49 protein-coding genes (1 of these 49 only partly in view) are annotated in these 57,671 nt (G+C 47.4%); 26 read left to right on the forward strand and 23 right to left on the reverse strand.

Translation table 11 applies throughout. The annotated features are described in order from the left end of the window. Positions 1–658, reverse strand: the 5' portion of a protein-coding gene (locus Q365_RS0123300; RefSeq protein ID WP_028025622.1) for a putative PEP-binding protein. It extends 146 nt beyond the left edge of the window; only the first 658 of its 804 coding nucleotides appear in the window; its start codon is at positions 656–658; the stop codon falls past the left edge of the window. Positions 659–999: 341 nt separating this feature from the next. Here Q365_RS0123300 and Q365_RS0123305 point away from each other — a divergent pair, with 341 nt between their 5' ends. Both Q365_RS0123305 and Q365_RS0123310 read left to right on the forward strand, forming a co-directional pair. After that, positions 1,000–2,058 carry a 3-deoxy-7-phosphoheptulonate synthase gene (locus tag Q365_RS0123305; protein WP_028025623.1) on the forward strand — a complete coding sequence of 353 codons (1,059 nt, stop codon included), beginning with the start codon at positions 1,000–1,002 and terminating at the stop codon, positions 2,056–2,058. A 62-nt stretch (positions 2,059–2,120) separates the two neighbouring features. Continuing rightward, positions 2,121–2,600: a YajQ family cyclic di-GMP-binding protein gene (locus tag Q365_RS0123310; protein ID WP_028025624.1), complete on the forward strand. Its 480-nt coding sequence runs from the start codon at positions 2,121–2,123 to the stop codon at positions 2,598–2,600. Positions 2,601–2,750: 150 nt separating this feature from the next. Here the strand turns inward: Q365_RS0123310 and Q365_RS0123315 are convergent, their stop codons facing one another. Further along, positions 2,751–5,159, reverse strand: a complete 2,409-nt coding sequence (locus Q365_RS0123315) for a helicase-related protein (protein WP_035025635.1) — start codon at positions 5,157–5,159, stop codon at positions 2,751–2,753. Between the two features lie 356 nt (positions 5,160–5,515). Between Q365_RS0123315 and Q365_RS0123325 the strand changes: the two genes are divergently transcribed. From Q365_RS0123325 to Q365_RS0123340, 4 genes are all read left to right on the forward strand, one after another. Further along, positions 5,516–7,207 (forward strand): NAD-dependent malic enzyme, encoded by a 1,692-nt coding sequence (locus tag Q365_RS0123325; protein ID WP_028025627.1) that lies wholly within the window; start codon positions 5,516–5,518, stop codon positions 7,205–7,207. 129 nt (positions 7,208–7,336) lie between these two features. Next, the gene (locus Q365_RS0123330; protein ID WP_028025628.1) at positions 7,337–8,053 is read left to right on the forward strand and encodes a SanA/YdcF family protein; all 717 of its coding nucleotides are present in this window, start codon (positions 7,337–7,339) and stop codon (positions 8,051–8,053) included. Positions 8,054–8,293: 240 nt separating this feature from the next. After that, complete coding sequence (locus tag Q365_RS0123335) at positions 8,294–9,664, forward strand: SLC13 family permease (RefSeq protein ID WP_028025629.1); 1,371 nt, start codon at positions 8,294–8,296, stop codon at positions 9,662–9,664. A gap of 166 nt (positions 9,665–9,830) precedes the next feature. After that, a complete protein-coding gene (locus Q365_RS0123340) occupies positions 9,831–10,919 on the forward strand; it encodes a ketoacyl-ACP synthase III (protein ID WP_028025630.1) in 1,089 nt (362 codons plus the stop codon). 144 nt (positions 10,920–11,063) lie between these two features. Here Q365_RS0123340 and Q365_RS0123345 read toward each other — a convergent pair whose 3' ends face one another. From Q365_RS0123345 to Q365_RS0123360, 4 genes are all read right to left on the reverse strand, one after another. Then, on the reverse strand, positions 11,064–12,392 hold the full coding sequence (locus tag Q365_RS0123345; RefSeq protein ID WP_245621602.1) for a GGDEF domain-containing protein: 1,329 nt from the start codon (positions 12,390–12,392) through the stop codon (positions 11,064–11,066). Between the two features lie 146 nt (positions 12,393–12,538). Beyond that, positions 12,539–13,444 (reverse strand): N-acetylglucosamine kinase, encoded by a 906-nt coding sequence (gene nagK, locus Q365_RS0123350; protein ID WP_028025632.1) that lies wholly within the window; start codon positions 13,442–13,444, stop codon positions 12,539–12,541. A gap of 195 nt (positions 13,445–13,639) precedes the next feature. Beyond that, positions 13,640–14,371, reverse strand: a complete 732-nt coding sequence (locus tag Q365_RS0123355) for a tRNA-uridine aminocarboxypropyltransferase (protein ID WP_028025633.1) — start codon at positions 14,369–14,371, stop codon at positions 13,640–13,642. A gap of 119 nt (positions 14,372–14,490) precedes the next feature. After that, the gene (locus Q365_RS0123360; RefSeq protein ID WP_028025634.1) at positions 14,491–14,835 is read right to left on the reverse strand and encodes a DUF3802 family protein; all 345 of its coding nucleotides are present in this window, start codon (positions 14,833–14,835) and stop codon (positions 14,491–14,493) included. A gap of 267 nt (positions 14,836–15,102) precedes the next feature. On the opposite strand from Q365_RS0123360, the gene Q365_RS0123365 reads away from it, so the two are divergent. From Q365_RS0123365 to Q365_RS0123375, 3 genes are all read left to right on the forward strand, one after another. After that, positions 15,103–18,387: an ATP-binding protein gene (locus Q365_RS0123365; protein WP_028025635.1), complete on the forward strand. Its 3,285-nt coding sequence runs from the start codon at positions 15,103–15,105 to the stop codon at positions 18,385–18,387. A gap of 74 nt (positions 18,388–18,461) precedes the next feature. Next, a complete protein-coding gene (locus Q365_RS0123370) occupies positions 18,462–19,151 on the forward strand; it encodes a DUF3334 family protein (RefSeq protein ID WP_028025636.1) in 690 nt (229 codons plus the stop codon). Positions 19,152–19,263: 112 nt separating this feature from the next. Beyond that, complete coding sequence (locus Q365_RS0123375; protein WP_028025637.1) at positions 19,264–19,731, forward strand: hypothetical protein; 468 nt, start codon at positions 19,264–19,266, stop codon at positions 19,729–19,731. Positions 19,732–19,900: 169 nt separating this feature from the next. Here the strand turns inward: Q365_RS0123375 and fruA are convergent, their stop codons facing one another. From fruA to fruB, 3 genes are read right to left on the reverse strand one after another with little or no spacing between them, the layout of a single operon-like run. Next, positions 19,901–21,634 (reverse strand): PTS fructose transporter subunit IIBC, encoded by a 1,734-nt coding sequence (gene fruA / locus Q365_RS0123380; protein ID WP_028025638.1) that lies wholly within the window; start codon positions 21,632–21,634, stop codon positions 19,901–19,903. Beyond that, a complete protein-coding gene (gene pfkB, locus Q365_RS0123385; RefSeq protein ID WP_028025639.1) occupies positions 21,631–22,599 on the reverse strand; it encodes a 1-phosphofructokinase in 969 nt (322 codons plus the stop codon). The genes fruA and pfkB overlap by 4 nt, the downstream gene beginning before the upstream one ends. A 6-nt stretch (positions 22,600–22,605) precedes the next feature. Then, the gene (gene fruB, locus Q365_RS0123390) at positions 22,606–23,721 is read right to left on the reverse strand and encodes a fused PTS fructose transporter subunit IIA/HPr protein (protein ID WP_028025640.1); all 1,116 of its coding nucleotides are present in this window, start codon (positions 23,719–23,721) and stop codon (positions 22,606–22,608) included. A gap of 262 nt (positions 23,722–23,983) precedes the next feature. Here fruB and cra point away from each other — a divergent pair, with 262 nt between their 5' ends. The 5 genes from cra to Q365_RS0123425 all read left to right on the forward strand — a co-directional run bounded on the left by cra (position 23,984) and on the right by Q365_RS0123425 (position 27,704). Then, positions 23,984–24,964: a catabolite repressor/activator gene (gene cra, locus Q365_RS0123395; protein ID WP_028025641.1), complete on the forward strand. Its 981-nt coding sequence runs from the start codon at positions 23,984–23,986 to the stop codon at positions 24,962–24,964. A 279-nt stretch (positions 24,965–25,243) separates the two neighbouring features. After that, positions 25,244–25,600, forward strand: coding sequence for a YibL family ribosome-associated protein (locus tag Q365_RS0123405; RefSeq protein WP_028025642.1), 357 nt, complete (start codon positions 25,244–25,246; stop codon positions 25,598–25,600). A gap of 285 nt (positions 25,601–25,885) precedes the next feature. After that, the gene (locus Q365_RS0123410; RefSeq protein ID WP_028025643.1) at positions 25,886–26,446 is read left to right on the forward strand and encodes a type II secretion system protein; all 561 of its coding nucleotides are present in this window, start codon (positions 25,886–25,888) and stop codon (positions 26,444–26,446) included. A 424-nt stretch (positions 26,447–26,870) separates the two neighbouring features. Next, positions 26,871–27,092 carry an EexN family lipoprotein gene (locus tag Q365_RS0123420; protein ID WP_028025645.1) on the forward strand — a complete coding sequence of 74 codons (222 nt, stop codon included), beginning with the start codon at positions 26,871–26,873 and terminating at the stop codon, positions 27,090–27,092. A gap of 153 nt (positions 27,093–27,245) precedes the next feature. Beyond that, positions 27,246–27,704 (forward strand): hypothetical protein, encoded by a 459-nt coding sequence (locus Q365_RS0123425; RefSeq protein ID WP_028025646.1) that lies wholly within the window; start codon positions 27,246–27,248, stop codon positions 27,702–27,704. A gap of 9 nt (positions 27,705–27,713) precedes the next feature. Here Q365_RS0123425 and Q365_RS0123430 read toward each other — a convergent pair whose 3' ends face one another. Both Q365_RS0123430 and umuD read right to left on the reverse strand, forming a co-directional pair. Then, entirely contained in the window at positions 27,714–28,967 is a 1,254-nt protein-coding gene (locus Q365_RS0123430; protein WP_028025647.1) for a Y-family DNA polymerase, read from the reverse strand. After that, entirely contained in the window at positions 28,955–29,362 is a 408-nt protein-coding gene (gene umuD / locus Q365_RS0123435) for a translesion error-prone DNA polymerase V autoproteolytic subunit (protein WP_028025648.1), read from the reverse strand. The genes Q365_RS0123430 and umuD overlap by 13 nt, the downstream gene beginning before the upstream one ends. A gap of 769 nt (positions 29,363–30,131) precedes the next feature. Between umuD and Q365_RS0123450 the strand changes: the two genes are divergently transcribed. After that, positions 30,132–30,569: a hypothetical protein gene (locus Q365_RS0123450; RefSeq protein WP_028025649.1), complete on the forward strand. Its 438-nt coding sequence runs from the start codon at positions 30,132–30,134 to the stop codon at positions 30,567–30,569. Positions 30,570–30,626: 57 nt separating this feature from the next. Here the strand turns inward: Q365_RS0123450 and Q365_RS0123455 are convergent, their stop codons facing one another. The 6 genes from Q365_RS0123455 to Q365_RS0123480 all read right to left on the reverse strand — a co-directional run bounded on the left by Q365_RS0123455 (position 30,627) and on the right by Q365_RS0123480 (position 36,606). After that, complete coding sequence (locus Q365_RS0123455) at positions 30,627–30,863, reverse strand: putative periplasmic lipoprotein (RefSeq protein ID WP_028025650.1); 237 nt, start codon at positions 30,861–30,863, stop codon at positions 30,627–30,629. A 13-nt stretch (positions 30,864–30,876) separates the two neighbouring features. Next, a complete protein-coding gene (locus Q365_RS0123460) occupies positions 30,877–31,200 on the reverse strand; it encodes a hypothetical protein (RefSeq protein WP_028025651.1) in 324 nt (107 codons plus the stop codon). Between the two features lie 105 nt (positions 31,201–31,305). Further along, positions 31,306–32,175, reverse strand: coding sequence for an aldo/keto reductase (locus tag Q365_RS0123465; RefSeq protein ID WP_028025652.1), 870 nt, complete (start codon positions 32,173–32,175; stop codon positions 31,306–31,308). A 201-nt stretch (positions 32,176–32,376) separates the two neighbouring features. Further along, positions 32,377–33,495, reverse strand: coding sequence for a lipocalin-like domain-containing protein (locus tag Q365_RS0123470; RefSeq protein WP_028025653.1), 1,119 nt, complete (start codon positions 33,493–33,495; stop codon positions 32,377–32,379). Further along, positions 33,495–35,954 carry an ABC transporter permease gene (locus Q365_RS0123475; RefSeq protein WP_028025654.1) on the reverse strand — a complete coding sequence of 820 codons (2,460 nt, stop codon included), beginning with the start codon at positions 35,952–35,954 and terminating at the stop codon, positions 33,495–33,497. Before Q365_RS0123475 ends, Q365_RS0123470 begins: the two co-directional genes overlap by 1 nt. Beyond that, complete coding sequence (locus Q365_RS0123480; protein ID WP_028025655.1) at positions 35,935–36,606, reverse strand: ABC transporter ATP-binding protein; 672 nt, start codon at positions 36,604–36,606, stop codon at positions 35,935–35,937. The genes Q365_RS0123475 and Q365_RS0123480 overlap by 20 nt, the downstream gene beginning before the upstream one ends. Positions 36,607–36,961: 355 nt before the next feature. Here Q365_RS0123480 and Q365_RS0123485 point away from each other — a divergent pair, with 355 nt between their 5' ends. Beyond that, a complete protein-coding gene (locus Q365_RS0123485) occupies positions 36,962–38,425 on the forward strand; it encodes a DUF2867 domain-containing protein (protein WP_028025656.1) in 1,464 nt (487 codons plus the stop codon). A 40-nt stretch (positions 38,426–38,465) separates the two neighbouring features. On the opposite strand, the gene Q365_RS0123490 is transcribed toward Q365_RS0123485, so the two are convergent. The 3 genes from Q365_RS0123490 to rsuA all read right to left on the reverse strand — a co-directional run bounded on the left by Q365_RS0123490 (position 38,466) and on the right by rsuA (position 41,346). Next, positions 38,466–39,119, reverse strand: coding sequence for a DUF2913 family protein (locus tag Q365_RS0123490; RefSeq protein ID WP_028025657.1), 654 nt, complete (start codon positions 39,117–39,119; stop codon positions 38,466–38,468). A 4-nt stretch (positions 39,120–39,123) separates the two neighbouring features. After that, entirely contained in the window at positions 39,124–40,323 is a 1,200-nt protein-coding gene (locus Q365_RS0123495) for a Bcr/CflA family multidrug efflux MFS transporter (RefSeq protein ID WP_028025658.1), read from the reverse strand. A 327-nt stretch (positions 40,324–40,650) separates the two neighbouring features. Continuing rightward, positions 40,651–41,346, reverse strand: coding sequence for a 16S rRNA pseudouridine(516) synthase RsuA (gene rsuA, locus Q365_RS0123500; protein WP_028025659.1), 696 nt, complete (start codon positions 41,344–41,346; stop codon positions 40,651–40,653). Positions 41,347–41,638: 292 nt separating this feature from the next. Here rsuA and Q365_RS0123505 point away from each other — a divergent pair, with 292 nt between their 5' ends. From Q365_RS0123505 to rplY, 3 genes are all read left to right on the forward strand, one after another. Further along, positions 41,639–42,106 carry a GNAT family N-acetyltransferase gene (locus Q365_RS0123505; RefSeq protein WP_028025660.1) on the forward strand — a complete coding sequence of 156 codons (468 nt, stop codon included), beginning with the start codon at positions 41,639–41,641 and terminating at the stop codon, positions 42,104–42,106. A 172-nt stretch (positions 42,107–42,278) separates the two neighbouring features. Beyond that, positions 42,279–44,054, forward strand: a complete 1,776-nt coding sequence (locus tag Q365_RS0123510; protein ID WP_028025661.1) for a DEAD/DEAH box helicase — start codon at positions 42,279–42,281, stop codon at positions 44,052–44,054. A gap of 271 nt (positions 44,055–44,325) precedes the next feature. Next, complete coding sequence (gene rplY / locus Q365_RS0123515) at positions 44,326–44,604, forward strand: 50S ribosomal protein L25 (RefSeq protein ID WP_028025662.1); 279 nt, start codon at positions 44,326–44,328, stop codon at positions 44,602–44,604. 149 nt (positions 44,605–44,753) lie between these two features. Here the strand turns inward: rplY and Q365_RS0123520 are convergent, their stop codons facing one another. Beyond that, a complete protein-coding gene (locus Q365_RS0123520) occupies positions 44,754–45,035 on the reverse strand; it encodes a DUF1289 domain-containing protein (protein ID WP_028025663.1) in 282 nt (93 codons plus the stop codon). A 125-nt stretch (positions 45,036–45,160) separates the two neighbouring features. After that, on the reverse strand, positions 45,161–47,524 hold the full coding sequence (locus Q365_RS0123525; RefSeq protein ID WP_028025664.1) for a DNA polymerase II: 2,364 nt from the start codon (positions 47,522–47,524) through the stop codon (positions 45,161–45,163). A gap of 280 nt (positions 47,525–47,804) precedes the next feature. Between Q365_RS0123525 and Q365_RS0123530 the strand changes: the two genes are divergently transcribed. The 6 genes from Q365_RS0123530 (at position 47,805) to Q365_RS0123555 (ending at position 55,398) form a co-directional block, all read left to right on the forward strand. Then, a complete protein-coding gene (locus tag Q365_RS0123530) occupies positions 47,805–48,548 on the forward strand; it encodes a winged helix-turn-helix domain-containing protein (protein WP_028025665.1) in 744 nt (247 codons plus the stop codon). Beyond that, positions 48,548–51,106, forward strand: a complete 2,559-nt coding sequence (locus tag Q365_RS0123535) for a hybrid sensor histidine kinase/response regulator (RefSeq protein WP_028025666.1) — start codon at positions 48,548–48,550, stop codon at positions 51,104–51,106. The genes Q365_RS0123530 and Q365_RS0123535 overlap by 1 nt, the downstream gene beginning before the upstream one ends. Positions 51,107–51,282: 176 nt before the next feature. Then, positions 51,283–52,305, forward strand: coding sequence for a sugar ABC transporter substrate-binding protein (locus Q365_RS0123540; protein WP_028025667.1), 1,023 nt, complete (start codon positions 51,283–51,285; stop codon positions 52,303–52,305). 188 nt (positions 52,306–52,493) lie between these two features. Beyond that, a complete protein-coding gene (locus Q365_RS0123545; RefSeq protein WP_028025668.1) occupies positions 52,494–53,549 on the forward strand; it encodes an ABC transporter permease in 1,056 nt (351 codons plus the stop codon). Then, positions 53,546–54,334, forward strand: a complete 789-nt coding sequence (locus tag Q365_RS0123550; RefSeq protein ID WP_028025669.1) for an ATP-binding cassette domain-containing protein — start codon at positions 53,546–53,548, stop codon at positions 54,332–54,334. The genes Q365_RS0123545 and Q365_RS0123550 overlap by 4 nt, the downstream gene beginning before the upstream one ends. 71 nt (positions 54,335–54,405) lie before the next feature. Continuing rightward, positions 54,406–55,398 (forward strand): substrate-binding domain-containing protein, encoded by a 993-nt coding sequence (locus Q365_RS0123555; RefSeq protein ID WP_245621603.1) that lies wholly within the window; start codon positions 54,406–54,408, stop codon positions 55,396–55,398. A 131-nt stretch (positions 55,399–55,529) separates the two neighbouring features. Here the strand turns inward: Q365_RS0123555 and Q365_RS0123560 are convergent, their stop codons facing one another. Next, positions 55,530–56,438, reverse strand: coding sequence for a DMT family transporter (locus Q365_RS0123560; RefSeq protein WP_028025671.1), 909 nt, complete (start codon positions 56,436–56,438; stop codon positions 55,530–55,532). A 211-nt stretch (positions 56,439–56,649) separates the two neighbouring features. Here Q365_RS0123560 and Q365_RS0123565 point away from each other — a divergent pair, with 211 nt between their 5' ends. Then, the gene (locus tag Q365_RS0123565) at positions 56,650–57,339 is read left to right on the forward strand and encodes a DUF2786 domain-containing protein (RefSeq protein ID WP_028025672.1); all 690 of its coding nucleotides are present in this window, start codon (positions 56,650–56,652) and stop codon (positions 57,337–57,339) included. Positions 57,340–57,671 lie beyond the last annotated feature (332 nt).

Raw genomic sequence — 57,671 nt, forward strand, 5'->3', positions numbered from 1 at the left:
TCTTATTGAAACCATAAGGCAGTGCATCGTCAGTAAAGTCTACACCCAGCGTAAACGCAGCCAGATTGTCGACATCCACAACAATGCCATCAAAGTAAGCTAACAGTGGTTCAGCCAATACCGCATTCGACGGCAACTGACAGGCTAAAAGCACTTTTAATCCATTTGCGCCACGGCACAAACCTTGCTCCGCCAACAGATCAATGATGGTTGCCGCTTCGCTTGACGTACGAACAAATGGCACCACGATTTCAACAGGTAGCTTTTTGTCATAGATCGCTGATTTGAGCACATCACACTCAAGTACAAACCCAGGCTTACCCACTTTACTGGCAAAGCGAGAAACACCGCGCAATCCCATTGCTGGGTTAGCTTCACTTGGTTCTACATCTCCGTTTTCGAGATCACGCAAGGGTAACGCGCTCAGCTCATTTAACATGACTCGAAATGGTTGGTCTGGCGTGCGTTGGTAAGCTTTCTCAAGTAACTCCACCAGCGATTCAATGGCATGTTTTTTATCGTCTAGTGATGCAGGGTGAACGCCAACAACACTATTATAAAGCGGCCCCAGCGCCACTAACCCTATGTTCTGATCAGGATTATCAAGCTGAGTGGGAGTTTTAAGAACGGTAGAGTAATTCAAATCCATCTGAGACATAGCGCACCAATACTGCCTTGTAAAAAATCAACGTGCCTAAACGGCACAAATAGCGGTTGAACTCTTGGCGACTTTTTCGCAAGCGCCTGATTTTCGTTCATCTACCTCAAAACATACCCAGACTAGTAATACGTTACAAGCGAAAATATCAAATTGTTCTTTGTTTTACTTATCAAGGAATTTCACAGAACGCGGCGTACAAAATAGCAGCAAAAACAGCTTAAATACCCGCCAATATTTAGAATAGATCGCTGAAAGATAAACTCCTTGCTTCTCTGAGTCCGAATTTTTGGTATCTTACTGCCTTTGCAACAACGCTGAAGTAAAGGATGGCAGTGTTTATGCCGATTAAAACCGACGAACTAAGAACGCAACCTGTTGACACATTGCCAACGCCAGCAGAAGTGGAAGCCGCGTTTCCGCTTTCTGATCATGTTGCAAACCATATCGCTCAAGCGCGTCAGCAAGCTGAAGATATTTTAGCTGGACGTGACAACCGCCTGCTTGTCGTCGTAGGCCCTTGCTCTATTCATGACCCTGAAGCGGGTCTGGATTACGCAAAGCGCTTGAAAGCCTTTGCTGATACCCATCGCGACACGCTGCACATTATCATGCGTACCTACTTTGAAAAGCCACGCACCGTTGTTGGCTGGAAAGGCATGATCAACGACCCTCGTCTAGATGGCAGTTGCCACCTACGTGAAGGTCTATTTAAAGCGCGTAAGTTCCTGCTGGATGTGAACGAACTTGGTATGCCAACTGCGACCGAGTTTCTCGACATGATCACGGGTCAATATATTGCGGATTTGGTTTCATGGGGCGCCATTGGTGCGCGTACGACTGAATCACAAATTCACCGTGAAATGGCATCCGCACTTTCTTGTCCTGTTGGCTTTAAAAACGGCACAGACGGCAACACGAAAATTGCAATTGATGCGATTCGCTCAAGCCAAACTTCACACCTTTTCTGCTCGCCAGACAAACAAGGTGTGATGACGATTTACCGCACCAGTGGCAACCCTTACGGGCATGTTATTCTGCGTGGTGGCCATCAGCCTAACTATCAGCGTGAGCACGTGTCTAAAGCGGCTGAAGATTTATCCGCTTTTGAGCTAACACCACGTCTGGTTGTTGACTTCAGCCATGCTAACTGCGAAAAACAACATAAACGCCAAATCGATGTGGCTGCTGATATTTGCCAACAGATCACTGATGGCGATACCTTTGTGGCAGGTATTATGGCAGAGAGCTTTATCGAAGAAGGCAATCAAGCCGTTGATAAAGACAAGATTGATAGCTTAACTTATGGTCAGTCTATTACTGATCCATGCTTAAGCTGGAACGATACGACGACAATGCTACAAATGTTGTCGGATGCTGTAGAAAAACGTAACAGCTAACGCGGCGAAAGCGCTAGCATCGTTACTCATATTATTAATTAGATAAACATCAGGAATACACTATGCCTTCTTTTGATATCGTGTCGGAAATTGACAACGTTGAACTAAGAAACGCCGTAGATAACTCAAAGCGTGAACTCGCTACTCGTTTTGATTTTCGTGGTGTTGAAGCCAGCTTCGAACTTAACAAAGAAGTCGTGAAAGTGTCTGCTGATTCAGACTTCCAAGTCACCCAGATGATCGACATTCTCCGTGGTAACTTGGCTAAGCGTGGCGTAGACGCTAGATCGATGGAACCAAAAGACGTGGTTCATACCGGTAAAACTTGGTCACAAGACGTCCACTTCAAGAATGGCATTGAAGCATTGGTTGCTAAGAAGCTGGTGAAAATGATCAAAGACGCCAAGATCAAAGTTCAGGCACAAATTCAAGGTGAACAAGTGCGCATTACGGGTAAAAAACGTGATGACTTACAAGCCGTGATGCAGTTGGCCCGTGAATCCGATCTTCAACCATTCCAGTTCGATAACTTTCGCGATTAATTGTCTTAACGATTTGTCGTAACAAATTGCTGCGATGGATTCAGTTGCTATTTCGTTTAACGAAACCGCGAACTGACATACCGCAGTAAACCTAAAGTCATATCGACTTAAATAAGAAAGCCACCTACCTCTCGGTACGTGGCTTTTTTGTTATTTCACATCCACAACTCGGCTTGCTTTCTTGTACTGCACGCGCCACCCATTCCATGAAGGTAGCTCCCAACGTTTTGGTCCATCTTTTCGATTCCCCGAAATATGATGAACAACAACGGTGCGCTTAAACTTGAAGTACTGTGCGTTTAATGTCAGTTCAGGCAATACCACCCGTAACGGATAAGTTTGGACAAAATCATCAAACTCCCATGAAGGGATGCCATCAAAATGCAGATCTTCATGGCCAATGAGTTCCATGTCGTCAACGGTCTCAACACCCAACTCAGACAGTTTGCCCTCAAGCCAGTCAGCAGCATTCACGGCAGGTAACGGTTTTTCCGCCATCAATTGTTGATACAAATTCCAGTAGGCTATTTGAGACGCGATGGTTTCCCCAACGCTTTCCATTAAAACGCCATCAAGGATCTGATTCGCTATTGCCTTGAGTAGGCTCGCCCCTTCCGCTTGATGCTCAAACTGGGCAATGACTCTACCCGCATACACTTGGTGGCGAACATCAAAGACGTCGCCGTTGCGTTCAACCTGCTCGGCGACCTCAATATCCCCGATGTTAGCATCCGCAAGCCAAGAGAAAGGTAATGGAGACATGCATGTTGCATAGGATATCGTTTGTTTAGCGCCCCTTCCGGCAAGATGGAATTGATCAAATACCAATGCTGCTTGAGGCTCTGGCGGGAAATCGCTGTCTCTACTCAGTACAACTTCACTGAACCCATTACCAAATGCCTGCTGGCGCTTCTCTCTTCTCACAAAGACCAATTCTGGAGCAATATCTATGATGTTTCGTAAAAATGATTCTCGCTGAAATCGGCTTGCCGCTTCCCATTGCGGTAGTTCAAACGCTTCACGCAAAGACACCGCCAAACGCCTTGCTTCATCTAGCCCAATAAGATCGACATCGATCTCTTCTGGCTGCTCTCCACGAAGCACAGCGATAGATGTGACAGCGTCACATAACGTAGCATTCCATGCTTTCACATTATCCAGCGCCAACTCACCCGCCTTTCGCTTCCACACAGACATGGGGGTTTGAAGAATCGCTACGAGATCACACATGGCTTCTTTATTGGATTTAGTCGCCATTCCCGAGATAAGGTGTGCGAACAAAGAATCAATTGGCAATGGATAAAGTAACTTACCATGATCAGTCACTGCACCATCGTCATCAATGGCACCCATTGTGATTAATCTGTCATGAGCAGAGCGTAATGATTTGTCAGGCAATGCGGAAAGAAAAGACAGTTCTTCTAAAGTGAATCCACAGCATGCTGACGCAAGCATGGTTTCAATCAAGTCTTCACGCTCTAGTTCCGGTGGCGTAAATGCCTCCAACGGTGAATGCTCCCCGTAGAGCCGTTCGCAATACCCTGCGCTTATCCTCCCTGCTCGCCCAGCTCGTTGCTTTGCACTGGCTTTTGATATTGCATGCAGCGCGAGTGCCGTTCGACCATTGCGTTGGCGGGTGCGCCTTTCCATACCAGAATCGATGACCGTTACGATGCCCGGAATTGTCAAAGACGTTTCAGCAACATTCGTCGCCAGCACAATTCGTTGGTGGTTCGCTTGGTTCAGCGCCCGCTTACGATCAGCGTCTGTGACAGATGCATGGAGTGGAATTACATCCGCACCATAGGTCGCAGCCAATCCTTTTAGCGCTGCGGTGCAGAGGTTGATTTCTTTTTTACCCGGTAGGAACACCAAGATATCACCGCCACGCGCCAGCGCAAGCTCCACTATCGGTTTCATCCGCGCTTCAAGCTGTTTGCCCGTTGGCATTAACTGACTATCGTTGCCATGATGACAAATCGTGACACCGTAACTATTTACATCAGCTTTAATCAGGTCAGCATCAAAATACTGACTAAGCTTTTCGCTTTCCAGCGTTGCTGACGTGATAATCAGCCGATGCGCATTGTGTTTGACCAACAAGGCCGCAAGTAAGTCAGTTTCTGCACGTAGCTCATGGAATTCATCGATCATTACTACGTCAAACGTGGCAAGTTTGTCTTCACTGAACCAACGTAATACCACACCCGGCGTAGCAAATACGATTTGGGTTTGATCATTAAAGCGATAATCAAACTTGATGGCGTAACCTACTTGTTTGCCCATTCGATCAGCTAACGATTCTTCTTCGTCATCACTTAGTGTATCTGCGACAAACCCAGCGAGAGAAGTACACGCAACACGCCTAGGCTCAATAACAAGTACTCTACCCAACTTAGATGCCCATACCGGTAAACGTGTCGATTTACCTGTTCCCGTGTCAGATTGAATGATCACGTTACGGTGCGCCAAAACGCTTTCAACCGCGCTTTGAATCGAATCAATAGGGAGATGAATGGCTTTGGAAGAAGTACTCTGAATGACGTTGGATTTGCTCATGAATTCAATACGAAGACGGTTTGAGTGGTAATGCTACTTATTGTACCTTAGAACACAAGTTATAACTCCAAGCATCCCAAAGATGCCCTTTCGCATCTTTCTGGGGATATGTGTCATTTCCCACCCACTGCCTTTGGTTTTGCTCACTGTTTCTGTGAACAACAGACGCGTTTATTGACAATGCACTTGAACCAACAGGCCCTATCCCTCTACTATTCACGTTCTGGATAATTATCCCAACGTCCAAATGACTGACATAACCAACTAGCCTGATATTGTTGAATCCTGCGTATTCAAGGTGCTTGGTTATACTTACTATTAAAATATCCTTCTGAAAGAGTTGAGTTGTCTCCTCCATGCATAATCAAAAGCGTCCTCTCTACATTCCATACGCTGGTCCAGCGTTGCTTGAAACACCGCTCCTCAACAAGGGCAGCGCATTCTCTGTTGAAGAGCGCATGTTCTTCAACCTAGAGGGGCTTCTGCCAGAAGCTATCGAATCTATCGAAGAACAAGCTGAACGTGCTTATAAGCAATATCTACGTTTTGAAAATGACATGGATAAGCACATTTACCTGCGTAATATCCAAGATACCAACGAAACCCTGTTCTACCGTCTTGTGAATAACCATATCAGCGAAGTGATGCCAATCATCTACACCCCGACGGTCGGTGCGGCTTGCGAGAACTTTTCTGAGATTTATCGTCGTGGTCGCGGGTTGTTTATCTCCTACCCTAACCGTTTCCGTATCGACGACATGCTCAACAACTCTTCTCGCCACAACGTTAAAGTCATTGTTGTGACCGATGGCGAGCGTATTTTGGGCTTGGGCGACCAAGGTATTGGCGGCATGGGCATTCCAATCGGCAAATTAGCACTGTACACCGCATGTGGCGGAATCAGCCCAGCTTATACCCTGCCTATCGTGCTCGATGTGGGTACCAATAACCCACAACGCCTTTCTGACCCAATGTACATGGGCTGGCGACACACACGCATCACAGGGCAAGAGTACGATGACTTCATTGAAGAGTTCATCCAAGCCGTTCAACATCGCTGGCCTGATGCACTGATCCAGTTTGAGGACTTTGCTCAAAAGAATGCAATGCCGATTCTGGAGCGCTACAAAGACCGTGTTTGCTGCTTTAACGATGACATTCAAGGCACTGCAGCTGTTACTGTTGGCTCGTTGATCGCAGCATGTAAAGCGGCTGGCACGAAACTCTCCGAGCAACGCATTACCTTCCTCGGTGCAGGCTCTGCGGGTTGCGGCATCGCTGAAGCGATTATTGCGCAAATGGTGTCTGAAGGGATCAGTGACAAAGAAGCACGCCAACGTGTATTCATGGTTGATCGGTGGGGCTTATTGATTGACGCCATGCCGAATTTGTTGGATTTCCAACAACGCCTAGTTCAGAAGTCTTCTGCCATCAAAGATTGGGAACTGGCTGATCAGAACATCTCTTTGGTGGATGTTGTGAAGAACTCGAAGCCAACAGTACTCATTGGTGTTTCTGGCGCACCAGGCTTGTTCAGCGAAGAAGTGATCAAAACAATGCACGAGCATTGTGAGCGCCCGATTGTCTTCCCGCTGTCTAACCCAACTAGCCGTGTTGAAGCGACGCCTTTTGATATCCTTCGTTGGACAAATGGTGAAGCGTTAGTGGCTACCGGTAGCCCGTTCGAGCCTGTGGTATTGGATGGCGGAAAAACCTTCACCATTGCCCAGTGTAATAACAGCTACATTTTCCCGGGCATTGGGCTAGGTGTGTTGGCGACGGAAGCGAAGCGAGTCACTGATGAAATGCTAATGGAATCAAGCCGAGCGTTAGCCGAGTGCTCGCCACTAGCAAAATATGGTCGTGGTCCATTGCTTCCACCGCTAGAGGAAATCCAATTGGTATCTCGTCACATTGCCCTAGCTGTTGCTAAGAAGGCCATTGAACAAGGCGTTGCGCTGGAGTTGACTGACGAAGCATTGCAAGAGCGTATCGACGCTATTTTCTGGCAGCCTAAATACCGTCAGTACAAACGTACGTCGTTCTAATTCCCTAGCGTTTAAACGATGATAAATAACCTCCTCTTCTCTTAGATAAGCGGAGGTTATTTTTGTTATTTTCCAACTTTTAGTTTAACCTTCTGGTTCCAAACTGGTTTTAGTGCCTTTCAAATTGTGATGTCATTTCGTAAAGCGTCAATTTTTGTCTCAATCATCATTACTGCTTCGCTACTGAGTATTGTGGCGATGGATCTCTGGGTCTCTTTTCAGGCAAGGGATCGAATTTACGACTCTATCGAAGCGACACCTTCCCGCAACATTGGTTTGGTATTGGGCACCAGTAAATACATTGGTAAGACACTGAACCCGTATTACACCTATCGCATTGAAGCGGCTCAACAGTTGTACATGAACGACAAAATCGACGTATTGCTGCTCAGTGGCGATAATGCACATCGCTCTTATAACGAGCCGTGGACGATGAAACGGGACATGCTAAGAGCCGGGATTCCCGATGATCGTATTTTTCTAGATTACGCGGGATTTCGTACTCTCGATTCGATCGTACGCGCGAAGAAAGTATTCGACGCCGATGAATTCACTCTGGTTACTCAAGCTTTTCATTGTGAGCGTGCGCTGTTTATTGCTGATTATTATGATATTGACGCAATTTGCTTAGCCGTTCCCAGCCCAAAAGGACTCGCAGGGCTTAAGATCCGCACGCGTGAAATTCTTGCCCGTGTTAAAGCGATTTTAGATATCTATGTTCTTAACGAACAACCCAAGTTCTTGGGACCCAAAGAGACCATTTCAACCTCAACTGAAACTGTCTCAGCAGACACTCTCCTCGACCCTCAGCAAACAGAAGACGAAAGCCTCGACGCACCCGAATAACAGCATCGCGCGACGACGTCTAAGCCCATTCGCACTGGTCATTGAATCACATCTGGTTACATTCCCTGACGTGTATGGGTAGAAACACACCCATAAAGAAATCACGCCCTCGCAGTTTTAAATACCCATGCAACATCTTGTTAATAATGTGGATTTGCGCTCTCTACAACTCCATTCACTCACGCAATAATGCTTTCGATTTCAGAAGAAAAACCCTACATAAAATTAGAGGAAGTCGATATGACAGCATTAACCCTTGCTTTCAAAAATTGGCTGTTTAACAGAAATAGCCTAATTCTCTTAGCCGACGTAGCACTGTTTGCTATTTTGATGAACGTTCTCCCTTACGAGAAAGATGTCGTTGTCGGTTTAAGCCTGCTTATTTTCGTTGCCATACTTTGGCTAACGGAAGCCCTGCACGTTAGTATCACCGCCCTGCTTGTTCCCGTCTTGGCCGTTGGCTTCGGTGTCTTTAATACATCCGCCGCACTTGCCAATTTTTCAAACCCAATTATCTTTTTGTTCTTGGGTGGCTTTGCGCTCGCCGCTGCGCTTCATACCCAAAAACTAGACCAAGCCATCGCCGATAAGGTGCTAGTGATAGCCAAGGGCCGAATGAGTGTGGCAGTGATGATGTTATTTGGTGTTACCGCTGGCCTTTCCATGTGGATATCAAACACGGCAACCACCGCGATGATGCTTCCTTTGGTGCTAGGTGTGCTGAGCAAAGTCAATGCGAAATCAGAACGTGGAACCTATGTGTTTGTGCTGCTTGGTATCGCATATTGTGCAAGTATCGGTGGTATCGCGACAATTGTAGGCAGCCCGCCGAATGCCATTGCCGCAGCTGAAGTTAATTTGAGCTTTGTTGATTGGATGAAACTCGGCCTGCCAATCACAGTGACCTTGTTGCCAATCACCATCGGTGTGCTGTATTTACTCACAAAACCGAACCTGAGCCATACCTTTGAGTTAAACCACAAACCGGTTGAGTGGACAAACGAGCGTCGCATCACTATCGCTATTTTTGCGCTTACCGTGTTCTGCTGGATATTCAGCAAACCTATTAATCAAATGCTGGGTGGATTGAGTAAGTTTGATTCCTTGGTCGCTATTTCCGCCATTATCTTGCTTGGCGCTTCTCGCGTCGTTAAATGGAAGGAAATCGAAAAAACCGCTGACTGGGGCGTGCTCTTGCTATTTGGTGGCGGTCTGTGTCTCAGCAACGTACTAAAAGCAACAGGCACCAGTGTGTTCTTAGCTGAAGGCCTAAGCAGCTTTCTGTCATCGGCAGGCATATTCTTTACGCTACTTGCTGTGGTCACCTTCGTGGTCTTCCTTACCGAGTTCGCCAGTAACACGGCAAGTGCTGCGCTGTTAGTGCCTGTATTTGCGACGGTTGCAGAAGCACTTGGCGTATCTCCTGTCATCCTTTCGGCATTGATTGCTGTCGCTGCATCATGTGCATTTATGTTACCTGTCGCGACGCCACCGAATGCCATCGTGTTTGCGTCAGGGCATATTAAGCAATCTGAAATGATGCGTGCGGGTATTTACCTTAACGTTGTGGCTATCATTGTGCTGTCTATCTTTGCGTGGATGTTCTGGTAACCACAATGCAGTAAGTTTCAATTAAACGACGCAGCAATTTAAAGTGGCCTTTTGGCCACTTTTCTTGTTTAACGCCTTATTTTACTGTTACCAAAGCGTCGCTTATTTGTTTCAGCCATGCTCAGACGTTAAACTGAGACCAACTCCATTAGAACAAGAGACCATCATGCCATTTGCCGAAATTGCGGGCTGGGGTAAATGTTTACCTCAGGCAGAGCTTACAAATAGTGACATCAGCACAATCATCGACACGTCCGACGAATGGATTTCCTCGCGCACTGGTATTAGCGCCAGACGCATCAGCCACGTTAATACTTCAGACATGGCTACCGTTGCAGCAAAACATGCGTTAGCAAGCGCAGGAATCAACGGCGAAGACGTTGACTTAATTATTGTTGCCACCTGCTCTCCTGACACACTAATCCCAAATATCGCGTCGAAAGTCCAGCTAGATATTGGCGCCAAACGCGCAGCAGCTTTTGATTTAAACGCAGCCTGTACGGGTTTCCTCTATGCGTTAGAAACTGCAACACGCATGATCCAAGCCGGCGCATATAAACATGCTGTTGTTATCGGTGCAGAACGACTAACGTGGTACCTCGATTGGAGTAAACGAGATACCGCCGTATTATTTGGGGATGGCGCAGGCGCCGTTGTTCTCAGTAAAACCGATAAAGAAGTCGGCTTACTTGATGCTCAATTGGGCTGTGATGCTGAAGGCCGTGATGTACTGGCCATTCCAGCCTTTGGTACTGCAATGCAGCGCTTTGAAGAAGACAGTGGCTATTTCAGCTTCAATTTCGTAGGTCGTGAAATATTTCGACGTGCCGTAAAAGGTATGGGGGCAGCAGCCAGCGCTGTATTGGATCGCGCTAACGCGACCGCCAGTGACATTGACCTTGTCATCCCTCACCAAGCGAACAAGCGCATTATTGAAGCGCTTTGCGACCACGCTAAGATTCCGTTAGACAAAGCCTTCATCAATATACACAAATACGGAAACACCTCTGCTGCTACCATTCCTATCGCGCTATGTGAAGCCGTTGAAGAAGGTCGTGTGACGCCAAATAGCACCTTACTGATGGCAGCGTTTGGCGCAGGGTTAACTTGGGGCGCAGGTATGATTCGTTGGGGCGATCGTGTCACTCCACTGACAACGTCAGACGCGGCATTGCCCGAGCCTGAAACATCGGCACTGGGGCTGCTAGAAAACGCCGTCAAACATTGCAAAGAGAATGCCGAGAAGAACCAATAGCGCTCTCACAATTTCAGAGTGCCATTAGTTCAAGAGTCAAAGCGGCGCTCTCGATAAAGAAAAAGCAGCGATAATGAACTGACCCCCAATAGTTGGACAACCAATTATTGGGGGTCTTTTTATGTCTAAGTACAGTAAATCACATCAAGCATCAGCGGGTATCAGCGATTCGGCGAATACCTCTACTCGATTTCTACCACCGTTCTTCGCGCGGTATAGTGCGTCGTCGGCGTCAGCAATCATCGCAGCAATGCTCGCTTGGCGCATCGAAGAAACACCGATACTGCACGACAGCAATTCACCATGAGGCCAAGTCGCCGCTTCAAACGCCCAACGGATTTTTTCAGCTAGGAATGATGCTTGTGCTAAGTTCCGTTTCGGACAGAAAATTACAAACTCTTCTCCTCCCCAACGTACGATCACATCGCTACCTGAAGCGGATTCTCGCATGATGTCTGCAGCCAACACGAGTAAACGATCCCCCATGTCATGTCCGTAGGTATCATTCACGTGTTTAAAGTGATCAATGTCCAAACACAACACAGTACAACTTCTGTCTGCTCGTGACGTAATGCGTTCTTCAAGCGCTTCGTATATATCTAGACGATTTCGTAACCCTGTCAGCGCATCCGTCGTTGCTAGCACAGACAAGGTTTCACTTTTCTGCTTCAAAGCCACGTTGATGGTTCTGAGTCGCTCTGCGCGGGAGCGCTCCAGCTTATACGTCAGCCGACTCTGTCGGTACTTCAGAGCAAGAATAACTACCACTACAACAAGCCACAGAGAGGTAAGCCCTCTAAACAGTTGTGATTCAGACAACCAAAGCCCTTCAAAACGCAGGCTTTTGATTTCCAATCGATGGTCACCAAATACCGGAGTGCTGCTGGTCGCTATCTCTACAAGCGGCACATTGTTAAGTTCTGGCCCAGAATGCTTCAATGCCAAATCTCGGCCGGCTATCCACCATGACAACACCTGAAATGCTTTCAGTGGCAGCGTGTATTCAGACATTGTTTCGCTAGGGGTATATTCCAAGCCATTAAACTTAAGAGATACGGGATCATCGACAGTGGAGTACGCTGGATTATAGTTACGAAGGTAAACACGTAAGCGCTCGTTGGGCTTGGGCGCGATATAAGACGCTTCAATGACCAATGAATGGTAATGCGTTAAGTCGACACCTTTCGTCACATCATCGCGAATGCTGATTGCGACTTCACAAAAAGGCCATTGATACGCCCTACCCAAGGTGCAACCTAATACCACGTTGCCAGAATCATCTGTTGTTACATCACCTTGAGTGTCTCCTCCCATCGGCGTGTCATCAATATACCGGTAGGTTAGCTCTGTCGGTGACAACACATATGTTGATTTCGCGCCACCAGCATAAAACCATATAATTGAAGCAATAGAAAAAAATACGAGCGTGAACAGTACGATCAATGTTCTCGACGAGGATGCACTAGAAGTCACAGAATCATTCATCCAATTATTATTAACACCAATCTTCACAGGGAGTTCGTAAATGCCTCAATACAAAAAGGGAAACCAAGACGCCATCGCTTAATGAATACAGAAAAGGCATCAATACGATGCCTTTCAATATCAGCCCGACAGCACTATATATTCAGGAAAGCAGCGCCGCGGACACCGCCGGAATCGCCGTATTTTGCTTTGATAACTGTTGGTGGGTTGGCGATGGACAACAGGTACTTAGGTAAACGCTTTGGCATCTCTTCATAGATGTAATCGAAGTTTGATAAACCGCCACCAAGAACAACCACGTCAGGGTCAATACCTGTAAACAATCCGCCAAAGACCATGGCGAGCATCTCTATGTACTTGTCGACGAATTCAGCATCGCGTTCAACGCCTGCTTTAAAGTCAGAAATAATATCGATCGCTTTCTTATCTTCACCGTGAAAATGCGAATACAGCATTTCGAAACCACGACCTGATAGATAGTTATCAATACAGCCTTTCTTCTCACAACCACATTCGAAGATCGGCGCGTTATCACCTAGGTGCAACCATGCGTCGATAGGCATACGCATGTGGCCAAGTTCGCCAGCCACATTGTTTTTGCCTGAAAGTACTTTGCCATTAACAACGATGCCGCCACCAAAACCGGTGCCGAGAATCAACCCAAGGACAATTTTCTCGCCCTGCAGTGACTTGTCCCATGCTTCTGATAGCGCAAAACAGTTTGCATCGTTATTTAGCGCGACCTTGCGTCCGATTTTTGCTTCTAAATCAGCGCGAAGTGTTCTTCCTTTCGCTGCCGGAACATTGACCGTTAATACCGATCCATCTTCGGCTTTTTCAATACCAGGAATACCGAGGCCCACAGTGCCTTCACACCCCAACTCTTGGTCATACTTAGCCACCAAGCTTGCAAGTGTTTCGATCAACAGTGAGTAGTCGTCCCCTGGCGTGGGCACGCGTTCCGACGCAACACGATTCAAATCGCGATCAAACGCGCCAAATTCAATTTTTGTCCCACCCACGTCAAAGCCGTAATACATCCTTTACTCCATTGTTCCTAAACTAAAATCTATAATCTGTCCGAATTATCCCTGTTTCAAACGCTTGGGAATGTGATTAAAGACAAAATAACCTTTCGTGTACGTTGCTGACTACTGTGATTATGAGCGGTAAGTCGCATTAATTTGTCCCACAATACCCAAGCAACCTGAAAATGCAGGATTCAGCGAGAATCTTCAGGTTACTTGGGTATCGGCGGGGCGAATCTCTCTAAACTTCTCCAATGCACCGGGAATGGGAAGGCTGCGTTGCTTCTTGCCGGTTATATAGTGCTCACGAAACACATCAAACCAAGCGTCCAGACAAGCCGATGCTTCTTTCTCTCCAGCCAATTCAAGCACTCTCGCGGCCACTTCTGCCGTCGCTAGTTGACATTCACCAGCCGCTTCTCGCATCTGATAACGAGATTGCGCATCAGGCTTGATGCTAAGCACGGGAATAGTATCGAGCCAAGGGCTTTTGCGGAAAATCTTTTTCGCCTCGCTCCATGTTCCATCAATCATGATGAACAAAGGGCGTTTCCCTTCTTGAAGTACAGGTTGATTGACGACACGCTGCTCTTCCGCATATTGCTCAGGGAACACAACAAAGGGTTGCCAGCTAAGGTCATTGATAAGGGCCAGCATCTCTTCATTAGGCTGCTTACGCGACCAAATATAGGCATAAGTGTCTTTGACCGTATCTGCAATCAAACGCCCTGTGTTACTTGGCTTCAGTACTTCATCGTCATACATGACCAGCAAGAACCCAGCGTGTGTCGCCAACGTGCGTCTTTCTGCACAGATACAAAGACGTTCAACCACCATGCAATGAATACAACGAACGACACTGGCACCTCGCGCACGAAAAGGCTTCGTGGACTGGGCTAAGCGTTGATCATAAAGTTGATGAATTGAATGGAAGTTCATTGAATGCGCCTAAAGAGAATAAAGGCGCATTTTAATCAGAGAATGGTTCGGTGCAACCACAAGTTGGTGATTGCACGAAAACAGGTGTCAGGCGTCAGCCACCGATTAGGCGTAGTAACCTATGCGCACTCAGAAACAGCGGCGTCAAATAGGTTCTTAACAAGGCCAATATACTCTTCGAGTACATTGATTTGAGCATAGGTCGGTTTTTGCTTCCATACCGAGCTCAGTATCTCTTCCAAATCGGCAACAACTTTATCTGCTTCACTCATCACTTCAAAGCGAAGTGCTTGAGGCATATCTTTGTTTTGGTCACAAATTGCCATGATTTGACTGGCGACCAATTCATGAACAAGATCTTCAATGGTTTCAGAACCGACTTTGTCTCCAGGCGCAGAAAACGAACCCAAGTTTTCAACAAAATACTCGATCAAAGCCTCATATCCACTCGACTCAACGACCATCTATTTTCTCCACTACGTAACTTCTTTGGTTCAATTTTATTGCGCTGATTTGAAAATTGATACCAATAAATTCGTCACATGTCACTTATTTGAATCATAGCGCTCACAACCTAAGCATGCGTACTACATTATAAGTTCATGTTCTCTGAGTGGGTGTTCATAGCCTCAGTTATCCACCAGATTTCACCTGCATTCATAGCGGCGAGAAACGCTTAAAAACATACAGCCCGCACTTAAGGACAGAGTGCACTTCATCAAGGATTCGAGATGTCAGATAAGCAAATTCAGCGCGCGAACCAATTTCCTTTTTCAAAAAGCATTGTCGGCAAGGTCGGATTCATCATGGCCATGATGACGCTTTGTGCCATGTTACTTTCCGTTTCTACCTATGTGATGCATGACAGTGCGAGCACCGACACCACCAACACCAGTCAGTTGGAAATTCCAAGCGCCCTTTTGTCCGTTTCTATGCTGCGGTATGCAGGTGAAATGAATCGAAGTATGTTGAGTTATGCCCTGGGGCAAGACGGCGCGCTGGACACTTACTACAAGAAAAAGAACAAGTTTGAAGTATCACTCCTTGAACTGCGCAAGATTCATCACGGTAACACAACACACCTTGAGCAAATCGAATCAAACTTTGAAGCCTTCGTTAGCAAAATTGAAAATGACGTGATCATGCATTACGACCCACAGAGAGAGAAGTGGGCCATGAACGAAAAGCGACTGATCAAGGCACAGTTTGGCGTTGAGTTTTTCCGAATGATCAGCCAATTCCCAAATCAGACTCAACTCCTTACGCCGCGAGTGCAGATTGAAAGAGAGTACACAATTAAACTCCTCAAAGAAGAGGCGGACGACATGATGACGTCTGTCTTTTTCTATCTCAACGGAGAAGACAACCAAATCCAAAAGTTCGATGAAAACTCCGTATCCTTTGATCGCCATATCGCGCAATTAAAAGAAACAACCATCGACTCAAAAGAGTTGAGCGCGCTCGATAAGATCCAATCCCTAAACGAAGCACTCGTGGTTCGCACTGCGCGTATTTTTAATGAATATGAGCCGTTAAAAAAAGAACAAGCCATTCAGTCTTTAAAAGCCATCAACAACCTTGAGTACAAAACGCTTGAATCGTCATTGACCGAGTTCTCTAGGGACGCCAGTTTCAGCGCCGCCAACTCAATGGCCAGTTTGAACAATGTGCTAAAAAACAACCAAATATCCTTCTTTGCCCTATTCGCCATCATGTCATTGGTCAGTATCGTTTTAACTGTCTATATCTACAAAATGGTGACTCAGCCAATCGCTCGACTCGCGGATACAATGAGAAACTTAGCGGACGGTAATACCGAAACCCCTATTCCATATAAAAATAGGCCTGACGAAGTCGGACAGATTTCGCATGCGCTAAGCTCTTTTCGTGATCACATCATTTCGCGTAATCAGGCAAGAGAACAATTGCTCTATCAAAAAGAATTGGCCGAATCCGCCTCAAAGACCAAAGCACAGTTTCTTGCAGCAATGAGCCATGAAATTCGTACGCCAATGAACGGCGTCATCGGTATGATAGATATACTTCGTCGCTCCAAGCTAGATACAACGCAATTAGGCGTTGCCAACACAGTGCGTGATTCAGCCCTTTCACTGCTTTCCATCATCAACGACATTCTCGATTTTTCCCGTATCGAAGCCGGAAAGATGCGTATTGATGACGTGCCATTTTCCCTTCGTAACATTGCCGAACAAGTCATGGACAACTTGGCCACTGAAGCCAGTGACAAAAATGTATCTTTGACGCTTTATGTCGCACCAACGGTGCCCTCCTCCTTGTCAGGCGATCCAACTCGGATAAGACAAATTCTGTTTAACCTGATGGGCAATGGCATCAAATTTTCGGGTGGGCAACCGCATCGTGGCGAAGTGCAGGTATGGATTCGAGACCAATCGGACGATGAAGGTAGCTCGTTGGTGTCCATTGAAATTCGAGACAATGGTATCGGTATTAGCCCGGACAAACTCGAAGCGATATTCATGCCATTTACACAAGCGGAATACTCCACCACTCGACGATATGGCGGTTCGGGCTTGGGCCTTGCGATTAGCCAGAACATCGTGTCATTGATGGGCGGTAACATCAGAGCAGAGAGTGAAGAAGGTATCGGCTCCACCTTTACCGTTACATTCAAACTTCCGATCGCGAAAAATATCAACACGCCGAGTTGTTGCAACATTGACCTGCTCAATCAAGCCGCTGCATCGTTGAACAATCTTATCTGTGTTAACACGTTGGAAAACGGCGCACTTAAAGTGGGTATTGATAATTACCTACAGCAGATGAACATCTTGAACCATAGTCTTTCGGTTGAATTGCTCCACCAGCAGAAATTTGAGAGAGACGATGTTAAGTACGTCATCATTTGTCGTGACTATCTCCAAACGAAGCAGCTCATGCCGCCATTCATCTCTACCAACGCTGATATTCGCTACCTCGAATTGGACATGACACTCCCCGTGCATCGCTACGGCGGTATCGATGTGTTTGCCATTTATGCGTCTCCGATGAAGCTATCCACCCTTCTGAGTGGGCTACGCATTTGCGTGGGGTTAGAAAGCCCTGACTATCCTGCACTTGATACCACAGCCCGTGAAGCATTTATGGAACGTTCAGACCAAGATAACGGCACCATATTGGTGGCGGAAGATAACGTTACGAACCAGACTGTCATCAACAAGCAGCTAACCTACCTTGGATATAACGTCGTCATGACCTCCGACGGCCTAGAAGCACTGCGCGCCTATCGAAAGCAATCCTTCACACTCGTCCTCACTGACTGTCACATGCCTAATATGGACGGCTATGAATTGACTCAAGCAATTCGTGTCGTACAAAAGGAGCGCAATGAATTCGTGCCTATCATCGCACTCACGGCCAACGCCCTTGTGGGCGAAGCCGAACGATGCATAGAAACTGGCATGAATGATTTCATTGCCAAACCTGTCGAAATTGACGTTATACAGCGCGTTCTCAGCAAGTGGTGTTCAAAAAGCGAACCCTATTCGGATGTTGCTCTGCGACCACAATCGGACCAACACACAATGGAAGACACTCCGTTGGAATTGACAGTCACTACACCAACGCAGACCCAGACACAAACGCCAACGCCAACGACGGTTGAACTTGAACCTAGCGTGCTCGACAAGCTGTTTTGGGGTGACAAGGAAACCTATTGTGATGTTCTCGGTGAGTACGTCAAACACTGCGTGCCGGAGCTTAAAGACCTCGCTGTCTCGCACGCCCCTTACGATTTCGAAAAAATTAAAGCCTCTGCACATAAATTAAAAACCTCTTCTCGCAGTATCGGCGCCTTTGATTTGTCTGACCTATGTGTGTCATTAGAACAAAGCGCTAACACCAACGATGAAAACGTTGAGTCGCTGCTATTCGCTTTGGGAGAACAACTTGAAGGCACCATTCGCGCCGTAGAAACAAAAAGAGACGACCTACAAGCCGAGCTTGATTATGCAAAAGCAGACACACCTAACACGTGAGAACTCAGCAGGTTTCCCGTTTTAGTGCCAAACTTGACGAGATAAATCTAAAAAAACTAACGAGCGAGCCACATATGAGAAAGACGAAAGTTGTCACAACAGAAGATATTCTACTCAAGCTTTGTCAGTCAGTGACTGGCGTACTTAGCAAAGCAACAGACTCATCGGTTCATCACTCTGCCATGGTGCAGAAGATCACTAAAACCAGTTTGAAGCCCGACTTTGGTTGTTTTGTGTTGTTTGACGGCGGATTTTCTGGCCTTGTTGTCATCAATTTTGATGCTAAATCTGCGCTTGAGCTGTACAAAAAGTACATGTCAAATATGGGTATGCCCGAAGAAGAGCTTGCTACGCTGCATACATCCGATGAAGTGGCAGACGTCCTTGGTGAGCTGATGAATCAGATCGTGGGCGATTTTACCGGCAAGGTGAAGCGTTCTTTGCAGACGAACATTACGCAGAATCAACCCAAGATGATGGCCATTAACAAGAACATTAATGTCACGGTTGATAGCAACATCGAACGACCACAAGCGCGCAGAGTGAGCTTCAGCACTGAAGACAACAATATTTTCTATCTTGAGCTGGCAATGGAACGCACCGAGTTCATTCAGCTCGAAGAGTTCGAAGAAGCCGAAGAGATCAACCCCGATGCGATCTTAGAAACTGAGGTTTCCAACAAGCTGAATGGGAAAGACGCAAAATCCGGCAAGAAACAACCTGAAGATGAAACAGATTCTTTGATGGACGATCTCGGCATCTAAGCCCCAATTCAAGTGATAAACACCGATAAATCTAGATACCTTCGTGGCGGTTTCCCGCCACTATCGACTGCCAGCTTGGCGTCGCTTCAATAACACCAAGGAGCCTAGGTTAATGCTTGTGAATGAAAATTGGTTTGAAGATATACAAACTTGGTATCAACAAGGCCGCAGCGCGAGCTATCAAGAACTTGTGACGATTATTGCTAACACCCCCAGTTTCCTATTTACGCCCCCTATCGATGATCGTCAAAGTGATGCCATTGCCTATTTTGTTGACGGTTGTGATAGGTTACAGCGTCACTATGAAAGCGAAGGAAAAGTCGAAGAAGCGTATAACTACATGCAGTTTTGCTATGCCAAGCTTCAAGCACTCGCGACTCATGCTGAGGTAGAGAAAGACGTTAAAAGATGGAGCCTTAAAAAGCTCGATACGATCATCGTCTCGATGATGGAGTTTTGTCAGCAACAGCACGACAACGCATGGCTAAAAGAGAGTGAGTTACTGGTGGAATTGCACGTTGCATTTATGCAAGGTCAAAATGGATTGAACCTCTATCAATCACGCCGCTCTTTGCGATAGAGAAAAGCCACGCCTTTTACAAACAACGTTATCCATTCGACATACTCTTTACGACATTTTCAACACGAAGAAGAGCCGACATCAGTGTCGGCTCTTTTGTCTTTCATTATTTGTATGAGCACATTCGCTTCAGGCTATGACTCACCGCTTATGTTGTCAGTGATGTCTGCTATGCCGCTTGCGGTGCGGCTTGCGCCTCTTCACGTTGCTTCAGCGCCGCATATACAACGCCCGTAACAATCGTACCCGCCGCAATCGCGCCTAAGTAAAGCAGCACTGGTGTAATCGCATTTGGAATGAACAACACAAAGATACCGCCATGAGGAGCCATGAGTTTGGCACCAACCAGCATCGATAACGCACCTGTTAACGCTCCACCGGCAATACATGCTGGGATAACTCTCATTGGGTCACGTGCCGCAAATGGAATGGCCCCTTCTGAGATAAAGCAAAGACCAAGCACAAACGATGCCTTACCCGCTTCACGCTCTTGCATTGAAAACTTACTTCTCGCCAACAGCGTCGCTAACCCCATACCCATCGCAGGTACCATGCCCGCAGCCATGACAGCGGCCATCGGCGTGTACGTTTGTGACGCTAACAAACCAACACCAAAGGTATAGGCCGCTTTGTTAACCGGGCCGCCCAAATCGAAGCACATCATTGCCCCGAGAATCACACCAAGTAACACGGCGTTGGTCGAACCCATGCTGTTCAAGAACTCGGTCAAACTGTTCATGACGCCAGCAACAGGGCCACCCACCACAAAGATCATCACTAGACCGGTGATCAAACTCGCCACCAATGGAATGATAAGAATCGGTTTCAGGGCTGCCATCGAGTCTGGCAATTCCACTTTATCAGCAATGAATTTCGCGGTGTAACCCGCCAAGAAGCCCGCCACAATACCGCCAAGGAAACCAGCGCCTGTAGAGCTTGCAAGCATACCGCCGATCAAACCTGGCGCTAAACCAGGGCGATCTGCAATTGAGAAAGCAATGAAACCCGCCAGCACCGGAACCATGAGCGCAAATGCACTTCCGCCGCCAATTTCCATCAATGCAGCAGCAAGTGTGCCTTCTTCTTTAAACGCTTCGATACCAAATACAAAAGACAGCGCAATACACAGCCCACCAGCAACAACCAATGGCAGCATATGCGAAACGCCTGTCATCAAGTGTTTATAAGCGCCAGTACGTTCGTTTTTGTTCCCGCCACCAGCTTTGGCTCCAGAATGTATATACAATTCCGCTTGCTCAAAAGACTGATTTAATTCTTGTTTTGTTTTCTTGAGTGCCGCGCCAGTGCTAGTACGGTAAACACGCTTTCCGTCGAAGCGAGACATATCTACTTCGATATCGGCAGCAATAAACACCAAATCTGCCTGCGCGATTTCCTCTTCTGTCAGTTGATTCTTCGCACCCACCGAACCACGAGTTTCAATCTTCACCAACATGCCTTGCGCTTTGGCTTCCTCTTCCACCGCTTCTGCGGCCATAAATGTATGCGCAACACCTGTTGGACACGCTGTAATACCCACAATGCGTTTTTGCGCTTGCGCTGACATGTCTGATTCTGATGCGACGGCACTGTGTACATAGACACTCGCGTTTTCCGCAGCATGTTTGATTAAATCGGTCGCATTGGCATAGCATTCTTCTAAAGACGCTTGATAGACATTCTTACCATCAAAACGCGCCATACCAGAAACAGTACCCACCGCAATGACCACGTCAGCGGATTCAATGTCTGACTCAGAAACTGTTTCCACGGCTTTAACGGTGTTTTGACACTCAATCACAGTGCTCCATTTCAACGCAGACGCTGCTTTTTCCAACAAACCAGCTGCAATAATGGTGTTTGCGACGCCACTTGGGCACGATGTAATAATTACGGCTTTCATCTCTCTACCCCTGATTGATTATCGGCGGATAACGATTCGATACAAATTTCATTTTGAATAGCGGTTACTTGGTTAATATCAGAGACACCAACATTGATCTGGGTGACAGCCAACGCAGACAAGGCGGTGGCAAAACGGAGCGACGCTTCTTTTGTCCATTGATTGAGTTCCGCCCAACACATGCCCGCGACCAGGGTATCTCCAGCCCCCACGGTGCTAACCACTTCCATCTTCGGCGGCTGGCTTGCTAACCATTCTCCCTCGCAGCACCAAAGCACCCCGTCAGCACCCCGTGAAATAACAACATTTTGAATGCCCGTAGCTGCCAACGCTGCGCCAGCGTCAAGCAGTGACTGATAGTCGGTCAACTCTCTACCCGCCCACTGCGATAACTCTTCATCGTTAGGTTTCACCAACCAAGGGGATGCTTTTAGCCCCTCAACCAAGGCGGCATTGCTGCTGTCAAAAAAGACTTTCTTTCCTTTCTCGCGCAACGCGGAAATCCAACCGTGTAAATGCTCAGGAGTCACCCCGACAGGAAGGCTACCTGCAATCACAAACAGATCATTGGTTTCAGCCAGTTCAAACAAGGTGTTCTCAAAAGCGTGTAGCGCAGCGGAATCTACGGTGACGCCAGGGAAGTTCAAATCTGTTACACGGCCAGTATCTTCAACCAACTTCACGTTGATGCGAGATGCACCCTCAACACGAATAAACTGGTCATTGACCCCAAGTTGCTCAAACAAATGAGCAAATGGGTCTTGGTTTTCCGCGCCGAGAAAGCCCGTTACCGTGACGTTTGCACCAAGTTCGGCAAGTACCTTTGCGACATTCACACCCTTGCCACCGGGGTTAAGGTTCGAAGCATCAATCAGGTTCACGAAACCTGCTTTCAGTGTTCCCATGCTTCCAGTCATGTCTAAAGCGGGGTTTAAGGTGACAGTCACGACACCGTTACTATTCATCATCATTTAACCCTCACCTAAACCGTTACTGATGGCCTCGCCAATCGCATCTATGGCTTGCTGCGCATCAATACCATCCGCGGTAAATTCCAGTTCGTGTCCATGTTTCACACCTAACGCGATCACTTTCATCAAGCTCTTGGCATTCACTTGCTTGGCGTCAGTGCTGGCATTGGATACCCAAATCTGTGACTCATATTTTTTCGCCACACTCACCAACATCGCGCCTGGGCGTGCATGTAGGCCATGCGCATTTTTGATTTTGTACGTTTTGCTAATCCCAGCCTGTCGCAATTCCGTCAGCGCTTTGATCACATCACCGGAAGACTTTGCATACACATCTGCCACACTTCCATTGAACAGAAGCGCACTGAGGTTATTCATGATCTCAACATGCGCTGAGCCTGATGCCGCGACGGTCATCAAGCCTTTTACTGGTTTACTGTTCAATTCGAACGGCGTTGCCACTGAAATGAAAGACAGCGCCGGTTGATTAACCCCCAAGACAGAAGACGACAACCAAAGGCCCTGCCCCAAATATGTGGCAGGTTTCGCCAACACATCGGCAATAAATGCATCGTTGACGGCTTTTGCATTCTTTAACTTGCCCGCACTCACAGCGATCAACGAAATGACATCAGCGGCGGGAAACTCAATGGTGATAACAGAATCATCCAGTAACAGTGTTTTTTGATTGCCACCATTCAATACCGTAAGCACATCGTCAGCGGAATCTGCCTTTTTCAGCGCGTCTTCTACGTCGTCTGCAGACAACACATGCGTGAGTTGCTTCAATATCCCCAAATGTTCATCAGATTTTGCAGCGATGCCAATGGCCAGATACACAGTGTTGCCATCGCCCCAATCAACGCCTTCAGGAAAATGATGGATTTGAACACCGGTTTTGTTCACCAAATCTCGCGTATCAGTCGTGCCATGTGGAATCGCAATACCATTGCCAAGAAACGTCGAATTTTGAGCTTCACGCGCCAACATGCCCGTCTCATAGCCTTCAGCGACAAGGCCTTTGTTGACTAAATCTAGGGCGATGCCCTTTATCGCGTCTTGCTTGGTTATTGCGTGTTTGCCTAAGAGAATATCGTTTGGTGTCAGTTCCAACATGTTGCTACCTCGCCGTTTGGTGAATCATTGTCACCCACTGTTACGTGTCTCAGTGATGTCTGGTTACTTCAAAGCTGAATCGTTTCAGCATTGAAGTAAAAAAATGGGTTTCGCGCACATTTTTAAACATGCTGAAACCTTTCAGCTATTGATGCTGAATCCTTTCAGCCTATAATGCAAAGAATGATGATGATCCAATTTGCGTTTTTTGATCACGCGCACAACTTGCTTACCACGAGCACGACAACGGGCATAAGAAACCATGAAGCTAGATGAAATTGCCAAACTGGCGGGTGTTTCACGTACCACGGCAAGCTATGTCATCAACGGGAAATCGGCCAAGTATCGCATTAGCGAACGAACCCAGCAGAAAGTCATGGCCGTAGTGGACGAACATAACTATCGCCCCGATCATGCCGCCAGCGCACTAAGAGCAGGCACGAGCCGATCCTTTGGCCTAGTTATTCCTGACTTAGAAAACACCAGCTATGCAAAAATCGCCAAGCTACTGGAACGAGACGCTCGACAGGCTGGCTATCAATTGATCATTAGTTGCTCTGATGACAACCCAACCACAGAAATGCAGGTTGCCAACACTCTACTCAATCGAAAAATAGACGCTTTGATTGTTGCGACCTCCTTACCCGCAGACAATAGCTTTTACCCTGCCATTCAGGCTTCAGGCACCCCGGTGATCGCCATTGACCGTGCGCTGAATGACGAAGATTTCGCGTGTGTGATCAGTGAAGATTTAGAAGGTGCCTTTGCGTTAACTGAGAAACTGCTTGATGGCGAGATCAAGTCTGTTGGGTTGATCGGTGCTGTCCCAGAACTAGGGATTTCACGAGAACGCGAACGTGGTTTTATTTCAGCGGCTAACAAAGCTGGTGTCGCCACTCAAGTCATTAACGGCGAACAGTTCAGTCAAGAAGAAGGCAAACGATTAATGCTTTGCTGGTATGACAATAACCTCTTGCCTGACGCCGTTGTCACCACGTCTTATGCGTTGTTTGAAGGCGTGCTTGATGCCATTCTTGTTCACCCAGAGATTGCGACCAGAACACGATTCGCTACCTTTGGCGATAACCGTATGCTCGATTTCATTCCGATGAAAGTCCACTCATTGCCTCAACAGTTTGAGCTTATCAGTGAGCATGCATTAGAACTCACGCTAAATGCTATTTCAGGCCGCTACCAACAAGGCGTTGAGGTTGTGCCAAGAAAACCGAAATGGCGAAGCTGACTTAGCCAGTCGCAATGAGCGAGAAAACAAAAGAATGAACGAGTGAATGGCCGATAACGGTACAGCGTTCGTTTACGCAAATTGCCGATGTTCTATACGGATTTGGGCTTCATTCGATAACAAATGCGCAAGGTAGCGGATTAAGCTCACATTTTTAGGAAAAGACAAAACACTTGCTGGTATACTCCCCCACATCAAATTAATGACAGATGAACGCCTTAAAGCAGGCCTTTTGATTTGGAAGGCACCTGAACAAGGCATGTTTGAAAAGGCAAAGCCATGAATTTAAAAACGACCCTGCAAGAAGATAACGCAAAGCTTGATTTGTGCCGCCGTCAGCTAGATGTTGCTAACGTGACTAAAAACCATGAAGACATCGAAACGCTGACTACTCAGATCAATGAGCTGACGATGAGAATCTCTGACACCAAAGCGAAGCTGCAAAGCCAGCTTAGTGAAAAAGCACAGAAAATCGTCGCGTTGAAGTTCAACCGTGCATTGTCAAAAGCTGAACAAGCAGACATGGGCAAGTTGAAGAAATCTGTGCGCGGTTTGATGGTTGTGCACCCGATGACAGCATTGGGTAAAGAAATCGGTGTTGAAGAAGTAACAGGCTACGCACACAAGCCGTTCTAATCACACGAGCATCTTAAACAGTGAGAATCCACTTAGCCGCGAGATCCTACTTCGCAGCTTGGTATTCTCACTGTTCATTCCGCTACACTAAGAGCACGACTGAACCACATCCTCGATAATCTTGTGTCCAATAGCGACAAAGCCATAAATTACACTCTTTTATTGACCTGCCTCGACAAAAATATCTGAAACTCTCACCTTCGCTCTCTGCTTTGCCTACCCTGCCCAAGTACTGATCTTCTATTCACCAAAAGCAATGAAAACCACTTGAGTCAGGAATCACTCATGAAACGTTTCAAAGGACTGACCCTCATCGAAATGATTGTTTCTATTTCGGTTCTGGGCGCGATAACGGCCGTTGCTGTCCCCGTTTTTAGTAACCAATTTGACCAAGCACGCGCTGAGAAGCTCGAGCACGATATTTTGCAACTCGTCGACCTCACGGCGTCACGGTCGGTCCAACGATGGAAGCCGACTTACATCCATTTGATCAACATTCCCTCTGAAACGGCAACGACTGACAGTTCTTGGTGCATTGTCGCTTCCACATACAGCTCAGTGACGGAATGCTCAGATGCAGACGATACAGCGGCAGAAACAGCCAATGAAAAACGAATCGCCACAGTGTGGGGAGATCAACATCAGAACCTACAACTAAAGCGTCTTACCAGTCAGACAAAATTCATGTTCGACAACAACAGCTATTCACTGTTCCTCGACGATGATCGCCAATTTGATATTAGCTTTGTTGAAGCCCAGTCAGGCCGCAACACCTTTACCGCCAAGGTGATGCACTTCAAAGATTTTGAGTTTAAAGAAGTAGTACTTGAAGGGGATGGCAGCTAAAGCTCATTGGCGTTTCAGAGGTATGGACGCATCCTTATGTTGGTCATACCGCAAGCCTTAATGTACTCAGAAAGTGCGGTTTTCAACACCATGGTATCTTGAAAGATCACGCAGCGTTCCCAACGCTAGGAAGCGGTCAATTTGATTGTGCAGATATGCGTATTTGTTTAAAGACCCTGAAGTAGGCAGACAATCGTTAGGGTGTTTTAGTTCTAGGACACTCTCAATACTTTGCTCCACAATTAAATACCAATAATCAAACATTCACCATTCTCTTTTGAATCAAAATCATCACTTCGAAATAATCAATCCCGTCAATTACATGGTTAATGAGTCATTCTCCGTAAAGTAGCTTTCCAATTGAGCATCAGAACACACGATGGTTCAACATCTTTGGTCTGAATTAATTTCAAGGATGATACTCGTGAAAAAATTAGTCTGTATAAGTGCGCTGGTTGCTCTAATTTCAGCTTGTAGCGAAGAAGAGCTAACCCGAGACAAACAGTGGTATATGGAAAATCCAGAGCAAATGACGCTTAAAGTCGCTGAGTGTGATAACGACGCTAATCTAGCGACAAGTCAAAACTGCAAAAACGCTCTAAAAGCCAAGCAGAAACTATTGCTCAACAAGTGGAAGAATGGCTAAGGCCTTACCGTACGTGCATAGATTAATGAAATATTGCTGCATTTTTCAGTTCCAACCAAAAACGGTTTTTAACGAATTAATCATTCTATGATGACCTTAGTTAAGCGCCGTTTATGGTTAAATTGATTTCACTTTCTCCATCGGCGATAGTTAATGAAAAAATATATAGAACCAACGACCAATGAGTCTTTTGTTCGAGTTTTAGTTCCCTTCTCAGGCTTAGTTGCTTCACTCTATCTTGCCTACTCCGAACATTGGTTTTTGGCGCTAAACACGGTACTGATTAGCGGGTTGGTTTTCCATAAATGCAAACGCAATCTACTGCTAAGAAAGACCGAATACCCTTCTCATGATGGAAACTATCAGAACTGCAAAAGGGCCGCTGTCATACATGGTTGGAACACAGTCAGTGACATTGAGATGGTACGGTTAGAGTTTGAGACGGAAGCGTCTTTGGGAAGTTGGGGAGAATTGATCACTGTCCTTTTTACTCGATCTGGCATTTCAATCAACAGCCGTCCTTCACCATTAGCTCGCCCATCAATAACGTCTTTTGGAAGAAACAAAGAAAACGTCAATAAAGTGATGGCTATGCTCGAATCAAACTCGTAATCATCACACTCAACACCGTACCACTGGCACATCTCCCCAACGTGTTGTGTACTGCGGCGATAAAAACTCCCGTCGCATGCCCCACTTCGGAGCAACCCCCTGTGCGGCCAAAAATAGCGCACCAGAACCATAACGTTGATTCAATCCATCAAATGCCTGCATCAATGCCGGGTTCCCTGGCTGGGTGTTAAACAAATCGGGTTGAACATGTTTAGCATTCACCAAATCGAGCAGTCCGACACCTACCTTGTAATAACGTACACCCTCTTGGAACAACAATGGCACCATGGTCGCCACTGCTGACGTGATCACCGCAGTGTCATCAGCTGGAAATGCAAAGTGCTGCATCTGCTTAAAGCTTTTGGGCCTTTCATCAAACGGTGAATTTCCTGCAAATACCATTAATACTGAGCACAACGACCCTTGCGCACGTAACTTTGCCGCAGCGATTCCCGCGTGTTTGCACAGAGCTTGGCGTAACGATTCTTGGTCCGTGATCCGCTCACCCATTGAACGTGTCGAAAATATCTGTTTCTTATCGGCTCGGGCGACGTCCCACCCTTTGCAGACTTCGCCGTTCAACTCCCTAATGGTGCGTTCTATTTCAACGTTGAATTCCTTACGAGCAAGACCCGTTGGCATCCGCGATAGCTGCAGCGCCGTGTTTATCCCTTGGAGCTTTAACCTTGCAGCAATCTTACGACCTACGCCCCAAACATCTCCCACTTCCATGTGGGAAAGTACGTCTATGCGCTCGGCTTCTGAATCCAACACGCACACACCTTTGTAACCTTGTAACTTCTTCGCGGCATGATTAGCAACCTTGGCTAAGGTCAAGGTTCGTCCCATTCCAACCCCTACCGCCAATCGGCATTCTTTCCACACCGCTCGGCGTAACGCTTGCCCCTGCTCGCGCAAATCAGGCACCGCACTACAACGGTGAAATGACAAGAATGACTCATCAATGGAATAGACATGCTGCTCTGGCGCAAAGCGTCCGATCACCTGCATCATGCGATCTGACAAATCGCCATACAATTCATAGTTCGACGAGCACACAATCACGCCTGCTGCCTCACATCGCGCGCGGACTTGAAAGTAAGGTTTGAATTTCTCAATGCCCACCTCTTTCGCTTGGCGGTTCGCCGCAACTACGCAGCCATCATTATTAGAAAGTACGATGACGGGTTTGCCGCGCCAATCTGGCCTGAACACCTGTTCAGCACTGCAGTAGAAGGAATTAGCATCAACTAACGCGAACACAGAAGTGGACTCTGACGGTGACAACGGATAGAACGGATCACGACACCTTCAATGGTAAAGGTGTCATGTTTGGAGATAGCTACAGAGGAATACTTATCATTGGCCGAAAGCAAAAGACGACGCGGCACATCAAGCAGCTTACAGATGAATTCGCCGTTAAGGTTCGCCACAATCACGTCGCCATCTCTGGCAGTTACGTGACGATCAACAATCAAAATATCGCCGTCGAAAATCCCCACACCCTGCATGGAGTCGCCTGACGCTTTGCCGATAAACGTCGCGCTCGGATGCTCAACAAGCAGCTCATCCAAACTTAAAGGAAGTTGGCGGTAGTCGCCAGCTGGCGACTCAAAGCCCGTAATACCGGCACTAGCAAAAATAGGGATAATGTTCATAAATTATACTGTTTATATATACAGTATTCATTTTAGCTTTTTTCGTCTCACAAGCAAGATCCAGCTTTGCCGACAGCGGGAGATTTGAGCGATGCGTTTTGTCAGCTACAATAGAGGCTAAGAATGTGAGCATGATGATGGGGTGCCAGATCTTCATAAATCTGACCAAGTATTTCGCTGAATTTGGTGTCCATGAGTATACTCTGTTAACCTTTCCTACTGTTCAGGACTCCATTAACCAGAACCAACACGGTTTAAAAAGTGGGGTTATGGGCAGTGCTTGAACCCTGATAGACTCGCCACTCTTTTACTATGCGAACAATGCTGACACGCGTGCCATTTTCTTCTGTTTCTGCAACTGTCTTTACTAGCCAAAAAGCGATGGCTGATGGTATTGTTGGTGAACTAATAAAAAGCAAAATCATCAATCCATAGTCATATCCTGAGAGGGTAGACTTCTACCTTCTAGTGAAAATAACCCATAAAAACATTGGCTTGTCATACTAATAGCAAACCATGCGTCAAGAATATTGGAGGGTATTCAGTACTGCGTACATAGCTAATCGACCCGCGATTTCATAGCTACGACCTTCTGTCCAAAAGCTGCTTAGCCACTTACCCTTTTATTGTGCTCGCCACGCGAATTTAGCGTCAGTTATCTCTTAGATTCGATTTTTGCGCAGTATGTCAGCTATCTGTGACTGTGTCGTATTAATTTCTTTTGCTAGTCTAACTCACCGATATTTGAGTTAGAAAAAGGAAAGAGCGCTTGAAAAAGTATAACTACAGCCTGATGTGGCGGATCAGACATGTTACCGTCATATTAGTCGCGGGTGCAGTTCCTTTTACTCTCGCTGCTATAAAACTCGGCATTATTCCAATTCTTGAGGAACCGTCAGTAGTAATATACATATGGGCTTTACTAAGTCTAATTACAATACCACGTATTATTAAAGAAAGAACTTTGACGGATTCTATATTTATAGAAAAAGACCGCGTTAAGAACATTAGATGCAATGGGATTACCACTGAGTTTAGTATCAGTGATATATCAAAAGTAACTATCGTAGATACGTCTGAAAGCTTGAACGGTTTTAAAGAGAAAGAAATGATTGTTCAGCTCAAAAACAGTAGTGAAAAGATTGTCGTTCCTGTCAATATTCTTGGGTTTAACGATCTATATTACCATCTCACTAAGAATAAATAGCGTCACAAAAAACGCCGACAATCGTCGGCGCTTTTCAAATTCAGCAGTAAAACGGGATTACTTCGCGATATTGAAGAACGCGCCGTCTTTGCAGGTGAAGGTGTAATATTTCTCTCTTTCCATATACTTTTCAAAGCCTTTGCCTTCACAGTAGGTGGCATTAAGGTCTGTTGAAATGTTCAAACGTCCGTCAACGACGCGTTGATCTGGGTTTGGCATAGATTCCGCTGTTTCAATAGAAGAGCAGCCTGCCACTGAAGCGACAATGGCCGCCATCATCAATATCTTTTTCATTGTCATTCTCGCTTTATAAAACGTAACTTGAACCATCGACGCATGAGAGTTTCACTTCACCTTCTTGGCTTGAAATGAAATCTCGTATTCCCATGCTCGAACAATAGACTCTGTCCATCTCGACTATGTCATCCAGTGAAATGTCACCACGTATCACATAAGACGAACCGCTGTGACACATCACTCGGAGGCCATCCACCGTTTGTGAGAAGGCTTTTGCACTATCGCTATGGCAGAGTTTTATCGCCGCTTCAATACGCTCATCCACTGGATCTGGCGAGGTAGAACAGGCAGCAAGCGACAAGATAAACCCTAAGGATAAAATTGGCTTAAACATTAGGCAATTTCCATTTTTGCTTTTTTGATTGTTGTAACCACATGACGTCATTACAACATATTCAACACATTAGCACACCCCCACGTTGGGATGTAGCGCAACATATTAGACAAGCAGTTGAAGGTTTGACCTAAGTCTTTCTGGTGTCGAGGCAGCTGTCACGGGGGTGATTCCGTAGTCAACAATGGTTTTCAGTATGAGCGCAGACGGCGAGGCATGCTGTTCTTCCGCTTGTGCTTGGATGTTTTCAATCAACGCGCAGTTCAGCAAATTATCGTAGTTGTCTGGCAGTTCATCGGGGGATTGCTCGTAAGCACCGTCCAGCAATGGGCTATAGCCAATCACCTCTGGCTGGCGTTCTAACGCTTTAAGCATACCAAATAGATGCTCGTTCAAGATCACTTGGGGGCCAAAATCTGCAATCGCATTGGGTGTGATTAATGAATAGCGATACTGAGCATATGCAAAGGGGGTTAGCTGGTTTTCATTGATGATATTCACCAATTCAAGAAGGCGCGGCTCTCGGTAATTCGACACTCCCAATCGTTTTACAATCCCCTGCTCCACCAGCGACGACAGAGCCTTCCACGTATCAAGCAGTGGCGTTTCTAGGTCATCGACATGTGCATAGAGCACATCGATGTGGTCAGTATTGAGGCGAGTAAGGCTTTCTTCCACCGAGCGTTTGATATTGTCCGGAGACAAGCCATCAAGTTTATCGTAAGTAAACCCGTCGACAGAGCGAGCGCCGATTTTCGTCATGATTTCAACGCTATGGCGATCTTGCGTTTTCAACCACTCTCCTAGCACAGCCTCACTTTCACCACCCACCCCATCTGGGTGCCAACATGCATAGTTGTTGGCGGTATCCAAGCGGCTTCCGCCCATTTCTACAAATGCATTAAGCACTGCGAAGCTATCGTCTTGGCTGGTGTAAGTACCAAATCTTGCTGTACCTAAGATAATGGGAAACATGCAGAGGCTCCTCGCAAGCTGATTGTTCAGTTTCCACCTCACAATGTGTTGCGATATTGTTAAATGTCAATTTAACCATAGCCTTTGTCTGTATTTACAACAATCAACCACATAGCGATTAGATCCACATTCAAACCTAAAGTAGATAATTTCCCAAAAGTTGGAGCGATGTTGGCACACTAGATTGTTGGGAGGATTTGATCAGTAACCGGTGGCTTCCATGAATCCGACACCTGACGTAGAGCCTTCAACAAAAATTGGCCCTTCCCAGTAAGGAAACGCAAAAGGTAGCCAGTTGTTGGTATTTAACGGAGAGGTGCGCAATGAAATGTCTTCACTCGCGATGTCGATTTGCCATTCAGTGGGTAGATGGCGAGATGTTGGCATTTTTGAAAACGACAATGGCAACATGGCGATATCGTCGTGTGTCAGAATTCTCGTTTCACCGTTTGGTCGTGTCAGTGAACCGAATCGATAAGGCCCTTCATCTGACCTTACCTGCACCACCATCAGTTCACTACCGTTGTCGAGCTGCACGGAAAACCAATCCCATCCTCGTTGGTCTTTACTGAGTGCTTGCGTGCTCCATTCGCGATCCACCCAGCCTTTTCCACTCACTGCGATTTCTTTGCCTTCTAAGGTCAGTGTCCCTTCTAATGCGATGGCAGGAACGCTGAAGTAATAGGAGCCGACGTCTTTGCTGAGGTGTTTGCGGCTGTAGCCATGATCACCTTGAAGGATTTCAGGCTGAGTTTGTGTCATGGTCAAATTGACAACAAAGGCATCATCTTGCGCTTTCAGCGCCGCGGGAAAAGGCGCTTTGGTGTCGCTTTGCCATTGCCAGTTGTCTAACCATGCATGAAAAGGGGCACTTTCTACGCCTGCTTGGCCTATTCCGCCACGCGCAAAACGTTCCGCATAGAATGTGTTGTTTTCGGTAGTCACCACCGCGTGGGCCATGTACACCTGTTTGTTGTTCCAACCTGTGCCTTGGTCTGGTGATAGCGCACTGCGAAATAAAGTCCATTGCACGCCGTAAGCGTTTCCGTCTACATCATTGAGATTCGCGGTGACATACCACCACTCTTGTCGAAAATCGTCATGGCGACCGTAATCATCGGGAAATTGAATAGAGGCATCGCGAGTGACAGCGCTGAATCCTTCGGTGTCTTCCGCGACCAAGACGTCTACGGCCAACCTGTCCGGGTCGTCATTTCTCAGTAAGATCGAGCCAAACAGTGCAAGCGCCGACACGAAGATGGCCAAACTCCAACCAATAATGGTCAATATGAAAGGCTGGGGCTTTTCTTCGTTGCGCATTACTGAGCTTCCCGTAATGAAAGAATGGCGGAACGCTTAATCAAACGCCAAACAGGCCAGCAGCCGGCTGCCAACAGTGTGAGCAACGCGCCACCCAATGTCGTGACATAGCTAAATGGGAAATATGACACTGACATCGTCCAACCAAATGAATATTTGAGAACGATATTGATCAGCACTTCCGCGATGAGAAGGCCTAAAGGCAATGCAAAGAGTGCGGAGAACAAGCCAATGAGCATGAGTTGCCCGCCACCTAAGAAGGCCAATTCTCGGCCTGATATGCCCATATAACGCAATAGCGCGTATTGACGTTGTCTCGATAGCTCTGTCGCCAGTGTGGAGAAGAATAAGCCACAAATGGCAATGATCAGCGTTAACGTGCAGAGCGTGTCAGTCACGAGGAACGTTCGGTCAAAAATCCGCATGGCGCGAGCAAGAATGTCCCGCTGATTACTGATCTGCGTTTCCATCAAACCAAACTCTTTACGCATTTGGTCAACGAGCTGCTTTTCATCATCATCGTCGTTGAGAAGCGCGGCTACGCCCACTCGCCCTTCTCTTTCCATCCAAGGAACCAGCGATGAACGATCGGAGATCATGACCTGACTGTATGGGTTGCCGTAATCGAAGTAGATTCCCACGACTTTCCAACCCTCACCAAAGGGGCTAGGAAGCGTTATCGTATCGCCAGGATGAACGTCGAATTTTAATGCTAGCGATTCGCTAAGCAGCATACTCTTGCTCTGATGCAAATGGCTCCAGTAGTCTGGCATCGTCACTTTCAGCGCTAGGGCTTCACGCTCTTCTTTGCTAGTACCAAGGGTGAACACTTCCACCACACCTTGTGCCGTGTCGATCTCATGTCGCCACTGCAATAAGCTTTGTTTAACGCTGCTCTGATCTTCCAACCATGTTGATAACGGCTGGGCCATTTCTTTGTCAGGGCGTACATAAATGTCTGCGGCGAGACGTTGTTGCAACCACCCTTCGGTGGTGCTTCTGAAACTGCCGACCATGGTTTCCATGCCAATATTCGTGGCTATCGCCATCATAAAGGCCATGGCAGCAATGCCACGATAACTCAGGCTCGCCGAGGCATCTGACAAGAACCAGCGTAGCCGAGCGATTTTAATTTTGTCTGAGATGAAAACGAACGTCTTGCCCATGATGAAAGGAAGTAGCAATCCGCCACTGATCAAGATAAGCGCGATCAAGGTGAAGCCTTGAGCTTGGCTTTGTGGCGCACTATATACCGCCAAGGCGATCACAATGAAGACAGCAGCCACTATGGCTTGCCAACGAAATTCAGCGTGGGAGAAACGCACCAAAGACATGCGCTTAGAAAGACGTGCAGGCGGCGTGGTCAATAGTCGATAAAGAGGCCAACCCGAAGCCATCGCAAAACCACACACACCGAGCAGAAAGCTATAGAAACCCCACTCCCATTGCCAATTTAGGGTTAAGTCGACATTGGCTCCATAGAGGTCACTCAAGGTCGTCGCAACGGTTGGGATCAATTTCTGAGCCAAGATCAAGCCCACAACGTTGCCACTGACTAAACCAAGTAACAGCCAAACGAGCATTTCACCGGAAACAACAATCGCCAGTGATTTTCTCCCTACGCCAAGTTCTCGCATGATGCCAACCAATGGCTGACGTTGAGCCATCGACAGAGAAATAGCTTGATAGAAAATGAACAAGCCCACCACGAACGCCAATAAACCCATCGCAAATAGATTCAAGTGAAACGCGCGAGTCAGCGGCCCCAGTTGTGCGGTTTCGGTTCGTGACAGAGTGATCGTCGGAGGCAATGACGCGCGCAGATCGTCACGTTTCGCCTTGTCCATCTCGCCACAGTAGATCAGCGCAAGGCCTGAGTGGTCAGAGAGATGGCGTATGACTGATATATCCCCAAACAGGCGGGTGCCTGCGCCGATGCGACCACCATCGATCATTGTCAAAGGGCCAACTTCTTGTCCCCCTTTCAAGGTGAGTTTCTGCCCTTCCTGCCAACCAAAGTGATTAGCAAGTTCAGTACTCACCCAGAGCGTGCCGAAACTGTTATTCAAAGGGATGGCGTTGGCAAATGATGTAGGGTTAGCATTGTTAAACGCGAACATCGCAATGGTATCGACACCCATGATTTGAATGTCTTTCCCTGCTTGGGTTGATGTTCGGAGGAGATCAACGGGAACGCAGTGATCGTAACCCTCTTTCCTCAATGACACATAGAGGTCTTCATCAATGCGCTTTCCGCGCTCGCGGTGATGAAGAACATACGGGAAAGGGTTGCTAAAGAGACTCGCCCCTTTTGTATAGCTGTCTTGTGCATGTTGATTGATAGACATGACGCCTACCAATAATGCCACGCCCAGCGTTAAACCTAGCCATACGAGAAAGACTTGGAACGGGTGACGGCGATAGTGTCCAAAGAGTGCTTTAGCGACAGGTACGGACATTCAACACGCCCCCTTGCAGCGTAACACGGCTTCCCAAGTAATCTGCCACTTTTTCACTGTGCGTCACCACCAACAAAGCGCAATCGAGCGAGGTGGTCAATGTGGTAAGTAGTCTCATGACAGCGTCAGCATTACGCTCGTCCAGACTCCCAGTGGGTTCGTCAGCAAGCAAGATTTTGGGTTCCATATATAACGCACGAGCGATGGCGGCACGTTGTTGCTGTCCACCTGAAATCTCTTCAGGGTATCTCCCCAGCAAGGGCATAAGATCTAACGCGGAGATGATTTGTCGCCAAAGGCTGTCGTCTTCATGCAAGCCCTTTAACTGACGACAAAAACGAATATTGTCTGCGACGGTAAGCGTTGGCAGTAGGTTATATTGCTGAAACACCATGCCGATATAGTGTCGGCGGTAACGTGTACGTTCGCGCTCGGTAAGCTTGTGGATGGCGGTGTTATCAATCCACACTTCACCGGAATCAGGATTATCAAGGCCGCCGATAAGATTCAGTAGCGTGCTTTTTCCTGACCCGCTCTCTCCCATCAATGCCACTTGATCATGATTTGCTAAAGATAACTCCGCACCTTGCAAAACGGGGTGGAACTCACCGCCATCAAGATATCCTTTGCAAAGTCCATGTAGCTCTAACATTTAATCCCCTAACAGTTACCTTCTTATCGATACGAGAACGATCACGCAATCGATTGGTCAAGCAATTTACCCCAATATTGGGCGTCAAGAAAGCAATTTGCACCAAGTACTCATTTTGACAATTTATTGCGGACCGTCATTCAAGGTAAACCAATCGATCATCTCTGGTGCCTTGCTGTGCGCGCATACTTGCCAATAGCCCCCTTGGTGTCTCGTTTTCACGGCAGTTGCATGATATGGTCAGTTCTCTGACATTGTGCTGACAATACGATGTAAAAACGGAAGATGTTCACTTTTCCGTCGAAACAAGAAGACGCTGATTGCTCGCTTTTTAACCACTTAGACTCGAGGTAACATGCAGCCTGTCACTGGTAAAGTTCTCGTCGTTGGTGCAACGGGATACATTGGGCACCATTTAGTGTCTGCATTGCTCAAACCCCAACATAACGTTGTCGCCACGAGTCGCCGATTTTCTAGACTTCAAAATCAAGCCTGGTCTTCACACCCACAACTCGAAACACGACAAGTAGACCTTCACAATGGCGATGGCCTTTCACATGCATTAGACGGTGTCTCAACCATCTATTATCTTGCCCATGGCATGGCATCAGGATCTGATTTTTACCAGTACGAATTGGACATGGCGCACCATATGGCTAGCGCCCTGAGCAATAGCAACGTCGATCGCGTGATATATCTCGGCGCAACCCAACCTGAGGGAGTGTCATCAACGCACCTTGCAGCTCGTAAAGCCACCGGAAATATACTCAGAGATTCCGGTAAACAAATCATCGAAATCAGGGCGGGTATAGTGATCGGCTCTGGCTCAGCAGCCTTTGAAGTGATGCGAGATATCGTCTCTCACCTTCCGATTATCACCGCTCCCGCGACTATTCAGTCGCAATCACGCCCTATTGCCCTTGAAACCATGATTGGCTATCTCATGGCAGCCATGTCCATGCCGATGGAAGGCTCGGCAACGTTTGATGCGTCAGGGCCAGAGGTGATCAGTTATGAAGACCAAATGCGGCGTTTTGCCCGCATCATTGATAAACGTGTCGCGATATTCAAAGTGCCATTTTTGACACCAAAAATGGCAACACGCTGGTTGAGCATTGTGACGACCGTTCCTAAGCCCATTGCACAGTCTTTGATTCATGGCTTGGATTACGACTTACTGCCAACGGGGACGGACTTATCGACGCAGGTTTCGTTGCCACATATCAGCTTTGAACACGCTGTCGAATCAGCCTTAGCGAATGAAAGTGACGTGGTTAAGAATGATATCTGGGGATTTGATGCCGAAGCGCTAGCTCGTTGGCACAAAGGTTATGGCTATTACCCTAAACAAGCCGGTTTCAGCGTCAACACAGATGCTACCGCCCATGATCTTTGGCAAAAAATCCGCCATGTCGGCGGTGATGAAGGGTATTTTTTTGGTGATTCACTTTGGACGCTTCGCGCATATATGGATGCAGCGGTTGGTGGAAATGCGCTGAAGAAGCGACGCCCCGATCCAGAATCATTAAAAGCGGGTGATTACATCGATAGTTGGAAGGTGCTCCGCTGCGAAAAGAACCAACACCTTTCCCTGCTCTTTGGCATGAAAGCGCCAGGTTTAGGTCGGCTTGAGTTTACTATTGTCGATCATGGCGAGCATCGAACCTTGGATATTCGCGCATGGTGGCACCCTGCAGGTTTTCTTGGCTTACTGTATTGGTTTGCCATGATGCCAGCACATTTGTTTATCTTTCGCGGTATGGCTTTCTCATTGGCAAAAAAAAGCGGTGCCAAGGTTATTACGCCTTCACACCGCTGATTTTTCTAACTCATCACCAAACTATCGTTTGTCGTAACGATTAAGCCTTTAGGCTCTCTGGCAAAACCACCAAGCAATTGGCTTGGTTGCGTGGCCAGAATTTGTATTCGCCATGATATTTGATGATCGACTTGTAGTCAGTGACCTTGGTAGCCAGTAAACCCCTCGCCAAAAACGCCTCGATAAACCATGACTCTTTGCCTCGCACATAAACGCTAAGTGGCTTAACAAGCTCACCCGCTTCGTTGAAGCTTTTATCAAGATCAGCTTTGTTTGCCACGAAAGAACTCTGGCCATCAGAAATCACACGCATTTTGCGGCTAATTTCCTGATCGGTGTGCACCATCCAGTCATTCTCTTCAAGGTCAGTCAATAAGTCATCGAATTGGCTAAGCATGATCGGTGCGTGTTCATCCCCTTCAGGGAATTGATCATGGTACACAGCCGCGATGTGTTCCATCTGACCTTTGATGTTAGCGTTCTTACCCATGCTGCGGCCTTGTTGGACCCAAGAGGTCAGGTCTTTTACAACAATAGGGTCGAAGCGCTGTCGTTTCGCCGACTGCGCAACCCAACGGCAAAGAAACGAATCTTCACTCACTGGATTACTTTGTATTTTCCCCGCCGCTTTCGCGTCGTTAAGTTCGCTAAGCGCGGTATCCACCACGGATTTGATTTCTATTATGTAGCTCATGATCTTATTTTTTTGCTAAGCCCCAGTAAAACAGAGCAGATAGAATCGCACACGCAGCCATAGCCCCTGTCATAGGCCAAGCTGAGTGAACAGGAATGGCGGCGACTATACCACCAACAAGTGTACCGATGCCAAACCTCATTGTGCCCGCCAATGACGATGCCGTGCCCGCCAGTTCAGGGTATGTGCTCAAAACACATGCCATCGAGTTACTGCCCACAATCGAGATGGTGCCAACAAACAACATCACAGGGATCACGGTGCCCCACAATCCAAGGTTAAGCAACTGACTCACGATAAGTGCTACGCCGGCTACCAACTGAATCATCAAACCAATCTTCAGCATCTTTTCGCTACCAATACGGCGCACAAATTTACCGTTGAAAGACGTCATGACAATCAAGCACACCACGTTAAGGCCAAACAGATAACCAAAGTTCTCTGTGCTTACGCCGTAGTAATCGATGTAGACAAAGGAACCTGCCGTTAAGAAAGAGAACATGCCCGCGAAAGAAAAACCTGACGCAACGATGTACCCAACCGACTGTTTGTTACGCAATATTTTCAGGTAGTTACGTAGCGTAGAGCCAATTCTAAGCGGAGGACGGCCTTGAACGGGTAAGGTTTCAGGAATAAGTGTTACCACCAATACGATCACCAGCGCAGCAAATGCGGCCAACAACCAGAAGATCGAACGCCAGCCAAACCAAACCGCAAGGTAACCGCCAATCATTGGGGCTGCCAATGGAGCGACAGTCATCACCAAGGTGATGAACGACATGGTTCGCGCAAAATCTTCTTTGTCGAACATGTCACGCACTAGCGCTTGAATCACTACCGCCGCTGCGGCACCACAGAAACCCTGCGCTGCTCGGACATAGGTAAGCGTTTCAATGTCGTTTGCATTGGCACTCACAACTGCGCCAATCAAGAACAAGATGACGCCGACGATCAGAACCGGTCGGCGACCGTAGCTGTCAGAAATTGGCCCATGAATGAGCTGCCCGAGCGCAAAACCTGCGGTGTATGCAGCTAACGTTCGCTGCACCAAACCAGGCGCGACATCAAGCTCTCTCGCGATATCAGGCATTGCTGGTAGATACATATCTATAGCAAGTGGCGTCAACGCCGCTATCGCCCCGAGAACGAGGATCAAAAGAAATGTCAGCTCTTGAGCTGGCTGGTGTATCGCTTTCGTTGTCATGTATGCCTTAAGAAGAAAAGGTGAAGAAAAAAGAGGGACAGTTCAAAACTGTGTCTGGCTCACATAATAGCACTATGATTAATTCCCTTGAGGAAATAATGACTTTCTAGTTAGACACAAACAAAACCACCAGTAACTTACCGATAATTAAGAAGAAAATTTCATCATCACGATAAATTACATCTATCATGCTTCAGTCTTCAATCGCCCCGTCTGGTGACTGACTGGAAAGCGAATACAAAAAACGCTGCGAGAGCATATCGTCGCAGCGTTTTATGAAGAAAAGCCAAGAATCACCGCCACTGGCGGCAAGCTCTGGGCCTTAGGTTATGGCATGAAGAAGGCGATCTCTTCTTGTGTCAGAGAACGGTATTCACCAGGCTGAAGTGATTCATCAAGCACTAACTCGCCCACTGATTCGCGGTGCAGCCCAACCACTCTGTTTCCTACTGCGGCAAACATACGTTTCACTTGATGATATTTGCCTTCATGAATCGTCAGTAAGGCTTCTTTTTCAGCCAGAATTTCAAGCTGAGCAGGCAAAGTGTCAGATTTTTCGCCACGAAGCGCTACGCCGTCGGTGAACGCTTCCGCGGTATCATCAGAAATAGGATCGTCCAACCAAACGCGATAAGTTTTATCACACTTATGTTTAGGTGATGTCACTCGGTGAGACCATTGACCGTCATCAGTCAGCAGCAGCAAACCGGTTGTGTCGCAGTCTAGACGTCCAGCGATATGAAGCTTTTCAGCGCCGACTTCTTCTAGCAACACGAATACTGTAGGGTTATGACCGTCTTCATGTGAACACACGTAGCCTTCCGGCTTATTCATCATGATGTAACGTGGACCAGACAAACGCAGTGATGCTCCATCAAATTCTACATCCGCATTTTCTGCAATCTTTACTGAACCGCTCTTAACGATGTCGCCGTTAACCGTCACGCGTTTTTCTTTCAGCAATCGTGCTGCTTGAGTACGAGTAACGCCTACCGTTTCACAAAGAAATTTGTCTAGCCTGATCATTGTCTATTATCCGTGAAGCTCTCAAAGCGCGCATTATAGGAAGTTCACCATAAAGGTACAGTTAAAAACGCACATTCAATCTCATATTACGCGAATGAAATTGCACTCTTGCTCCGTCTGTCTATAACTAAGAGGTGGCGAACTTAACATATTCGTTACAGTCTAATCTTAGGATCTTCTTTTTATGTTTATACCCAAACAACCTGAAGGTGCCGGATTCAGCGAGCATCTTTAGGCGGTTTGGGTATATAATGTTGCATTGGTTAACATGTTGATTAGGGAAGAATTTATGAACATATCTCTGCAGTCGCCTTCCACAGAGTCAATGCCAAGGCTGCTTGAGCTTTCAAAACACATGCATGATCACGAGGCGCTGTCCTTCGATGTAGAGCATGTCACGTCTGCCTTTAGTTTCTTGATAGCGAACCCTGCCCATGGCGACGTGTTTCTTATCGCCCTCGACCAAGACGGCGAGGAAGAGATCATTGGCTTTGTGGTGATTTGCTACAGCTTCAGCATTGAATTGGGTGGTCGAATCGCAGTGATCGATCAGATTTTTCTGTCCCAAGACTGGCGTCGTCAAGGTGTCGGTTCATATGTACTGCCTAACATTGAATCTCACGTACAAACCCGCGATTGTCATGCCGTCATTCTTGAAGTGAATATCGGTAACAGTGGCGCACGTGAGTTTTACGAACAATTTGACTACATGCCGCGCCGTCAGCACTGCCTAATGACTAAGCGAATGGTGAGTTAACACACTAAGTATTGTGAGCGAGTATTCTAGGTATAGCTCGTTAGCACCCTAGGCATAATTCGTAAGAACTGCGCACTAGGTTTAAGGGATGGGATTCTGAAAATAGCACGCTAGCTAATACACCCATCCCTCGTTACACTGGGCAGCCAAAAACAGCTGCCTTTTTAATTGCATGTATACCCTTCGCCCTTACCAATCTGACACAGTAAAAGCGGTTGTTCATTACTTCCGTCAAAACTCCACGCCTGCCGTTGCAGTACTGCCAACCGGCGCAGGGAAAAGCTTAGTGATCGCCGAACTTGCCAAATTAGCTCGCGGTCGCGTCTTGGTGCTTGCTCATGTCAAAGAATTGGTCGAACAGAACCATGAAAAATACGAAGGCTATGGGCTAAAAGGCGGGATTTATTCAGCGGGTTTAGGCCGTAAAGAAAGTGCCGATAAGGTGGTGTTTGCGTCGGTTCAGTCCATGGTTCGCAACCTCGATGAATTCAAAGACCAGTTCTCGCTGCTCGTTATTGATGAGTGCCACCGCGTGCCGGATAACGAAGACAGCAGCTACCGCAAAGTCATTTCCCATCTCCAACAGGTTAATCCCGGCATTAAAGTGCTTGGTCTAACAGCGACGCCATATCGATTGGGCATGGGCTGGATTTACCAATTTCATACCGCCGGACGTGTGCGCAGCGAAAAACCTCGCTTCTTTCGAGACTGTATTTTCGAATTACCTATTCGCTTCTTACTTGATGAAGGGTTTCTCACCGAAGCCAGAGTCTTAGATGCGCCGGTATTGAGTTACGACTTCTCTTCTTTGAAAGCCTCTCCAACAGGGTTTTATAAAGAAGCCGATCTCGACCGTGTCATTGAGAATGCGCCACGTGCGACCCCTCAAATTGTTGATCAGGTCATGCAATACGCGAAAGATCGCCATGGTGTGATGGTGTTCGCGGCCACAGTTAGACACGCACAAGAAATCGTCACGCTGCTGCCGCCTGAAGAATCCGCATTGGTGATCGGCGACACGCCACTGGACGAACGTGACGACATCATTCAACGCTTTAAGAAGCGAGAAATTAAATATCTGGTCAATGTCTCGGTGCTCACCACAGGGTTTGATGCGCCACATGTTGACCTTATTGCCATACTTCGCCCAACGGAATCTGTCAGTCTATATCAACAGATTGCGGGCCGAGGTTTACGCCTTTCCCCAGGGAAGAAGGATTGCCTGATTTTAGATTACGCAGGCAATGTGTATGACCTTTACCAGCCTGAAATTGGCGACCCCAAACCGGATAGTGACAGTGAGATCGTGACGGTTCCCTGCCCTGCATGCGGGTTCAACAACAATTTCTGGGGTAAGCTTGATAACAATGGCTATTTGATTGAGCACTACGGGCGCCGTTGTCAGGGGTATTTTGAAGACGACGAAGGCGAACGAGAAATCTGCGGGTATCGCTTTCGTGCCAAATATTGCGGTGAATGTGGCGCAGACAATGACATCGCCGCTCGCCGCTGCCATCAATGCGATCATATTCTTGTCGATCCGGACAAAAAACTGCGTGATGCCTTGAAGCTCAAAGACGCGATGATCATGGCCTGTGCCGACATGCGCCTTGTGGCGGGAAGAAACAAGTTCGATAAGCCTCAGCTAAAAGTCACTTACATTGGACATGACGGTGCTGAAATTCATGAAGTCTGGCCGCTTTCAACAAAACGGCAAAAAGAAGAGTTTCTGGCGAAGTTTATTAATCCGCACTTGGTTGACCGTCATCGCCCGTTTACTGATACCGCGCCGTCAAAGATCGTTAAAGCGGAGCACCGGCTGCGTTTGCCAGACTTCGTCGTAGCACGTAAAAATGGCCGTTTCTGGGCGATACGCGATAAAATATTCGACCTCGATCAGTTTGCGTCGCAACAGCAAGTGACCGAGATGATTAACAACGCCGCCTAGCTTTGCCACAGTCACGGATCGCGCTCGAGTCGTTAAGTCAAAATCAGCATGATGATTACACGACGCACAGCGAATAAAGCGCAATAGCACGCATAACGCTCAGTTATTGCTCACAGGGACAATTATCGGCGTCAGAACGGGCAGAAGCCCCCGATAACACTTGTTAATCACGAATGTGGGTGGTAGTATCCGCGCTCGATTTACTTGGTATCTAGATTGGTCGCAACCTGGATACTTATTTTCAACTCTCTATTTTAAAGAGTATTTTATTATGAAATTCGAAGCAGTAGTACGTACTGAGCAGGGTAAGGGTGCGAGCCGCCGCCTGCGTCTAGCTGACCAATTCCCAGCTGTAGTTTACGGTGGCGAAGCCGCTCCAGTTGCAATCTCTCTAGAGCACTCTAAAGTGATTACTCAAATGGACAAGCCTGAATTCTACGAAGCGATTACTCTAGTAATCGACGGTCAAGAAGTTAGCGTTAAGCCACAAGACATCCAACGTCACCCGTTCAAGCCAAAAGTTATGCACATGGATTTCATCCGCGTATAATTGCTTTGTAGCTTGAAGGCTCTTCACTCTTTTAAGATGTGAATGAGACGAAAAAAAGCGCCGATAAGTCGGCGCTTTTTTTGTGTCTGTTTTTTGGGTGATGCCTTGCAACGCTTTGCGATGTCGAGGTCCTAGGCACGATTCAGTGATTAATCTATACCACCAACAGCATCTTCATCCATAAACAGCGATTGTTGCGGGCTGATTTCCTCTGGAACCTTTGCAGCGTCTATCGCCAGCTTGGCTTTTAAAATACGTTGATATCGCTGCTTACAAAGGCGCACCACATTTCGGCGCTGCTCACTGCTAAAGTCATTCCACTGAAAACGCTCATCCCTGCTGCGCAAGCAACCTTTGCAATACCCTTTGTTGTTGGCCTGACAAACACCAATACAGGGGCTGGGGACGGTAAAGAAATCAAGTTGCTCCAATCTCGCTCCTCATGATGTTGATGTCTTCTGTATCCATTCAAGCGACTTTCACCAAGAAATGCAAATCCGATAAGACATTGAATGCACAAAGTGATGACGCTCTAGCACGTATCCTTAAGAGATGGCTAGAAAAGCCCCAGTTGAGGCATCGACAGCGCATCAAAGCTTTTGCCGATGAAGGGCAAGATTCCATCCGCAATTGGTTTGAGCTGCTTATCAACATAGTGTTGATAGTCATAGTTGCTGTCCAAGGCTTCGAGCGGTTCAGGCCCGTTAAGCGTGATCACATATTCAATCCAACCACCGTGTTGGTATTGCTTCGCCCTACCCAACTTCTCATTTACGGCATCGGCTTTACGCGCCGCTCTGACATGCGGGGGAACATTCTTCTCATAATCCGATAACTTACGACGAAGGCGTTTTCTGTAAATCAACTTATCATTATTGTGACCGCGTAACGTATCTTCCACCGTTTGACGGACATAATCTTCAATATCCTCGCCATCGAAAACACGTTGATACAAGGTCTGCTGAAACTCCTGGGCAAGTGGCGTCCAATCGGTTCTCACCGTTTCTAGCCCTTTATATACGATGTGGCGCTCGCCATTTTTATCGACCAGACCGGCATAGCGCTTCTTGCTTCCCGTGTCCTGACCCCGAATGGTTGGCATCAAGAATTTTTGATAATGGGTTTCGTACTCAATTTCGAGTGAAGACGGGATCTGGTATTCATCATTTAAGTGTTTATCCCACCATTGATTAATGTGCTCCACCAGCGCCTGCCCGACTTCATCGGCCTCTTCATTGCTGAACTCTCGCCCCAAAGACACAAAGGTTGAGTCTGTGTCTCCGTAGATCACTTCATAGCCTTGGTTTTCAATCAGCTCACGCGTTAGCTTCATGATTTCATGGCCTCGCATGGTGATTGAGGAAGCCAAGCGGTGATCGAAGAAGCGGCAACCCGACGAGCCCAGCACGCCGTAGAACGAGTTCATGATGATCTTAATCGCCTGTGAGAACGCCTTTTCACCCTGTTGTTTCGCCTCGTCACGGGCTTTCCAGAGATTTTCAATCATCGCAGGAAGGAAGTGCTTCTCACGGTGGAATATGCCGCCTCGAAATCCGGGGACTGTCATACTGTCATCTTCGGACTTCAAGCCTTCGATCAAACCTAATGGGTCAATCAAAAACGTTCGGATAATCGAGGGGTACAGGGATTTGAAATCGAGCACCAGTACCGAGCCATACAAACCCGGTTTACTGTCCATCACATAGCCGCCAGGGCTCGCTATCCAATTCTCACTGGTCAGTGTTGGGGCGACATAACCTGCTCGATGCAGGCGTGGCATATAGAGGTTGGTAAATGCCGCCACTGAACCACCGATACGATCAAGCTCAATACCCGTTAAACGACTGCGCTGAATGAGAAACTCCATCAAATGGGTTTCTGAAAATATACGGTTTACCAACACACAGTCTTGCAGGTTGTATTTGGCCAGCGCGGGCTTGTCATCGCGAAACATGCGGTTGATTGAATCCATGCGATCATAGGGGTTATCTATCGCTTTTCCTTCGCCAAACATGGTTCTGGATACGGATTCCAACGACCATGAGCGGAAACTGTAGGTCGCGGTTTTCAAGGCATCAATGCCGTCAATCACGACTCTTCCCGGCAAGGTAATAAAACCCTGGCGGCTGTTATTTGAATCACGCCAATGCGCTTTTTCTGTGCCTCGCCCCAATCGCAATTCAATGTTGTTGAACGCCGCGCGTTTCATGAGCAGACGGAAATCAAAATCCACCACGCTCCAGCCGACCACCACATCGGGATCAAAGCGAGCAAACCACGCATTGAGTGCTTTCAACAACGCAAGTTCGTTTTCGACCCAATCAATCCAAGGCATTTCGTCGGCGTTATCGGGTGTAGCACCTACCATGATGACTCGACTATCCATTTCACTGTCAAACCCAATGGAATACAGCACGCCTTTCTCAGAACATTCAATGTCCAACGACACACGAGAAAGCGATGTGGAATACTCTGACGCTTTGGTTTTGACGTGTCGATACTCAACGAAGCCATTGCGCTGTTTTGCGGTGCCTGAAAAGGTCAATCCGCCGCAAATAAAACGCTCCATGAGATAGCGGTCTGGCAGCCGAACATCTGATTCAAAGGGATCGAAGCCTTCCGCTTGCAATACACGAGCCGCACGCGTTGCTGCGCTGATCGTGTTGAAGTAGACACCGGAAATCGGACGATGGGAAAAATCAGAAAGGCCAAGCGCTTTGCATTGAAAAGAAAGACCAGAGGATGACAAAGACTGTTGCACGGCGTCAGCATCTTCGCTTGCCACAAAGAATACGGGTTTCTCGCCAGTGATGACGAGCTTTGCAGGGCCTGTCGCCGTCTGCACCCAAAGAACAAGCTCAGTGGTATCACCGATGTCGCGACTATGACGACTGATTAGAAATCCTTCTTGGTATTGCAAAGTAGCCTCAGAGATTAGATTAACCCTCGCAGTATATACCCAAGCAACCTGTAGGTCTCCGAGGATAACCGAGCCCAACTCAAATCAATTAGTGGAATACCCAAGTAACCTGAAGATGCAGGATTGAGGTTACTTGGGGCTATATCAAAGACAAAGCTTGGTGAAGTCTTCAACGTTAGACGCCGCTTAGTGTTTCAGTCTTCTATTTTTAAGTCTTTGTAGGCACAGTAACGATAAATACTGGGCGGCGAAAAAAGGAATATGACGTAAAGGAGCTTCTATGAGCAGTGTTGCTTCCCACATTGTGATCGTTGATGACGAGCAAGATGTTAGGGCTGTATTAACGGACGCATTGCGTCAAATTGGTTACACCGTCACTGCAGTGTCGAACAGTGAAGAAATGCAGGCGACGACCGCTGTAGACCTCGCGGTGATTGATTTGCGCTTACACAATGAAGATGGTCTGCAAGTGGCGCGACAGCTTCGGGCACGTAGCGATATACCCATCATGATGTTAACCGGTAAAGGCGACGAAACAGACCGTATTATTGGCCTCGAAGTCGCCGCAGATGACTACATGATGAAGCCATTCAACCTGCGTGAGTTTACGGCACGCGTCAACGCACTGCTGCGAAGAAGCCAAAACACAGCGCTGCAGCGTTTGCCACTTGAAAGCGATGAAACCGTCTATCAATTCGATGATTGGACGCTGTTTCTGTCTCGCCGTCAGCTACAACATGCCGATGGACATGAACCGGATCTCACTTACGGCGAATTCTCCCTGCTAGAAGCGTTTATCTCCTCCCCGCAACGCGTTTTGACTCGAGAGCACCTGATGGCGCGAACACATGGCTACGATTCAGATTCGATGGATCGCACTATCGACGTACTTGTGGTTCGTCTTCGTCGAAAAATAGAAGCCAACCCAAGGATCCCGCGTCTCATTAAGACCGAACGCGGTATCGGCTATTGTTTCGATTCGCCCGTCACGAAACGGATTCAACGAGCGAACAACGCCAGTTAATGCGCACGAAAAGTATTCGACCCCACTTAATGCTGACGCTATCGGCGCTGTTATTGCTAACGACGCTGATGGCAGGTTTCTCGTTGTTCACGCTTTGGCAAAACCAATATCTTTTAGATCGAATCACTCAAACCACGCTGGTTGATACCCAAACCGCATTGAACCTCTCTGAAGGTGTGGCACAAATCGCCGCTTTGGCTCCGTATACCGCGGCTTCCGCAAGGCCTCATCAAATCCAGAATGAGAAAAAACAGCTCCAAGCCAAAGCCGACGGACTGAGCCAAGAAGCCCTAAGCCTAACCACTCCCAATTACGCCAATGAATTAAGCCAACGACTTCACGAGGTCGAAGTAACGCTCGACAAACTGATGTCCAACGTCGAGCGCGAGTTGTTTATTCGAGAAGATCTCATGGCGCAGCAGTTCTCATTAGACACACTGAGTGATTACACCTTCGGCAAACCGTTTATTGCGGCCTTTAGGCAAGACCCTACCCGTATCTCTCAAGGTTGGATTCAGCAAGTGACACGGTCACTTGAGCATGCGCACGCCGTCTCTCCGCTGCCCATGCACACCATCATGCCGGTACTGGCTTCTCTCACGCGAAGTAATACGCACATCAAATCCCTTCGCGCGGAGAATGCATTTCTGCTGGCGTCGATTCGCGCTCAATCAGACCGCATGACAGACCATGTTCGTGACATCGTCGCCGACCACCAGCTAAAGGTGAGTGAACAGCAGAGGCTTGCTAAGTCCGCCATCAACCAAGTGATGTTGGTGATGGTGCTTATTCTGCTTTCACTGGTCATTGGGGTGTTCTATCTGTATCGCTTTAATGATCGCATGGCAAAAGATCTGGTTAGCGTCACTGACGAAATGCTCAACCTCATGCACGGCGATACCAACCAAACCCCAATTGAACTTGCTCGCCAAGATGAGATCGGAAAACTAGCAACGGCCTTTTCAGCCTTTCAGAAAAATGCCGTAGAAAAGGCTCGTATCACACAAGACCTCTTCAACCAAAATGTGCTTCTCGAAACGATCTTCCATGAAATGCAAGATGGCCTCAGCGCATTTGATGGCAACAACCGTTTGTTAGCGCGGAACAACAAGTATGCATCTCTGCTGGGTCTTGAACACAGCCAACTAGTATTGGGGATGTCTATTGAAGACATCCAACAACAGCTTTCTCCTCGGCTCCGTGCGCTAACAGAAAATACGCTACAGGACGACGCTTACACCCGTTTGAGACATAAAGAGCCGCTTCTTTTTGAGCGACAGTTTAAAGATGGGCGAATTATCGAGTATCGAAGTCAGCCTATCCCTTCTGGGGGCTTTATTACCCTTTATCGAGATTTAACAGAAATACGTCAATTTGACCTCGCGCTTAAACAAGCGCAGAAAATGGAAACACTCGGACAACTGACAGGTGGCATCGCTCATGACTTCAACAACCTGCTATCTGCGTTAAATGGAAACCTCGAATTGCTTGATATGTCGAACGCCCTCGATGACACCAGCCGACACTATTTGACACGGGCTTTATCGGTAGCGGAGAAAGGCAGTCAACTGATTGAACGACTGCTAGCCTTCAGCCGCACACAGCCATTAAACCCAGAGACCGTCAACGTCGAGCAAACCATCGAGGAACTGTCAGACTTGATGGAATACTCGTTAGATTTCACGCAATGCTTGACCATAAACCACGGCCAACTTGGGCTGGACATTTTTGTCGACAAGAGTGGGCTCGAAAATGCGCTGATGAACTTGCTTCTCAACGCCAACGCCGCTATGCCCCAAGGCGGCACAGTCACCCTGACAACGCGAGAGTGTTGCCTATTAACACAACGACAATCCGCCGTGATCATCGAGATTGAAGACACGGGCAACGGTATTCACCCCGACATTATCAACAAAGTGATGGAGCCCTTTTTCTCGACCAAAGAAAAAGGCAAAGGCAGTGGTTTGGGCTTGAGTATGGTCTATGGCTTCGTTGAGCAATCTTCGGGAGACATACTGATCGAATCCCAGTTGGGAAAAGGCACAACTATTAGCATCCTTCTTCCCGTCTATGATGCTAAATTCACAACCGTGGCTCCTAATGAGGCTCCTAATGAGGCTCTCAATGAGGCTTCTGATAAGACTTCAAATGACGTATTGATTCACTCAGTTGAAGAGCCACTAGATCTTACAGAGGTATCTATTCTTGTTGTCGATGACGACACCGACGTTTCACAGCCGATTGCCAAAATTTTGGAAGCGCACGGCGCGACCGTTGTGTTGGCAAAATCAGCCAATGAGGCACTGACACTCAGTGAAACCATCAAACATGACTGCGTGATCAGTGACATCAACTTGGGTGACAAAGAAACCGGTATTTGGTTGAAGAATACTCTGCAACACCACCAGCCCGCTTTACCCGTTATTTTGATGTCAGGATTACCCCGCGCACAACTTATCGAACAGTTTGGTTATGATACAAACTGGGAGCTGATCACAAAACCCGTCACGCGCCATGCCCTCTTCTCTGCTCTGAATCGTGAGATATCAACGCATTAACGCCTTTGTTTCAATTGTGAATGAAATGACTTTCTCATTGAAACCAACCATTCGTTTTCATTTGCCAATATCTCTACCTAAGCGACCTCATGGACTGTGGTTTTCAACAAAGGGACAAACAACATTTTCCTTTTAGCCCGCCCCAGAGGTGTCTGTCGTTCATAAGGAGATATGCCATGAAATCACTGATACGCAAAACTGTTCTCGCCGCCATGATTGCCGCCGTCCCGCTGTCACAAGCCGCTGCCGAGGAAGTGCTCGTGGGCTTGATCACCAAGACAAATACCAACCCCTTCTTCGTCAAAATGAAGGAAGGTGCGCAAGAGAAAGCCGAAGAAATGGGCGCAAAACTCAGTTCGTTCTCTGGCCGGTTCGATGGCGATACTGATTCGCAAGTTCAAGCGATTGAAAACCTTATTGCTGCAGGTGCAAAAGGCATATTGATCACCCCGAGTGACCCACAAGCGCTTGCGCCAGCGGTTAAACGTGCCAGAGATGCAGGTGTTATTGTCATCGCTTTAGATACACCTTTCTCTCCCGCCAATGTTGCTGATGCCACCTTTGCCACCGATAACTTCAAAGCCGGCCAGTTGATCGGGGAATGGGCGAAAGCCAAAATGGGTGATGAGGCAAAAAATGCCAAAATTGCACTGCTTGATTTGAGCACGGCAAACGTCACCGTGGATGTGGCTCGTGACCAAGGTTTCCTCACCGGTTTTGGCATTGATACCAATGACCCAAGCATCAACCGCGACGAAAACGATCCTCGTATTGTCGGCAATGACGTGACACAAGGCTCTGAAGAAGGTGGTCGCCGCGCGATGGAAAACCTTCTACAGAAAGACCCAGACATCAACCTTGTATATACCATTAATGAACCCGCTGCGGCAGGTGCTTATGAAGCGCTAAAAGCGCTCGGTCGACAAGATAGTGTGTTGATTGTATCGGTGGATGGTGGCTGCCCTGGCGTCGATAACGTTGAAGATGGCGTGATAGGCGCAACTTCTATGCAGTTCCCGCTTCGTATGGCGTCGTTAGGTGTCGAAGCTGTGGTGGAATACGCAAAATCTGGCGTGAAACCCGGCGCAACACCGGGTAAATCCTTCTATGACACGGGTGTTGAATTGATTACTGATGAACCCGTAGCGGGCGTTGCCTCTTCAACGTCGAAACAGGGTAAGGGCAAGTGCTGGGGCTAAGTGCTTTAGCCAATTGCTAGAGCTATCTGCCAAATCAGAGAAGGCATAGCGCCTTCTCTGATTTATCAGCAACCCTAAAACATTAAGTGACAGCGTCACAAATCAATAATTAACACCCTCCATTTTGAACGACTAGATTGTACGTCACTTTGATATTTTGATTCACGGACGCACTCAGGAGCGCGTAGATGTCATCACCTCAGCATTCCTCACCCAGCACAAACCGAACTGCGGGAGACCAGCTTTCGAACAATGATTTTAGCCTTGTTCAACGCATTCAGCTTTATCTACACAACCACCCTACCGCCGTTCCCTGTTTGGTATTGATACTGGCGGTTGTGTTCTTCTCCAGCTTGGTTGGGGACCGATTCTTTCACCCTTTCAACCTTTCATTGGTACTTCAGCAAGTCACCATCATTGGCGTGATTGGCATAGCTCAAACCTTGATCATTTTGACCGCAGGTATCGACTTATCTGTCGGAGCCATCATGGTGCTTTGCTCCGTGGTGATGGGCAGAGCAGCCATTGATTTTGGACTACCCGCACCCGTGGCACTGTTTGCTGGGCTTTTGGTTGGTGCATTGGCGGGCATGGTCAATGGCTTATTAGTGGCAAAAGTTAAACTGCCGCCCTTCATCGCTACCTTAGGCACATGGAACATCTTCTTCGCATTGAACCTTTGGTACTCGAACAGTCAAACGATTCGCTCTCAGGTCATCGATCAACAAGCCCCTCTTTTGCAGTGGCTGGGCCATACCGTTGAAATCTTTGGCGCTCGCATTGCCTATAGCTCTATCTTCATGCTCGTTCTCTTCATCGTGTTTTGGTACGCACTGAATTGGACGGCGTGGGGACGGCATGTTTACGCCACAGGCGATGATCCCGACGCCGCAAGGCTTGCAGGTATCCGCACTAAACACATTTTACTGTCGGTATACATCACTGCTGGCGTGGTCTGTGCGTTGGCGGCTTGGGTGTTAATCGGTCGAATTGGTTCTGTCAGCCCTCAAGCTGGCTACACAGCAAACCTAGACTCTATAACCGCGGTGGTAATTGGTGGCACCAGCCTGTTTGGAGGGCGAGGTTCAATCTTTGGTACGCTTATCGGTGCCTTAATCGTGGGGATATTCCGTAACGGTTTGGCGTTATTAGGGGTCGACGTGTTGTGGCAAGAATTTACTGTCGGCGTACTTATCATCGTTGCCGTGAGTATTGACCAATGGATCCGGAGAGTGTCGTCATGAGTGAATCAAATCAAACACCGGTATTGCAAGCACGTGGATTGGTCAAACGCTATGGGCGCGTCACTGCCCTTAACGGTGCTGATTTTGACTTAATGCCCGGAGAGATATTGGCGGTGATTGGCGACAACGGTGCAGGTAAATCGAGCCTCATCAAAGCCTTGTCTGGTGCGCTAATCCCCGATGCAGGAGAGATCATGCTGGACGGAAAGCCTCTTCGGTTTAGCAACCCAATGCAAGCAAGAGAAGCAGGCATTGAAACTGTCTACCAAAACCTTGCTGTCGCACCTGCGCTAAACATTGCTGACAATCTCTTTCTGGGGCGAGAAATTAGACGCAGCGATTGGCGTGGAAAATGGTTTCGCATGCTCGACAAGAAAGCCATGCGAGAGCAAGCCAAAGAGAAACTCACAGAATTGGGCTTGCTGACCATTCAGGACATTACTCAGGCTGTTGAAACCTTATCAGGGGGGCAACGACAAGGCGTCGCTGTCGCACGTTCAGCCCTTTTTGGTTCTAAAGTGGTGATCATGGATGAACCGACTGCCGCGTTGGGTGTAAAGGAATCAAGAAAGGTGCTCGATCTTATACTGGAAGTCAGAAACCGCGGCATGCCTGTGGTATTGATCAGCCATAATATGCCTCATGTGTTTGAGGTTGCTGATCGGGTTCATATCCATCGACTCGGGCAGCGCGTCGATATTATATCGCCCAAAACCCATTCCATGTCTGATGCCGTTGCCATTATGACGGGCGCAATGGAACCAGGCACAACCGAACACGCATAAGGTCATAGAACGCCAATACCGCGAAAATCTACTCGCACGGTCATTCTATAAAATTCAATCTGGAGGATATCGTGCGGATTCTGTTAGGCGTAAACGCAATGCTCAACTCAAAAGCAATCAGTGGCTTGCTGCTTTGCGTGGGTTGCGTGTTGTCGTCTTGGTCTCAGGCCGCTGTCGTCGCGGGTATTAGTGTGTCTGACCTAACCAACCCCTACTTCGTGACCATGGTGCGCAGCCTGCGTGATGAATTGCAGACGACATTTGGCGACGATGTTCGTCTGCTGGTTCGTTCCAGCGCCTATGATCACCCTCGACAAGTTCGGCAACTTGAAGAGTTTGTCGCCGAAAAGGTCGATGTCATTTTCTTAGTTGCTTCAGACGAACACAAAATTGGCCCAGCCGTTAAACGTGTTGTGTCTCAAGGCACCCCGATTTTTGCCATTGATGTACGTGCAAGCGGCGCAACGGCGACCATTACGACAGATAACGTACAGGCAGGTCAGATAGCTTGCGAGGGCTTGGCTTCTGGACTGAACGACCATGGAAATATTCTGATCATTAACGGTCCGCAAGTGTCTTCTGTGATCGAGCGCGTCGAAGGTTGCAAGCAAGCCTTGAAAAACCACCCCGATATTCTCATCGTCAGTGATACGCTTAATGGAACAGCCAGTATTGAAGGCGGTTTGGAAAGCATGGCGTATGCACTGCAAGCTTACCCTAAGATTGATGGCATCTTCGCCATCAACGATCGCACTGCATTGGGTGCTGAACAAGCCATCGTGCAGGCAAATGCAAACACCTTGATTATGTCTGTCGATGGAAGCCCTGCTGCAAGGGAAGCGTTAATTCAGCAACGAAAAGGCTGGCTAGGCACGGCAACGCAGTTTCCCGACACCATGAGTAAAGAAGCAGTACGAATTGCAAAGCAGTGGCTCGAAAACAAAGACCACTTAAGTGAATCTAAAAGTGCAGAGAAGACACGTGAAGCGCAAATTGATACGGAAGTACTTATTCCTACCAAGCTCATGACCCCAAGCAATGCGCTGTCGTTTACGGCTTGGTGATTTATCTTGCCTGTTCAATCAAACTCGATTCACACACATGCTACCGAGTATCGACATAAGAGAGCACAGCATCACATTTCTGTCAGCACGAAAGCTATTTCAGCATCAAAGCTATTACAACATCAAAGCTATCACGCGACAGACGACTGCTTTTGTTCGCGCCCAATAAAAGTAACAGCAATACCAAACAAAATGACAGCGGCAGAAATCATCATACGCATTGTGATTTCCTCTGACATAAAGGCAAAACCCGCTAAAGAAGCGAGGATAGGCACGGTCAATTGCATCACACCGGCTTGCGTCGCTTTAAAATGCTTCACTACGCCATACCAAATGGCATAGCCAATGGCTGAAGCAATAGCCCCAGAAGCCACGGCCAGCCACACTCCGTCTTTGGATAATGTATTCATGGGGATGTTGAGCAAGAAAAACGGGACGACAAAGAACAAGCTCAAACGAAAATTGATACAATTTGCTTTTAGTTGCGGCACTTTCATCTCTTTGCCAAGCACACTGTATAAGCCCCACGCTACGCCGGAAATTGACATCAATACCGATCCCCACATATGCGGCGCATTGACGCCCGGCGACACGAGATAACCTAAGCCACAGATTGCCGTTAACGCGCCGATGTACTCCAGCCCACTGGCACCGCCCTCTCTATAATGCGCATAGGCAAACATGGTCAATTGCACGAAGGCGAACAAGATGAGTGCCCCCATCCCAGCGTCTAAGTAAAGGTAAGCAAAAGAAAACGTCGAGGCATAGAGAAAGAGCATTGCGGCGGCGAGCCAATGCTCCATGGCGTGATTGACTAACTTACAGCTTTCTTCTGGTGCATCACTTTTTTTGGCCATCACTGAGGCGAGAACAAACAACACAATCGCCCCAGAAGCGAGTCGGATAGACGTAAATGAAGCAGGGTCGATATCTGTTCCCGCGAGCGCCAATCGACACAGTACCGAATTTGCCGCAAAGAGAGTCATCGCGAGAACTGCCATCAATATGTATTTCAGAGAAAAAGACCCATTTTGCTGCATGACATTCCCGCCTTAGCTATCCGTGCCAATATTGACCGTGGCGTGCTTATCTATCTTTCACACCTTTGAGAAAAAGAAAAATAATATTCGATGATACGGAACTATCAATCGCGACTAAAAATGAAAATACCTGCAACAATTAAACAATGCCATTTGGTTATTTGGCGTTGAGAAGGTAAAATACTGCTCCCGTTTTTCAGTGGTGAAGTGAATGTCTGACGCTAAACGCAAAGCGCTTAAAAAGATTGCAAAATGTTTGGAACTGAGTAATTCATCCAACATCAACGAAGCCGCACAAGCGATAAAAATGGCGCAAAGCCTGATGAAAAAATACGGCTTAGATCAAGACGATATTGATTTCATCAGAATGGGCAAAACTACGTCAGAAACCTTACTACCGACATCTGTCAGTGACGCTATTCTTAAGATTATCCGCGGTATCAACACCCGTTTCGGCGTCGAGTGCGTCCTGACAAACCACAAAGGCTTAAAGAAAGCCGAGTTTATTGGTGATGCCGATAGAGCCATTTTCGCAGCTTTTGCGTTTGATATTGTCTACCGTGAAATGAATGAGCACGTGGGTCAATTCCGTAACAGCTTCCAAGGCACTGGCACCTCACAGACCGAAATCACTCGTCGTATTGGATCGTTTACTTTCGGCTGGCTTGACGGCGCACTCGCCAAACTCCCTAACATCGCCCCAGATGGCGATGCTGACAAAAAAATCAAAGACTATATCGATAGTCAGTTCAAAAACATCGACCGTGAAACCTTCAAGCAACAACTTAGAGATGCGATGAAAGGCATTACTGACGACTATGAAAAAGGCATGAAAAAAGGCAAGCAGGTTTCTGTCAGCCGCCCAGTGTCAGGCAAACAAGCGCCAAAACGCCTTTCTTAAGGCAAATGATTTCAGGCGCCGTACGGCGCCTCACTGCTTTGTAGCAATATTTAATTGCAAATCTCACTGTTGTTACCTTCAAGTGTATATTTCTTTGCAAGTCACTGACTTTTAGTGCTCTCTCACAAATTCAATTCTTTTTGAACACTGTTGTATTAAAAAAGCCTGAATTTCGTTCTCTCCTATTGTGTTGCAGGGTCTTCGCACCTAGCCTAGCTTTAAATCGCCGTATGTACGGCGATCAAAAGATTTGCATAAAGCGAACTTGTGGTTGGTGACTTGTTAAGCAGTACCTAAGTCTCTCTTACCAAACCCTCTCTAGAAGGAATGGA

This window comes from Enterovibrio calviensis DSM 14347 (assembly GCF_000621165.1).
GTDB classification, from domain to species: Bacteria; Pseudomonadota; Gammaproteobacteria; order Enterobacterales; family Vibrionaceae; genus Enterovibrio; species Enterovibrio calviensis.

Excerpts from the sequence above, each read along its gene's own strand:
- Q365_RS0123305 (WP_028025623.1), top strand. The coding sequence starts at position 1,000 with ATGCCGATTAAAACCGACGAACTAAGAACGCAACCTGTTGACACATTG.
- Q365_RS0123310 (WP_028025624.1), top strand. The coding sequence starts at position 2,121 with ATGCCTTCTTTTGATATCGTGTCGGAAATTGACAACGTTGAACTAAGA.
- Q365_RS0123315 (WP_035025635.1), bottom strand. The coding sequence starts at position 5,159 with ATGAGCAAATCCAACGTCATTCAGAGTACTTCTTCCAAAGCCATTCAT.
- Q365_RS0123325 (WP_028025627.1), top strand. The coding sequence starts at position 5,516 with ATGCATAATCAAAAGCGTCCTCTCTACATTCCATACGCTGGTCCAGCG.
- Q365_RS0123330 (WP_028025628.1), top strand. The coding sequence starts at position 7,337 with ATGTCATTTCGTAAAGCGTCAATTTTTGTCTCAATCATCATTACTGCT.
- Q365_RS0123335 (WP_028025629.1), top strand. The coding sequence starts at position 8,294 with ATGACAGCATTAACCCTTGCTTTCAAAAATTGGCTGTTTAACAGAAAT.
- Q365_RS0123340 (WP_028025630.1), top strand. The coding sequence starts at position 9,831 with ATGCCATTTGCCGAAATTGCGGGCTGGGGTAAATGTTTACCTCAGGCA.
- nagK (WP_028025632.1), bottom strand. The coding sequence starts at position 13,444 with ATGTATTACGGCTTTGACGTGGGTGGGACAAAAATTGAATTTGGCGCG.
- Q365_RS0123355 (WP_028025633.1), bottom strand. The coding sequence starts at position 14,371 with ATGAACTTCCATTCAATTCATCAACTTTATGATCAACGCTTAGCCCAG.
- Q365_RS0123360 (WP_028025634.1), bottom strand. The coding sequence starts at position 14,835 with ATGGTCGTTGAGTCGAGTGGATATGAGGCTTTGATCGAGTATTTTGTT.
- Q365_RS0123365 (WP_028025635.1), top strand. The coding sequence starts at position 15,103 with ATGTCAGATAAGCAAATTCAGCGCGCGAACCAATTTCCTTTTTCAAAA.
- Q365_RS0123370 (WP_028025636.1), top strand. The coding sequence starts at position 18,462 with ATGAGAAAGACGAAAGTTGTCACAACAGAAGATATTCTACTCAAGCTT.
- Q365_RS0123375 (WP_028025637.1), top strand. The coding sequence starts at position 19,264 with ATGCTTGTGAATGAAAATTGGTTTGAAGATATACAAACTTGGTATCAA.
- fruA (WP_028025638.1), bottom strand. The coding sequence starts at position 21,634 with ATGAAAGCCGTAATTATTACATCGTGCCCAAGTGGCGTCGCAAACACC.
- pfkB (WP_028025639.1), bottom strand. The coding sequence starts at position 22,599 with ATGAATAGTAACGGTGTCGTGACTGTCACCTTAAACCCCGCTTTAGAC.
- fruB (WP_028025640.1), bottom strand. The coding sequence starts at position 23,721 with ATGTTGGAACTGACACCAAACGATATTCTCTTAGGCAAACACGCAATA.
- cra (WP_028025641.1), top strand. The coding sequence starts at position 23,984 with ATGAAGCTAGATGAAATTGCCAAACTGGCGGGTGTTTCACGTACCACG.
- Q365_RS0123405 (WP_028025642.1), top strand. The coding sequence starts at position 25,244 with ATGAATTTAAAAACGACCCTGCAAGAAGATAACGCAAAGCTTGATTTG.
- Q365_RS0123410 (WP_028025643.1), top strand. The coding sequence starts at position 25,886 with ATGAAACGTTTCAAAGGACTGACCCTCATCGAAATGATTGTTTCTATT.
- Q365_RS0123425 (WP_028025646.1), top strand. The coding sequence starts at position 27,246 with ATGAAAAAATATATAGAACCAACGACCAATGAGTCTTTTGTTCGAGTT.
- umuD (WP_028025648.1), bottom strand. The coding sequence starts at position 29,362 with ATGAACATTATCCCTATTTTTGCTAGTGCCGGTATTACGGGCTTTGAG.
- Q365_RS0123455 (WP_028025650.1), bottom strand. The coding sequence starts at position 30,863 with ATGAAAAAGATATTGATGATGGCGGCCATTGTCGCTTCAGTGGCAGGC.
- Q365_RS0123460 (WP_028025651.1), bottom strand. The coding sequence starts at position 31,200 with ATGTTTAAGCCAATTTTATCCTTAGGGTTTATCTTGTCGCTTGCTGCC.
- Q365_RS0123465 (WP_028025652.1), bottom strand. The coding sequence starts at position 32,175 with ATGTTTCCCATTATCTTAGGTACAGCAAGATTTGGTACTTACACCAGC.
- Q365_RS0123470 (WP_028025653.1), bottom strand. The coding sequence starts at position 33,495 with ATGCGCAACGAAGAAAAGCCCCAGCCTTTCATATTGACCATTATTGGT.
- Q365_RS0123475 (WP_028025654.1), bottom strand. The coding sequence starts at position 35,954 with ATGTCCGTACCTGTCGCTAAAGCACTCTTTGGACACTATCGCCGTCAC.
- Q365_RS0123480 (WP_028025655.1), bottom strand. The coding sequence starts at position 36,606 with ATGTTAGAGCTACATGGACTTTGCAAAGGATATCTTGATGGCGGTGAG.
- Q365_RS0123485 (WP_028025656.1), top strand. The coding sequence starts at position 36,962 with ATGCAGCCTGTCACTGGTAAAGTTCTCGTCGTTGGTGCAACGGGATAC.
- Q365_RS0123490 (WP_028025657.1), bottom strand. The coding sequence starts at position 39,119 with ATGAGCTACATAATAGAAATCAAATCCGTGGTGGATACCGCGCTTAGC.
- Q365_RS0123495 (WP_028025658.1), bottom strand. The coding sequence starts at position 40,323 with ATGACAACGAAAGCGATACACCAGCCAGCTCAAGAGCTGACATTTCTT.
- Q365_RS0123505 (WP_028025660.1), top strand. The coding sequence starts at position 41,639 with ATGAACATATCTCTGCAGTCGCCTTCCACAGAGTCAATGCCAAGGCTG.
- Q365_RS0123510 (WP_028025661.1), top strand. The coding sequence starts at position 42,279 with ATGTATACCCTTCGCCCTTACCAATCTGACACAGTAAAAGCGGTTGTT.
- rplY (WP_028025662.1), top strand. The coding sequence starts at position 44,326 with ATGAAATTCGAAGCAGTAGTACGTACTGAGCAGGGTAAGGGTGCGAGC.
- Q365_RS0123530 (WP_028025665.1), top strand. The coding sequence starts at position 47,805 with ATGAGCAGTGTTGCTTCCCACATTGTGATCGTTGATGACGAGCAAGAT.
- Q365_RS0123535 (WP_028025666.1), top strand. The coding sequence starts at position 48,548 with ATGCGCACGAAAAGTATTCGACCCCACTTAATGCTGACGCTATCGGCG.
- Q365_RS0123540 (WP_028025667.1), top strand. The coding sequence starts at position 51,283 with ATGAAATCACTGATACGCAAAACTGTTCTCGCCGCCATGATTGCCGCC.
- Q365_RS0123545 (WP_028025668.1), top strand. The coding sequence starts at position 52,494 with ATGTCATCACCTCAGCATTCCTCACCCAGCACAAACCGAACTGCGGGA.
- Q365_RS0123550 (WP_028025669.1), top strand. The coding sequence starts at position 53,546 with ATGAGTGAATCAAATCAAACACCGGTATTGCAAGCACGTGGATTGGTC.
- Q365_RS0123560 (WP_028025671.1), bottom strand. The coding sequence starts at position 56,438 with ATGCAGCAAAATGGGTCTTTTTCTCTGAAATACATATTGATGGCAGTT.
- Q365_RS0123565 (WP_028025672.1), top strand. The coding sequence starts at position 56,650 with ATGTCTGACGCTAAACGCAAAGCGCTTAAAAAGATTGCAAAATGTTTG.